The 53,319-nt window shown below is 69.4% G+C and carries 45 protein-coding genes (1 of these 45 cut by a window edge); 28 read left to right on the forward strand and 17 right to left on the reverse strand.

The genetic code is table 11. The features are described 5' to 3' along the window. The 4 genes from WAF18_RS06235 to prpE form a co-directional block, all read left to right on the forward strand. Positions 1–107: the final stretch of a hypothetical protein gene (locus tag WAF18_RS06235; RefSeq protein WP_337244324.1), read on the forward strand. The gene continues 673 nt to the left of window position 1, outside the view; the window shows 107 of its 780 coding nt (coding positions 674–780); the start codon falls outside the window, past its left edge; it ends in the stop codon at positions 105–107. Between the two features lie 153 nt (positions 108–260). After that, positions 261–1,460: an aminotransferase class I/II-fold pyridoxal phosphate-dependent enzyme gene (locus WAF18_RS06240; protein WP_337244325.1), complete on the forward strand. Its 1,200-nt coding sequence runs from the start codon at positions 261–263 to the stop codon at positions 1,458–1,460. 69 nt (positions 1,461–1,529) lie between these two features. Then, positions 1,530–2,516 carry a malate dehydrogenase gene (locus tag WAF18_RS06245; RefSeq protein WP_337244326.1) on the forward strand — a complete coding sequence of 329 codons (987 nt, stop codon included), beginning with the start codon at positions 1,530–1,532 and terminating at the stop codon, positions 2,514–2,516. A gap of 222 nt (positions 2,517–2,738) precedes the next feature. Then, positions 2,739–4,640: a propionate--CoA ligase gene (gene prpE / locus WAF18_RS06250; protein WP_337244327.1), complete on the forward strand. Its 1,902-nt coding sequence runs from the start codon at positions 2,739–2,741 to the stop codon at positions 4,638–4,640. A 75-nt stretch (positions 4,641–4,715) separates the two neighbouring features. Here prpE and WAF18_RS06255 read toward each other — a convergent pair whose 3' ends face one another. Then, positions 4,716–5,930 carry a citrate synthase family protein gene (locus tag WAF18_RS06255; RefSeq protein WP_337244328.1) on the reverse strand — a complete coding sequence of 405 codons (1,215 nt, stop codon included), beginning with the start codon at positions 5,928–5,930 and terminating at the stop codon, positions 4,716–4,718. Positions 5,931–6,034: 104 nt separating this feature from the next. On the opposite strand from WAF18_RS06255, the gene prpB reads away from it, so the two are divergent. The 4 genes from prpB to prpF all read left to right on the forward strand — a co-directional run bounded on the left by prpB (position 6,035) and on the right by prpF (position 12,215). Next, positions 6,035–6,919 (forward strand): methylisocitrate lyase, encoded by an 885-nt coding sequence (prpB, locus tag WAF18_RS06260; protein ID WP_337244329.1) that lies wholly within the window; start codon positions 6,035–6,037, stop codon positions 6,917–6,919. A gap of 100 nt (positions 6,920–7,019) precedes the next feature. Beyond that, positions 7,020–8,183, forward strand: a complete 1,164-nt coding sequence (gene prpC, locus WAF18_RS06265) for a 2-methylcitrate synthase (protein WP_337244330.1) — start codon at positions 7,020–7,022, stop codon at positions 8,181–8,183. Between the two features lie 98 nt (positions 8,184–8,281). Further along, positions 8,282–10,894 (forward strand): Fe/S-dependent 2-methylisocitrate dehydratase AcnD, encoded by a 2,613-nt coding sequence (gene acnD, locus WAF18_RS06270; protein ID WP_337244331.1) that lies wholly within the window; start codon positions 8,282–8,284, stop codon positions 10,892–10,894. 121 nt (positions 10,895–11,015) lie between these two features. Continuing rightward, positions 11,016–12,215: a 2-methylaconitate cis-trans isomerase PrpF gene (gene prpF / locus WAF18_RS06275; protein WP_337244332.1), complete on the forward strand. Its 1,200-nt coding sequence runs from the start codon at positions 11,016–11,018 to the stop codon at positions 12,213–12,215. A gap of 25 nt (positions 12,216–12,240) precedes the next feature. On the opposite strand, the gene WAF18_RS06280 is transcribed toward prpF, so the two are convergent. The 6 genes from WAF18_RS06280 to WAF18_RS06305 all read right to left on the reverse strand — a co-directional run bounded on the left by WAF18_RS06280 (position 12,241) and on the right by WAF18_RS06305 (position 19,249). After that, entirely contained in the window at positions 12,241–12,855 is a 615-nt protein-coding gene (locus WAF18_RS06280; protein ID WP_337244333.1) for a glutathione S-transferase N-terminal domain-containing protein, read from the reverse strand. A gap of 59 nt (positions 12,856–12,914) precedes the next feature. Continuing rightward, complete coding sequence (locus tag WAF18_RS06285; protein ID WP_183426225.1) at positions 12,915–13,400, reverse strand: cell wall hydrolase; 486 nt, start codon at positions 13,398–13,400, stop codon at positions 12,915–12,917. A gap of 487 nt (positions 13,401–13,887) precedes the next feature. Beyond that, positions 13,888–15,936 (reverse strand): NADPH-dependent 2,4-dienoyl-CoA reductase, encoded by a 2,049-nt coding sequence (locus WAF18_RS06290; RefSeq protein WP_337244334.1) that lies wholly within the window; start codon positions 15,934–15,936, stop codon positions 13,888–13,890. Between the two features lie 137 nt (positions 15,937–16,073). After that, a complete protein-coding gene (locus WAF18_RS06295) occupies positions 16,074–17,093 on the reverse strand; it encodes a zinc-binding alcohol dehydrogenase family protein (protein WP_337244335.1) in 1,020 nt (339 codons plus the stop codon). Further along, the gene (locus WAF18_RS06300) at positions 17,090–18,007 is read right to left on the reverse strand and encodes an aldo/keto reductase (protein WP_337244336.1); all 918 of its coding nucleotides are present in this window, start codon (positions 18,005–18,007) and stop codon (positions 17,090–17,092) included. Before WAF18_RS06300 ends, WAF18_RS06295 begins: the two co-directional genes overlap by 4 nt. Positions 18,008–18,052: 45 nt before the next feature. Further along, entirely contained in the window at positions 18,053–19,249 is a 1,197-nt protein-coding gene (locus WAF18_RS06305) for an MFS transporter (RefSeq protein WP_337244337.1), read from the reverse strand. Positions 19,250–19,348: 99 nt separating this feature from the next. Here WAF18_RS06305 and WAF18_RS06310 point away from each other — a divergent pair, with 99 nt between their 5' ends. The 4 genes from WAF18_RS06310 to WAF18_RS06325 all read left to right on the forward strand — a co-directional run bounded on the left by WAF18_RS06310 (position 19,349) and on the right by WAF18_RS06325 (position 23,283). After that, positions 19,349–20,299: a LysR family transcriptional regulator gene (locus tag WAF18_RS06310; protein WP_337244338.1), complete on the forward strand. Its 951-nt coding sequence runs from the start codon at positions 19,349–19,351 to the stop codon at positions 20,297–20,299. Positions 20,300–20,536: 237 nt separating this feature from the next. Further along, positions 20,537–21,610, forward strand: coding sequence for an OmpA family protein (locus WAF18_RS06315; RefSeq protein WP_183426219.1), 1,074 nt, complete (start codon positions 20,537–20,539; stop codon positions 21,608–21,610). 349 nt (positions 21,611–21,959) lie between these two features. After that, on the forward strand, positions 21,960–22,439 hold the full coding sequence (locus WAF18_RS06320; RefSeq protein WP_337244339.1) for a hypothetical protein: 480 nt from the start codon (positions 21,960–21,962) through the stop codon (positions 22,437–22,439). Between the two features lie 73 nt (positions 22,440–22,512). Further along, the gene (locus tag WAF18_RS06325; protein ID WP_337244340.1) at positions 22,513–23,283 is read left to right on the forward strand and encodes a pseudouridine synthase; all 771 of its coding nucleotides are present in this window, start codon (positions 22,513–22,515) and stop codon (positions 23,281–23,283) included. Positions 23,284–23,310: 27 nt separating this feature from the next. Here WAF18_RS06325 and kbl read toward each other — a convergent pair whose 3' ends face one another. Continuing rightward, on the reverse strand, positions 23,311–24,504 hold the full coding sequence (kbl, locus tag WAF18_RS06330) for a glycine C-acetyltransferase (protein WP_337244341.1): 1,194 nt from the start codon (positions 24,502–24,504) through the stop codon (positions 23,311–23,313). A 108-nt stretch (positions 24,505–24,612) separates the two neighbouring features. Next, on the reverse strand, positions 24,613–25,647 hold the full coding sequence (tdh, locus tag WAF18_RS06335) for an L-threonine 3-dehydrogenase (RefSeq protein ID WP_337244342.1): 1,035 nt from the start codon (positions 25,645–25,647) through the stop codon (positions 24,613–24,615). 255 nt (positions 25,648–25,902) lie between these two features. Here tdh and WAF18_RS06340 point away from each other — a divergent pair, with 255 nt between their 5' ends. The 9 genes from WAF18_RS06340 (at position 25,903) to WAF18_RS06380 (ending at position 37,780) form a co-directional block, all read left to right on the forward strand. Then, positions 25,903–27,987, forward strand: a complete 2,085-nt coding sequence (locus WAF18_RS06340) for a S46 family peptidase (RefSeq protein ID WP_337244381.1) — start codon at positions 25,903–25,905, stop codon at positions 27,985–27,987. Between the two features lie 155 nt (positions 27,988–28,142). Next, a complete protein-coding gene (locus WAF18_RS06345) occupies positions 28,143–28,751 on the forward strand; it encodes a hypothetical protein (protein WP_337244343.1) in 609 nt (202 codons plus the stop codon). Positions 28,752–28,890: 139 nt separating this feature from the next. Beyond that, on the forward strand, positions 28,891–29,535 hold the full coding sequence (locus WAF18_RS06350; protein ID WP_183426213.1) for a histidine phosphatase family protein: 645 nt from the start codon (positions 28,891–28,893) through the stop codon (positions 29,533–29,535). Further along, positions 29,532–30,806 (forward strand): bifunctional tetrahydrofolate synthase/dihydrofolate synthase, encoded by a 1,275-nt coding sequence (gene folC, locus WAF18_RS06355; protein ID WP_337244344.1) that lies wholly within the window; start codon positions 29,532–29,534, stop codon positions 30,804–30,806. The genes WAF18_RS06350 and folC overlap by 4 nt, the downstream gene beginning before the upstream one ends. 57 nt (positions 30,807–30,863) lie before the next feature. Further along, complete coding sequence (locus WAF18_RS06360) at positions 30,864–31,844, forward strand: SPOR domain-containing protein (RefSeq protein WP_337244345.1); 981 nt, start codon at positions 30,864–30,866, stop codon at positions 31,842–31,844. A 78-nt stretch (positions 31,845–31,922) separates the two neighbouring features. Further along, the gene (gene purF, locus WAF18_RS06365; protein ID WP_337244346.1) at positions 31,923–33,389 is read left to right on the forward strand and encodes an amidophosphoribosyltransferase; all 1,467 of its coding nucleotides are present in this window, start codon (positions 31,923–31,925) and stop codon (positions 33,387–33,389) included. Beyond that, complete coding sequence (locus WAF18_RS06370; protein WP_337244347.1) at positions 33,386–34,213, forward strand: ferritin-like domain-containing protein; 828 nt, start codon at positions 33,386–33,388, stop codon at positions 34,211–34,213. The genes purF and WAF18_RS06370 overlap by 4 nt, the downstream gene beginning before the upstream one ends. 309 nt (positions 34,214–34,522) lie before the next feature. Then, positions 34,523–34,711 (forward strand): DUF6229 family protein, encoded by a 189-nt coding sequence (locus tag WAF18_RS06375; protein WP_241945590.1) that lies wholly within the window; start codon positions 34,523–34,525, stop codon positions 34,709–34,711. 132 nt (positions 34,712–34,843) lie between these two features. Further along, positions 34,844–37,780: a type 2 lanthipeptide synthetase LanM family protein gene (locus WAF18_RS06380; protein ID WP_337244348.1), complete on the forward strand. Its 2,937-nt coding sequence runs from the start codon at positions 34,844–34,846 to the stop codon at positions 37,778–37,780. A 69-nt stretch (positions 37,781–37,849) separates the two neighbouring features. Here the strand turns inward: WAF18_RS06380 and lpxH are convergent, their stop codons facing one another. Continuing rightward, positions 37,850–38,584: a UDP-2,3-diacylglucosamine diphosphatase gene (lpxH, locus tag WAF18_RS06385; protein WP_337244349.1), complete on the reverse strand. Its 735-nt coding sequence runs from the start codon at positions 38,582–38,584 to the stop codon at positions 37,850–37,852. Between the two features lie 94 nt (positions 38,585–38,678). On the opposite strand from lpxH, the gene gltX reads away from it, so the two are divergent. After that, positions 38,679–40,082 (forward strand): glutamate--tRNA ligase, encoded by a 1,404-nt coding sequence (gltX, locus tag WAF18_RS06390; RefSeq protein WP_337244350.1) that lies wholly within the window; start codon positions 38,679–38,681, stop codon positions 40,080–40,082. A gap of 128 nt (positions 40,083–40,210) precedes the next feature. Beyond that, complete coding sequence (locus tag WAF18_RS06395) at positions 40,211–40,708, forward strand: transcriptional repressor (RefSeq protein ID WP_337244351.1); 498 nt, start codon at positions 40,211–40,213, stop codon at positions 40,706–40,708. Between the two features lie 149 nt (positions 40,709–40,857). On the opposite strand, the gene WAF18_RS06400 is transcribed toward WAF18_RS06395, so the two are convergent. Then, positions 40,858–43,104, reverse strand: coding sequence for a TonB-dependent receptor (locus tag WAF18_RS06400; protein WP_337244352.1), 2,247 nt, complete (start codon positions 43,102–43,104; stop codon positions 40,858–40,860). Between the two features lie 73 nt (positions 43,105–43,177). Between WAF18_RS06400 and WAF18_RS06405 the strand changes: the two genes are divergently transcribed. Together WAF18_RS06405 and WAF18_RS06410 are read left to right on the forward strand one after the other, a co-directional pair. After that, positions 43,178–43,573 (forward strand): MerC family mercury resistance protein, encoded by a 396-nt coding sequence (locus tag WAF18_RS06405; protein ID WP_337244353.1) that lies wholly within the window; start codon positions 43,178–43,180, stop codon positions 43,571–43,573. Between the two features lie 110 nt (positions 43,574–43,683). Continuing rightward, on the forward strand, positions 43,684–43,866 hold the full coding sequence (locus WAF18_RS06410) for a 30S ribosomal protein THX (RefSeq protein WP_047137582.1): 183 nt from the start codon (positions 43,684–43,686) through the stop codon (positions 43,864–43,866). Positions 43,867–43,995: 129 nt separating this feature from the next. Here the strand turns inward: WAF18_RS06410 and WAF18_RS06415 are convergent, their stop codons facing one another. The 3 genes from WAF18_RS06415 to WAF18_RS06425 are packed head-to-tail and all read right to left on the reverse strand — an operon-like array spanning position 43,996 to position 46,676. Next, positions 43,996–45,216: a dipeptidase gene (locus WAF18_RS06415; RefSeq protein ID WP_337244354.1), complete on the reverse strand. Its 1,221-nt coding sequence runs from the start codon at positions 45,214–45,216 to the stop codon at positions 43,996–43,998. Positions 45,217–45,235: 19 nt separating this feature from the next. Further along, the gene (gene hutI, locus WAF18_RS06420; protein WP_337244355.1) at positions 45,236–46,459 is read right to left on the reverse strand and encodes an imidazolonepropionase; all 1,224 of its coding nucleotides are present in this window, start codon (positions 46,457–46,459) and stop codon (positions 45,236–45,238) included. Then, positions 46,446–46,676 (reverse strand): hypothetical protein, encoded by a 231-nt coding sequence (locus WAF18_RS06425; protein WP_337244356.1) that lies wholly within the window; start codon positions 46,674–46,676, stop codon positions 46,446–46,448. The genes hutI and WAF18_RS06425 overlap by 14 nt, the downstream gene beginning before the upstream one ends. 59 nt (positions 46,677–46,735) lie before the next feature. On the opposite strand from WAF18_RS06425, the gene WAF18_RS06430 reads away from it, so the two are divergent. Both WAF18_RS06430 and ubiM read left to right on the forward strand, forming a co-directional pair. Next, positions 46,736–47,983 (forward strand): formimidoylglutamate deiminase, encoded by a 1,248-nt coding sequence (locus tag WAF18_RS06430; RefSeq protein WP_337244357.1) that lies wholly within the window; start codon positions 46,736–46,738, stop codon positions 47,981–47,983. A gap of 96 nt (positions 47,984–48,079) precedes the next feature. Further along, positions 48,080–49,264 carry a 5-demethoxyubiquinol-8 5-hydroxylase UbiM gene (gene ubiM / locus WAF18_RS06435; RefSeq protein WP_337244358.1) on the forward strand — a complete coding sequence of 395 codons (1,185 nt, stop codon included), beginning with the start codon at positions 48,080–48,082 and terminating at the stop codon, positions 49,262–49,264. 62 nt (positions 49,265–49,326) lie between these two features. On the opposite strand, the gene WAF18_RS06440 is transcribed toward ubiM, so the two are convergent. The 3 genes from WAF18_RS06440 to WAF18_RS06450 form a co-directional block, all read right to left on the reverse strand. Further along, the gene (locus WAF18_RS06440; protein WP_337244359.1) at positions 49,327–49,863 is read right to left on the reverse strand and encodes a methylated-DNA--[protein]-cysteine S-methyltransferase; all 537 of its coding nucleotides are present in this window, start codon (positions 49,861–49,863) and stop codon (positions 49,327–49,329) included. After that, complete coding sequence (locus tag WAF18_RS06445) at positions 49,860–51,380, reverse strand: AlkA N-terminal domain-containing protein (protein ID WP_337244360.1); 1,521 nt, start codon at positions 51,378–51,380, stop codon at positions 49,860–49,862. The genes WAF18_RS06440 and WAF18_RS06445 overlap by 4 nt, the downstream gene beginning before the upstream one ends. A gap of 88 nt (positions 51,381–51,468) precedes the next feature. After that, positions 51,469–52,746 carry an ectonucleotide pyrophosphatase/phosphodiesterase gene (locus WAF18_RS06450; RefSeq protein WP_337244361.1) on the reverse strand — a complete coding sequence of 426 codons (1,278 nt, stop codon included), beginning with the start codon at positions 52,744–52,746 and terminating at the stop codon, positions 51,469–51,471. 215 nt (positions 52,747–52,961) lie between these two features. On the opposite strand from WAF18_RS06450, the gene WAF18_RS06455 reads away from it, so the two are divergent. Then, entirely contained in the window at positions 52,962–53,279 is a 318-nt protein-coding gene (locus tag WAF18_RS06455; protein WP_337244362.1) for a hypothetical protein, read from the forward strand. The last annotated feature ends 40 nt before the right edge of the window (positions 53,280–53,319 follow it).

A 53,319-nucleotide genomic window follows, 5' to 3' on the forward strand; every position in this document is an offset into this window, starting at 1 on the left:
AACTCGACGCCTGTACCACGCCGGCCTGCCTGCGCGAGGTCTACGCAAAGTGGCAGGCCTACTTCGACGAGAACTACGACCTGGGCGACGTGCTGGACTATCTGTAGGCGCCAATGCCCCGGCCTGACGCCCGCGCACCGCCGTGCAGCGGGTAGGGCGGCCCCTTGGCGCGGTCGCACCGAAGTGCCGTGATACCATTTCGCGCCGGAAAAACCGCTCTCTCCAGCTGCCGGCCAGCCCTCCCCAAACGAGGTTGTGCGATGCTCCAGCTCGCTGCGCGCACCGGTCGCGCCAAGCCCAGCGCCATCATGCAGGTCGCCGAGAAGGCCAAGCGTCTGAAGGCCGAGGGGCGGGACATCATCAGTTTCTCGATCGGCGTGCCGAACTTTCTGCCCGGCCCGCACGTCTATGCCGCCGCGCGCGATGCGCTCGACCGCGACAGCGGTCAGTACGGCAGCAACCGCGGCGGCGATGCGCTGCTCGACGCCTTCATCGGCCATCTCGACCGCATCGGCCTGCCGGGCTATACGCGCGCCCATTGCGCGAGCGGCATCGGCGCCAAGCACATCCTCTACACGCTGGCCGAAGTGCTGCTGGACGAAGGCGATGGCTTCGCGTTCGCCACGCCGTACTGGACGACCTATCTCGACATCGCGCAGATCGTCGGCGCCGACATCCGGCTGCTGCCGTGCCCGCCGGAACAGGACTACAAGCTGACCCCGGCCCAGCTCGACGCGGCGCTGGCGCAACGGCCCAAGGTCTTCCTGTTCAACAACCCGTCCAACCCGACCGGCATGGTCTACACCCAGGCCGAGATCGCCGCGCTGGCGGATGTGATGGCGCGCCATCCCGACACCTGGATCGTCACCGACGACATCTACAACGCGATGGTGTTCGACGGTATCGGCTACCACCACGTCACGCAGGCCCGCCCCGAACTGCGCGAGCGCACGATCTTCGTCGACTCGTTGTCCAAGACCTACGGCATGCCGGGGTGGCGCGTCGGCCTGCTGGCCGGCCCCGAGCGCGTCGCGACCGCTTTTGTGACGATGAATTCCAACCACATCACCAACGTGCCGGAGGTCGTGACCGCGGCCGCGGTCGCCGCCCTGTCCGGTCCCCAGGACGTGCCCAGGGCCAAGTGCGCCGAGTTCCAGGCGCGTCGCGACGTGGTGATGGCCGCGCTGGCGGAGATTCCGGGCGTCGTATGCCCCAAGCCTGCCGGCGCCTTCTACGTGTTTCCCGACATCAGCGTCGCGTTCGGCAAGTCGCATGGGCAGCTGCGCATCGACAACGACGTCGACCTGTGCAACGCGCTGCTCGAGGCCAAGGGCGTGGCCTGCGTGCCGGGCTCGGCCTTCGGCGAGCCGCGGGCGTTGCGTATCAGCTACACCTGCCCGGAGGCGCAACTGGTGCCCGGGCTGACCCGCATCCGCGAGTTCTTCGCGGAATTGACCTGAGCCGACGGCGCCGCCGCCTGGTTCGCCCCCACCCACGTAACCGTTCGATTTGATACGAGAGGATTGACGATGAAGAAGCCCGTCCGTGTTGCCGTGACCGGCGCCGCCGGCCAGATCGGCTATGCGCTGCTGTTCCGGATCGCCTCCGGCGAGATGCTGGGCAAGGACCAGCCGGTGATCCTGCAGCTGCTCGAACTGCCGATCGACAAGGCGCAGGCCGCGCTCAAGGGCGTGATCATGGAGCTGGAGGACTGCGCGTTCCCGCTGCTGGCCGGTACCGTCGGGACCGACGATCCTGAAATCGCGTTCAAGGACGCCGACATCGCGCTGCTGGTCGGTGCGCGTCCCCGCGGCCCGGGCATGGAGCGCAAGGACCTGCTGCTGGAGAACGCGAAGATCTTCACCGCCCAGGGCGCCGCGCTGAACAAGGTTGCCTCGCGCGACGTCAAGGTGTTGGTCGTCGGCAACCCCGCCAACACCAATGCCTACATCGCGATGAAGTCCGCGCCCGACCTGCCGGCCAAGAACTTCACCGCGATGCTGCGCCTGGACCACAACCGCGCACTGAGCCAACTGTCGACCAAGGCCGGCGTGGCCGTGGGCGAGATCGAGAAGCTGATCGTCTGGGGCAACCACAGCCCGACCATGTACCCCGATTACCGCTTTGCGACCGTCGGCGGCGCGTCGCTGAAGGACAAGATCGGCGACGACGCCTGGAACGCCGAGACCTTCATCCCGCAGGTCGGCAAGCGTGGCGCGGCGATCATCGAGGCCCGTGGCCTGTCGTCGGCCGCCTCGGCCGCCAACGCCGCCATCGATCACGTGCGCGACTGGGTGCTCGGTTCCAACGGCAAGTGGACCACGATGGGCATTCCCTCCGACGGGTCCTACGGCATCCCCGAGGGTGTGATCTTCGGCTTCCCGGTGACCACGCAGAACGGCGAATACACGATCGTCCGCGACCTGCCGATCGACGATTTCAGCCAGAAGGCGATCGACAAGACCCTGGCCGAGCTCGAGGAAGAGCGGTCGGGCGTCGCCCACCTGCTGGGCTGACCGGCACCGTCGTGTGTCTCGCAAGGCCGGCCCTCGGGCCGGCCTTGTCGTATCCGCCGCAGGCGGCGTCTGCCCGGCAGTGCAACGCTGGGCGATGCGCCGCAACAGCGCGATCCGGGCGGTTGCCAGGCGGCGGATGCGCGCGTACTAGACCAACGTCGTAGCGCGGCCGGCGTGCTCCACGGTCTAGCCTTCGGGATCCTCCCATCCGTAGGCAGGGCCATGCGTTACGACGACTTCCATCGCCGCTCCATCGAAGACCCCGAAGGTTTCTGGGGCGAGCAGGCGCAGGCGATCCACTGGCACAAGGCGCCCGAGCGAATCCTTGATGATTCGAAGCCGCCGTTTCGCAAGTGGTTCGTCGGCGGCCTGACCAATCTCTGCTACAACGCGGTCGACCGCCATCTCGAGACCGGCGGCGATCGGCTCGCGCTGGTCGCGATCTCGAGCGAGACGGGGCAAACGCGCGAGCTCAGCTATCGCCAACTGCATCGCGAGGTCGTCGACTTCGCCGCAGTCCTGGTCGCGCTCGGCGTCGGGCGCGGCGATCGCGTGGTCATCTACATGCCCAACATGGCCGAGACGGTGTTCGCGATGCTCGCCTGCGCGCGCATCGGTGCGGTGCATTCGGTGGTCTTCGGTGGCTTCGCCGCGCACAACCTGGCATTGCGCATCGACGACGCCAAGCCTGCGCTGCTGATCGCGGCCGATGCCGGCAGCCGCGGTGGCAAGGTCATTCCCTACAAGCCGCTGGTGGATGCGGCGCTGGCGCAAGCGACCTCGCCGCCACCGCGCGTGCTGATCGTTGACCGCGGGCTTGCGCCCGGCGGGTCGCGGGTCGAGGGGCGCGACGTCGACTACGCCACGCTGCGCGCCGCGCACGCCGGCAGCGATGTGCCGGTCGCATGGCTGGAATCCAACGAACCCAGTTACCTGCTCTACACCTCGGGCACGACCGGCAAGCCCAAGGGCGTGCAGCGCGACGTCGGCGGCTACGCGGTTGCGATGGCGCTGTCGATGTGGGCGATCTACGACGTGCGTCCGGGCCAGGCGATGTTCTCGACGTCCGACGTCGGCTGGGCGGTCGGCCACTCCTACAACGTTTATGGCCCGCTGATCGCCGGCGCCACCGCGATCCTCTACGAAGGCTTGCCGACGGCGCCCGACGCGGGCATCTGGTGGAAGATCTGCGCCGACTATGGCGTGCGCACGATGTTTTCCTCGCCGACTGCGATCCGCGTGCTGAAGAAGCAGGACCCGAAGTTCCTGCGCCAGTACGACCTGTCGGCACTGCGGTATCTGTTTCTGGCCGGCGAGCCGCTCGACGAGCCGACCGCGAGCTGGATCAACGCAGGCCTGGGCGACACGACGATCATCGACAACTACTGGCAGACCGAGACCGGCTGGCCCGTGCTGGCGCTGATGCCCGGCGTCGAAATGAAGCCGGTGAAGTTCGGCTCGCCCGGGCTGCCGACGCCTGGATACGACCTGCGCGTGATCGACGAGGCGACCGGCGAGCGGGTGCCGCCGGGCACCAAGGGCGTGCTGGTGATCCAGCCGCCGTTGCCGCCGGGCTGCATGACCACGGTGTGGAACGACGATGCACGCTTTCTGTCGAGCTACTTCTCGCATTTCAAGGCGCTGGTCTACAGCTCGCTGGACTGGGCGATCCAGGACGAGGACGGCTACACCTTCATCCTCGGGCGCACCGACGACGTCATCAACGTCGCCGGCCACCGCCTGGGGACGCGTGAGATCGAGGAGTCGGTGGCCAGCCATCCGGCCGTCGCCGAGGCCGCGGTGATCGGCGTGGCCGACGAGATCAAGGGGCAGGTGCCGATCGTGTTCGCGACGCTCAAGCAGGCCGCGTCCGATCCCCAGGCCCAGCACGCCACCGCCGGCGAGATGATGCGCACGGTCGCCGATCAGCTCGGCGCCGTCGCGCGGCCCGCGCGGGTGTACGTGGTCAGTGCGCTGCCGAAGACGCGTTCGGGCAAGCTGCTGCGGCGCTCGTTGCAGGCCTTGGCCGAATCGCGCGACCCGGGCGACCTGTCGACCCTGGACGATCCGAACGCGCTGGAGGAGGTGCGCCGGGTGCTCGCACGCGGCGCCGATGCCGGGTGAGCGTGGCCGCGCGCTTCCGTTGACGTCGAAGCGACCCCAGGTGTGCGGCCGGGGCCAGCCCCGGCTGCCACGCGCTCACTCCGGCTCGATCCCGGTGTAGCGCGCGCGGGGCCGGATCAGCCTGCCCAGCGCCTGCTGTTCCAGCGCGTGCGCCAGCCAGCCCGACAATCGCCCGGCCGCGAATATCGCCAGCGCTGGTGTCGCCGGCAGGTCGTGGACGAAGCAGATCGCCGCCAGCATGCCGTCGATGTTGGGTGGTCGGCCGCTGGTCTCGGCGGCCGCGGCAATGACCGTCTCGACCTGGCGCATCCGCGGCGTGTCTCCGCGCGTGGCGCGCAGTCGCGCCAGCACATGCGCCGCGCGCGGGTCGCCGTCTGGATACAGCACATGGTGGAAGCCGGGCAGGTCGTCGCCGCGCTGCCAGCGCTCGGCGATGTAGCTGGCCGGCGAGGGCGTGTCGCAGGCTTCTCGGATCAGCGCATGCGCACGTGCCGTCGCGCCACCATGGCGCGGTCCCGACAGGGCGGCCAGACCCGCGCAGACTGTCGCATGCAGGTGCGCACCGGTGGAGGCGACCACGCGCGCGGCGAAGGCCGAGACGTTGAGCTCATGATCGGCGCACAGCACGAGGGCGGCCCGGACCAAGTCCGCGAAGACCGCATCGCCCGGACACCAGGCCTCGGCGAGCACCACGTGGACGGGCCGTGCATCGGGCTGGCCGGCGACCAGCAGCGCCGCGTTCTGCCGCAGCAGCGTCGCTGCGATGCCGCGCTTGGCGGCCGGCGCGGCGCTCAGGGAGTGGCGCAGATCGGGCGCGAGCAGCGGCAGGACCGCGATCGCGCGCTCGATCGGCGGCAGCGTGGCGTCGCCGGCGATCGTCGCGACCCGCGCCGGCCACGGGTCGACGGCGGCATCGAACGGGTCGCTGTCGCCGCAGTCCCACAGCAGTCGCGCCGCGTCCTCGAGCGTCGCCCCGGCCTCGACCATCGCCACCGCCGAGCGCCCCCGGTAGTAGGGGCTGTCGGGCCGGATCAGCGAGATCCGCGTCTCCATGACCGGCAGTCCGCGGTCGAGGCTCTGCGCCGCGCCGCGGGCCGCGCCGCGCCCGGCGCGCTTGCGTTGGCGCAGGCGCTCCACATCCTGGCGCAGATAGACGCGACTGCGATGGTCCGGCCCCGGGCGCGATTCCAGCAGGCCGCGGCTGACGTAGGCGTACAGGGTCGCGGTGCTGATGCCCAGTGCCGCGCAGGCCTCGGCGGCGGACATCAGATCGCCATCGTTCTGATTCACTGTGAATTCCGATGCATTGATTGATTCGATCAAGATTGATCAACCAGTCGTACAGTGACACATTGAGCGCCATCGCGGTACACCGCAGTTCCGGAGTCGCATCGATGAGCACCCTGTCCGCTGGCGCCCGGTTCCGCGCCGCCCTCGCCGCCGAGTCGCCGTTGCAGGTGATCGGCGCGATCAACGCCAACCATGCGCTGCTCGCCAAGCGCGCCGGATTCCAGGCGATCTACCTGTCGGGCGGCGGCGTCGCTGCAGGCTCGCTCGGCCTGCCGGATCTGGGCATCAACACGCTCGAGGACGTGCTGATCGACGTGCGCCGGATCACGGATGTCTGCGATCTGCCGTTGCTGGTCGACATCGACACCGGGTTCGGGCCGAGCGCTTTCAACATCGAGCGCACGGTCAAATCGCTGATCAAGGCCGGCGCTGCGGCCTGCCATATCGAGGACCAGGTCGGCGCCAAGCGCTGCGGCCATCGGCCGGGCAAGGAGATCGTGTCTCAGGGCGAGATGGTCGACCGGGTCAAGGCGGCCGCCGATGCCAAGACCGATCCCGATTTCTTCCTGATCGCGCGCACCGATGCGATCCAGGTCGACGGCGTCGATGCCGCGATCGAACGCGCGATCGCCTGCGTCGAGGCCGGCGCCGACGGCATCTTCGCCGAGGCGGCCTACGACCTGGAGACCTACCGCCGGTTCGTCGATGCGGTGCAGGTGCCGGTGCTGGCTAATATCACAGAGTTCGGCAAGACGCCGCTGTTCACCCGCGACGAACTGGCGTCGGTCGGCGTTGCGATCCAGTTGTTCCCGCTGTCGGCGTTCCGCGCCGCCAACAAGGCCGCCGAGCTGGTCTACACCGCGGTGCGCCGCGACGGCCACCAGCAGCAGGTCGTCGATGCGATGCAGACCCGTGAGGAGCTCTACGAGCGCATCGGTTACCACGCCTTCGAACAACGACTCGACGCGCTGTTCGCGGCAAACAAATAGGCAGCTGTCCACTGGCCTGTTGCGCTCACCGGTCGGTGTGCGCAACAGACGTTGAGCAGGTTCCACCCGACTCCATCCAGGCATTCACCGGAGATCCCAGATGAGCGAGACCACCGCCACCACCGCCCCCGGCTTCAAGCCGAAGAAGTCCGTCGCGCTGAGCGGCACCGCCGCCGGCAACACCGCGCTGTGTACGGTCGGCCGCAGCGGCAACGACCTGCACTACCGCGGCTACGACATCCTCGACCTTGCGCGTACCAGCGAGTTCGAAGAAATCGCCTATCTGCTGGTCCACGGCAAGCTGCCCAACGAGGCCGAACTGCGCGGCTACAAGGCCAAGCTCAAGTCGCTGCGCGGCCTGCCGGCCGCGGTCAAGGCGGCGCTCGAAGAGCTGCCGCCCTCGGCGCATCCGATGGACGTCATGCGCACCGGCGTGTCGGTGCTCGGCTGCGTGCTGCCGGAGAAGGACGACCACAACCATCCGGGCGCGCGCGACATCGCCGACAAGCTGATGGCCAGCCTCGGCTCGATGCTGCTGTACTGGTACCACTGGAGCCACAACGGCCGGGTCATCGACGTGGAGACCGACGACGACTCGATCGGCGGACATTTCCTGCATCTTCTGCACGGCGTTCCGCCGCGCGAGTCGTGGGTCCGGGCGATGCACACCTCGCTGATCCTCTACGCCGAGCACGAGTTCAACGCCTCGACGTTCGCCAGCCGCGTGATCGCGGGCACCGGCAGCGACCTGTATTCGTGCATTGCCGGCGGCATCGGCGCGCTGCGCGGGCCCAAGCATGGTGGCGCCAATGAAGTCGCGTTCGAAGTGCAGAAGCGCTACGACACCCCCGATGAGGCCGAGGCCGACATCCGGGCGCGCGTGGAGAAGAAGGAAGTGATCATCGGCTTCGGCCACCCGGTCTACACCGTCAGCGATCCGCGCAATGTGGTCATCAAGGAGGTCGCGCGGGAACTGTCCGACGAGGTCGGCAGCCGCAAGATGTACGACATCGCCGAGCGCCTGGAGACGGTGATGTGGGACATCAAGAAGATGTTCCCCAACCTCGACTGGTTCAGCGCGGTGAGCTACCACATGATGGGCGTGCCGACGGCGATGTTCACCCCGCTGTTCGTCATCGCCCGCACCGCCGGCTGGAGCGCGCACGTCATCGAACAGCGGATCGACGGCAAGATCATCCGCCCCAGCGCGAACTACACCGGTCCCGAGGACCAGCCGTTCGTGCCGCTGGCCGAGCGCAAGTAAGCGCCCCATCCGCCTTCGGCACCTTCCCCCCTTGAAGGGCGCAATGCCCCGCAAGCGGGGGAAGGGCATGTCAACGTTCTTCTTCGAAGCAGCCAGCCATGAACAGCCAGCACCGCAAGCCCCTTCCCGGTACCGACCTCGACTGGTTCGACGCGCGCGAGGCGGTCGAGGCGCTGTCGCCCGGCGCCTACGCCCGTATGTCCTACACGGCTCGGGTGCATGCCGAGAACCTTGTGCGGCGCTGCGATCCGGCGCTGCTCGACGATGCGCTGCGGCAGCTGATCGAGCTGCGCCGCGACCTCGACTTCCCGTGGTATCCGGCGCGCGTGGTCTGTCACGACATTCTCGGGCAGACCGCGCTGGTGGACCTGGCAGGTCTGCGCGATGCGATCGCCGAGCAGGGCGGCGATCCGGCCAAGGTCAATCCGGTGGTGCCGGTGCAGTTGATCGTCGATCACTCGCTGGCGGTGGAGTGCGGCGGCTTCGATCCCGATGCGTTCACCAAGAACCGGGCGATCGAGGACCGGCGCAATGCCGACCGTTTCGACTTCATCGACTGGACCAAGCGTGCGTTCTGCAACGTCGAGGTGATTCCGCCGGGCAACGGGATCATGCACCAGATCAACCTGGAGAAGATGTCGCCGGTGATCTACACCCAGCACGCCGCACAAGGGCGTGGCGTCGCATTTCCCGACACATGCGTGGGCACCGACAGCCATACGCCGCATGTCGATGCGCTGGGGGTCATCGCGATCGGGGTCGGCGGGCTGGAAGCGGAGAACGTCATGCTCGGGCGCGCGTCGTGGATGCGCACGCCCGAGATCGTCGGCGTGGAATTGGCGGGCCGGCCGGGCCCCGGCATCACCGCGACCGACGTGGTGCTGGCGCTGACCGAGTTCCTGCGCAAGTCGAAGGTGGTCGGCGCGTATCTGGAGTTCCGTGGCCCGGGCGCCGCTGCACTGACCATCGGCGACCGCGCGACGATCTCCAACATGGCGCCCGAGTACGGCGCGACCGCGGCGATGTTCTTCATCGACGACAACACGCTCGACTATCTGCGCCTGACCGGCCGCGACGATGCCCAGGTGCAGCTGGTGGAGACCTACGCCAAGGCGGCCGGCCTGTGGGCCGATGCGCTCGAGGGCGCGCAATACGAGCGCACGCTGCACTTCGATCTGTCGAGCGTCGTGCGCAACATGGCCGGCCCCTCGAATCCGCACAAGCGGGTCGCGACCCGCGACCTCGCCGCCAGCGGCATCGCCGGCGCGTGGGAAATGCCGCTTGAGGGCACGATGCCCGATGGCGCGGTGATCATCGCCGCGATCACCAGCTGCACCAATACCTCCAATCCGCGCAACGTGATCGCCGCCGGCCTGTTGGCGCGCAACGCCAACGCGCGCGGCCTGCTGCGCAAGCCGTGGGTCAAGACCTCGCTGGCACCCGGCTCGAAGGCGGTCGAGCTGTATCTGCGCGAAAGCGGCCTGCTGCCCGAGCTCGAGCAACTGGGCTTTGGCATCGTCGCGTTCGCCTGCACCACCTGCAACGGCATGAGCGGCGCGCTGGACCCGGCGATCCAGCAGGAGATCATCGACCGCGATCTCTACGCCACCGCCGTGCTCAGCGGCAATCGCAATTTCGACGGCCGCATCCACCCCTACGCCAAGCAGGCGTTCCTGGCCTCGCCGCCGCTGGTGATCGCCTACGCGATCGCCGGCACCGTGCGCTTCGACATCGAGCAGGACGTGCTCGGGATCGATGCCGATGGCCATGCGGTGACGCTCAAGGACATCTGGCCGAGCGACGACGAGATCGACGCCGTGGTCAAGGCCAGCGTCAAGCCGGAGCAGTTCCGCAGCGTCTACGGACCGATGTTCAAGCTGCACGTCGATACCGGCGAGCGCGTCGCGCCGCTGTACGACTGGCGTCCGATGAGCACCTACATCCGGCGCCCGCCGTACTGGGAGGGCGCCTTGGCCGGCGAGCGCACGCTGCGCGGCATGCGCCCGTTGGCGGTGCTGGGCGACAACATCACCACCGACCATCTGTCGCCGTCGAACGCGATCCTCGCCAGCAGCGCGGCCGGCGAGTACCTGGCGAAGATGGGCGTGCCCGAAGAGGACTTCAATTCCTACGCGACCCACCGCGGCGATCACCTGACCGCGCAGCGGGCGACCTTCGCCAATCCGAAGCTGGTCAACGAAATGGCGGTCGTCGACGGCCAGGTCAAGCAGGGCTCGCTGGCGCGGATCGAACCCGAGGGCCAGGTCGTGCGCATGTGGGAGGCGATCGAGACCTACATGGCACGGCGCCAGCCGCTGATCATCGTCGCCGGCGCGGACTACGGCCAGGGCAGCTCGCGCGACTGGGCCGCCAAGGGCGTCCGCCTGGCCGGCGTGGAGGCAATCGTCGCCGAAGGCTTCGAACGTATCCACCGGACCAACCTGATCGGCATGGGTGTGCTGCCGCTGGAGTTCCAGCCCGGGACCACGCGGCTGACGCTGGGGATCGACGGCACCGAGACCTTCGATGTGATCGGTGAACGCACCCCGCGTGCGATGCTGACTCTGGCGATTCACCGCAAGGACGGCACGCAGCTCGCGGTCCCGGTGATCTGCCGTCTCGACACCGCCGAAGAAGTCTCGATCTACGAGGCCGGCGGCGTGCTGCAGCGCTTCGCGCAGGATTTCCTGGAATCCAACAAAGCGGCATGAGGCGCCCTCTCCGCCGACCCCTCTACCCCGGCGGGCACCTAGTCCCACAAGGGGAGAAGGGAGACAAGCAAAGCAGCCTTTCTCCCGTGAGGGAAACAAGCCGACGACAAGTGAGAACGCCATGACCTACGCCCCCCAACTCCGCATCCCCGCCACCTATATGCGCGGCGGCACGTCCAAAGGCGTGTTCTTCCGGCTCGAGGACCTGCCGGCCGCGGCGCAGGTGCCGGGCGCGGCGCGCGATGCGCTGCTGATGCGGGTGATCGGCTCTCCCGACCCGTATGCCAAGCACACCGACGGCATGGGTGGCGCGACGTCGTCGACCAGCAAGTGCGTGATCATTTCGAAGTCCACGCGGCCCGATCACGACGTCGACTACCTCTATGGCCAGGTGGCGATCGACAGCGCATTCGTCGACTGGAGCGGCAACTGCGGCAACCTGAGCACGGCGGTCGGCCCGTTCGCGATCGCCAACGGCTTCGTCGATCCTGCGCGCATCCCCGAAGACGGCACCGTCGCGGTGCGTGTGTGGCAGGCCAACATCGGCAAGACCATCGTGGTCCACGTGCCGGTCGCCGGCGGCCAGGTGCAGGAGACCGGCGATTTCGAACTCGACGGGGTGACCTTCCCGGCGGCCGAGATCGTGCTGGAGTTCGTCGATCCTGCCGACGAGGGCGAAGGGGAGGGCGGCGGTGCGATGTTCCCGACCGGCTACCTCGTCGACGATCTCGAGGTCCCGGGCATCGGCACGCTGCGTGCGACGATGATCAATGCCGGCATTCCGACGATCTTCATCGACGCCGCAGCGATCGGCTGCACCGGCAGCGAGTTGCAGGACGCGATCAACGGCAACGCGCAGGCGCTGGCGATGTTCGAAACGATCCGCGCGCACGGCGCGCTGCGCATGGGGCTCATCGGCGATCTCGCCGAGGCGTCCAAGCGCCAGCACACGCCCAAGGTCGCGTTCGTGGCGCCGCCACGCGATCACGTGGTGTCGAGCGGCAAGGCGATCGCTGCGGGGGGCATCGACCTGCTGGTACGCGCGCTGTCGATGGGCAAGCTGCATCACGCGATGATGGGCACGGCGGCCGTCGCGATCGCCACGGCCGCCGCGATTCCCGGCACGCTGGTCAGCGACGCGGCCGGCGGCGGCGCGCGCACCTCGGTGCGCTTCGGGCACCCGTCGGGCACCCTGCGGGTCGGCGCCGAAGCGGTGCAGGTCGATGGCCGCTGGACAGTGGCCAGGGCGATCATGTCGCGCTCGGCGCGGGTGTTGATGGACGGTGCGGTCCGCGTGCCCGCCGACACGCTGCCCGGCTGACCCCGGGCAGCACCAGGGCCGGAGGCTAGAGAATGCCCTCGGCCGCCAGGGCGGCGCGCACGCCCGGATCGGCTAGCATCCGCGCATCGAAGGCCTGCAGGCGGTCGAGGCCGCCCAGGTCGAGCTTCAGGCGCTTGGCCCATTGCAGGGTCACGAACAGGTAGGGGTCGGCGATCGAGCGGGTGCCGGCGAGGAAGTCGCGACCTTCGAGCTGCGCATCGAGGCGTTCATAGAGGCCGCGGATCTTCTGCATGGCCTGCTTGCGCGTGCGATCGATGGCGTCGGGATCGTCGAGGTACTTGGTGCTGCCAAACAGCGGGTGGAACGCGGGGTGCAGGTCGGCATTGAGCAGTCCGAGCCAGCGATTGACCTCGGCCCGGCCCTCGGGCGTCCCGTCCCCGCCCAGCTTGGCTTGCGGAAAACGGTCGGCCAGGTAGTTCAGGATGGCCGCGTTCTGAGTCAGTACCCAGTCGCCATCGACCAGCACCGGGACTGCGCCGGCGGGATTGAGCGCCAGGAAGGGCGGCGCCTTCATCAAAGTCGCGTCGACGACGCGCACGTCGAACGGCGTGCCGATCCAGCGCAGCGCGATGTGGTCGGCCAGCGAACAGGCGCCGGGCTTGGTGTAGAGCGTGAGCATGCAACCTCCGGACTCGGGACGGGCGGCCATCATGCGCCCGGCGCGAGCGGCGGCAAACCTCAGCCGCGGGCGGTCGTCGCCGTGGGGGCAGCGGGCTGGGGACGCAGCGGTTGGACGCGCAGGAACGTGTGGTCGCCGATCGTCGCGACCGGCGGCGCATGGCGCCAGGCGGGGGCGGCGATGCCGTGGGCCATGAAGTGACTCGCGCCGGGCACGATCTCGCGGCGCTCGGCGCGCGGCAGCGACCAGTTGCGCTCCGAGGCCAGGGCCACGTTGACCGCCCGGGTCCACGCGTTGGTGTTCGCCAGCCGGGTCTGGGGCGACAGGATGGTCGGTGCGAACTGCTTGCGCGCGGTGACCACCTCGCACATCGAGTCGCCCCACAGCCCGCTTTCCTGCCGGCGCAATGCGACTTCAGCGACGGCTTCCTGTCCGCGGACCGATTGGTCGCGGGCTTCGAGATAGACCGTCGTGCTCAGACAGAGCGAATCGGCGGCCGGCGGTGGCAGCACGGAGGCCAGCCACATCACCCATTCCAGTTTCATCGTTGACTCCTTGCTCCGTTGCGCCGTGTCGCGCTGCGCGATGCCGGTCAGGCAGGCACGGCGGCGACGTCGGCATGGCGTCTTGGGGAGGGCGGCGACTCTATGGCGCTTTCGCCCGGGCTCCGAGCCGCGGGGTCGCGGCTGGGCCGGTGTTCCGCCAAAGGCGGGCGGAACGATGTGGCGGCACGGTATCGGTGGTTTTTCGAATCGAACGTGAATGCGCGGCACTGGTGCCGGCGGTCGATCTGTGGCTGGAAACGGCCAAAATGGGCTCGTATTCAGTCCAAGGCGGGATCACCAGCGGGATCGCGTAGCACTGGGCTTTATGAATATCTGTTCAGTTTTATTGCGATGTCGCGATGCAGGGAGGGCCCACATTCAGTCCGGCGCATCGGCGCACCTGTTTTGAGCAACGACCTGCGGCGCAACCGCCAGCGTCCGCCAGGCGGCAGTGCCGAGTGAGATGCGGCGCCATCGCGCAGGTGCGCTACAGGCGCGCCGCCAGCGCGCTGGCCTGGGCGATCGCACGCTTGGCGTCGAGTTCGGCAGCCACGTCCGCGCCGCCGACCAGATGCACGACACGTCCGGCCGCCTGCAATGCGTCCAGCAGGTCCCGTCGCGGCTCCTGGCCCGCGCACACCACCACGTGATCGACCGGCAGCAGCTGTTCGCTGTCGTCCACCCGGATGCGCAGGCCCGCATCATCGACGCCCAGATACGCGACCCCGCCCAGCATCTGGACGCCCTTGGCCTTCAGCGTGCTGCGGTGGATCCAGCCGGTGGTCTTGCCGAGCCGGGCGCCCGGACGGCCGGGACTGCGTTGTAGCAGCCAGACCTCGCGCGCTGGCGGCGACGGTGCGGCCGTGACCAGGCCGCCCGGTCGCTCGAAACTCGGGTCCACGCCCCATTCGCGCATCCACGCCGCCGGATCGAGACTGGGTGACGGGCCGTCGCCCTCGACCAGGAATTCGCCGACATCGAAGCCGATGCCGCCGGCGCCGATGATCGCCACCCGTGCGCCCGGCACGACCCGACCCTCGAGCACATCCGCATAGCCGACGACCTTGGGGTGGTCGTGTCCGGGGATGTCGATCGCGCGCGGTCGTACGCCGGTCGCGAGCACGACGGCATCGAAGCCCGCGAGGTCGTCCGCCGTCACCGGGGTCGAGAGCCGCATCTCGACCCCGGTCTCGGCGATGCGCTGACCGAAGTAGCGCAGCGTCTCGTTGAACTCCTCCTTGCCGGGAATGCGCCGTGCCAGGTTGAACTGGCCGCCGATCGCATCGGCCGCGTCGAACAGCACCACGCGGTGGCCGCGCTGGGCGGCGACGGTCGCACACGCCAGCCCGGCCGGGCCGGCGCCGACCACTGCGATACGCAGCGGCGCGGCCGCCGGGAAGTAATTGAGCTCGGTCTCCGCACACGCGCGCGGATTGACCAGGCAGCTCGCGGTGCGGTTCGCGAACACGTGGTCGAGACATGCTTGGTTGCAGGCGATGCAGGTATTGATGCGTGCGGGCGTGCCGGCGCGCGCCTTGGCGACCCAGTGCGGATCGGCCAGCAGCGGCCGCGCCATCGACACCATGTCCGCGCCGCCTGTCGCGAGCACACGCTCGGCGACGTCGGGCATGTTGATGCGGTTGGTCGCGACCAACGGCAGCTTCACATGCGGGCGCAACTTGGCGGTCACCCCGGCGAAGGCCGCGCGCGGGACCGAAGTGGCGATCGTCGGCACCCGTGCCTCGTGCCAACCGATCCCGGTGTTGAGCAGCGTTGCCCCGGCAGCCTCGATCGCGCGGGCCTGCTGCACGATCTCGTCCCAGCCCGAGCCGCCTGGCACCAGCTCAAGCATCGACAGGCGGTAGATCAGGATGAAGTCGTGCCCGGCGGCCTCGCGCACGCGGCGCACGATCTCGGTCGCAAAGCGCATGCGCTGCAGCACATCGCCGCCCCAGCGGTCCTGGCGACGATTGGTGCGCGCACTGAGGAACTGATTGATCAGGTAACCCTCGCTGCCCATGATCTCGACGCCGTCGTAGCCGGCCTCGCGCGCGAGCTTGGCGGCGTGGGCGTAGGCGTCGATCGTGCGTTCGACCCCGCGTGCGCCGAGCGCCCGGGGTGTGAACGGATTGATCGGGGCTTTCAGACGGCTCGGCGCGACCTGCAGCGGGTGATAGGCATAGCGGCCGGCATGCAGCAACTGCAGGCAGATCTTCGCGTCATGGGCGTGCACCGCGTCGGTGACCGGGCGATGGCGCCGCGTCTCCCATCGCCACGACAGCTTGCCGCCGAACGGCTTGAGCCAGCCGGCGATGTCGGGCGAAAAGCCACCGGTGACGATCAGCGCCACACCGCCTTCCGCACGCTCGGCGAAGTAACGCGCCAACTTCGGGAAGTCGGCGGCGCGATCCTCCAGCCCGGTGTGCATCGAGCCCATCAGCACCCGGTTGCGCAGCGTCGTGAAGCCGAGGTCGAGCGGGGCGAGCAGGTGCGGATAGGGCGTGGGGTCGACGGGCTGGCCCATGACTGGCGACATGACCTGGATACGCTGGCGTATGGATGCCGCAGGGTGCCGCGACCGGCGCCGCGGCGCAAGCGCCGCGGTTTCTCAGGTGCAGGCCGGGCGAGGCCGGCCGGTCCCCAGCGCCCGGGGCTGGGCGTCGACGATCGCGATCAGCGCCAGCCGGCGACGGCGACCTTGCCGATGGTCGCGCCGGACTCGAGCAGCCGGTGCGCTTCGCGCAGGGTGTCGGCACCGATCGGCGAGAGCGTGCGACCGAGCGTGCCGCGCAGTTGCCCGGCGTCGACGAGCGCGGCGACGCGCGCCAGGATGCGCCCGTGCGCATCCATGTCGGCAGTGCGGAAGCGCGGCCGCGCGAACATGAATTCCCAATGGATGCCGATGCACTTGGCCTTGTAGGGATCGCCGATCTTCAGCGCGCCGGCCGGTTCGACGATCAGGCCGACATGCCCCTGCGGCGCGAGTACCTCGCCCAACGCGTCCCAGTAGCGATCGGTGTCGGCAAGATTGAGCGCCGCGTCGACCTGGGTGTAGCCGAGCGTCTGCAACTGCGGCGCCAGCGGCTGGCGGTGATCGATGACATGGTCGGCGCCGAGGTCCCGGCACCAGGCGATGCTGTCCTCGCGCGAGGCGGTGGCGATGACGGTGAAACCGGCCAGCTTGGCCAACTGGATCGCGATCGAACCCACGCCGCCGGCACCGGCGATCACCAGCAGTGTCTTGCCCGCGCCGCCGTCCTCGAAGGCGTAGGGCATGCGTTCGAACAGCAGTTCCCAGGCGGTGATCGCGGTCAGCGGCAGGGCGGCGGCCTGGGCGAAGTCCAGCGTGTCGGGCTTGCGCGCGACCAGCCGCGCATCGACCAGTTGGAACTGCGCATTGCTGCCGGGTCGGGTGACATCGCCGGCGTAGTAGACCGCGTCGCCGATCGAAAACCCGCTCACCTGATCACCGACCGCGTCGACCACGCCGGCCGCGTCGTAGCCGAGCACGCGATGCGGTGCGGCCTCGGGCAACGGCGCGCGACGCAGCTTGGTGTCGACCGGATTGACCCCGACCGCCTCGATGCGCACGCGCAGGTCGTGCGGGCCGGGCGCTGGAATGTCGAGCTCGAGTTCGACCAGCGCGTGCGGATCGTCGATCGGCAGCGGGCGGGTGGTGGCGATGACTTTCATGCGGGACTCTCCTGATCGGGGGTGGGGACTGGCGCCGGACTGCGCTCGGCGAACTGCCCGTTCCAGTAAGGGTAGTAGGGATAGGGCGTCGGCACCGCGCTCGCGGCGTCCAGCTGCGCCATATGCGCCGGGTCCAGCGTCCAGCCGGCCGCCGCGCCCAGGTTCTCGCGCAATTGCGCCTCGTTGCGCGCGCCCAGCAGCACCGTCGAGACCCCGGGACGCTGCAGCAGCCAGTTCAGCGCGATCTGGGGCACGCTGCGCCCGGTGTCGGCAGCGACCGCATCGAGCGCGTCGACGATCTGGTCGAGGCCGAGCGGCATCAGCTCCCATTCGTAGTCGCGACCGGCCAGCGAGTAATACGCCTGGTGCGCGACATAGCGCGTCAGTCCGTCGCGGTCGGCGATCGCCAGCGCCTTCATCAGCTGCCAGCCCGCGTGGTTGGACGCGCCGAGGTAGCGCACCTTGCCGGCGCGGACCAGGCCGTCGAGCGTCGACAGCGTTTCCTCCAGCGGCGTCATCGCATCGAACGCATGCAACTGCAGCAGGTCGATGTAGTCGGTATCGAGTCGGCGCAATGCGGTGTCGACGGCGGCGAGCAGGTGCGCGCGTGAGGCGCCGACCGCGTTGGCATCCGCGCCCACCCGCAGGCCGACCTTGGTTGACAGCAGCACCCGGTCGCGGCGGCCGCGGACCGCCGCGCCGAGGATCGTCTCCGATGCGCCATCGGAATAGGCATCGGCCGTATCGAAGAAACAGGCGCCGGCGTCGAGGCACAGGTCGACAAGGCGACGCGCCTGTACCGCATCGGTGTCGCCCCAGGCGCCGAACAGCGGGCCGCGCCCGCCGAAGGTGCCGACGCCGAAGCCGAGCACGGGAACGCCCAGGCCGGAGCGGCCGAGAAAGCGGGTGTCCATGGGAATGTCCGTGGCGGAGATGAGGAGGGGCGATGCCGCAAAGCATCAGCAGGGCTGGATGGCGGTCGGGCGTGCGCGGCGGAGCGCGAGCGCCGACACGGCGACACCGGCCAGCGTGATCAGCGCCCCAGCCGTGCCCAACCGCTCCAGGCCGCCGCCATGGCCGACGACGAGGCCCCCGAGCCAGGCGCCCGCTGCATTGCCGAGGTTGAACGCGCCGATGTTGAGGCTCGAAGCGAGGTTGCGGCCGTCGTCGCCGGCGCGTTGCAGCACCCAGGCCTGCAGCGGCGCGACGGTCGCGAATGCGGCGACGCCGAGCAGGCCGGTGGCGATCACCATCGCAGGCGCCTGGTGCATCGCGGCGCCGAGCAATGCGAGCACGGCGGCGAGCGCGAGCAGCGTGGCCGGAATTGCGACCATCGGTGCACGATCGGCGAACCGGCCGCCGAGCAGGTTGCCGGCGATCATGCCGACCCCGAACACCAGCAGCACCGGCGAGACCGCACGATCGGGCAAGCCGCTCACCTGGACCAGGACCGGTTGGATGAAGGTGTAGACCGTGAACACGCCGGCATATCCCAGCGTCGTCGTCAGCAGGCCGAGCACGACCGGTGGCCGCGACACCGCCGCGAGCGCACGACGGACGCTGCCGGCCGCGCCGGTCGCGCGGTCGGCCGGGACCAGCGCCGCGATCACGAGGGTCGCCAGCGCCCCGATCGCGGCCACCGCCCAGAACGTGGCGCGCCATCCCGCGTGCAGGCCCAGCCACGCGCCGGCCGGCACACCGAGCAGGGTGGCGACGGTCAGACCGGTGAACATCACCGAGATCGCGCGGGCGCGCCGCTCGGCAGGTACCAGACCTGCGGCGACCACCGCGCCGACGCCGAAGAAGGTGCCATGGGCGAGCGAGGTGATCACGCGCGCGGCCATCAGCCAGCCGTAGTCGGGCGCCAGCGCGCAGGCCAGGTTGCCGAGCGTGAACACCGCCATCAGGCCGACCAGCACCGCCTTGCGCGGCAGCCGGTCAGTCGCGAGCGTGAGCAGCGGTGCGCCGACGAACACCCCCAGCGCATAGCCGGAAATCAGCAGCCCGGCTGCGGGCAGGCTCACCTGCAGATCGGCCGCGACCTGGCGCAGCAGGCCCATGATCACGAACTCGGTGGTGCCGATGCCGAATGCGCCTGCGGTCAGTGCATACAGGGCCGCTGGCGTGCGGGAGGAGGGAGCGGAGGAGCGGGGCATGGTCGCGATCGGTGCGGGAGGGCGGCCATTCTCGAAAGCGGCGATCCGACGGAACAGGTTTAGGATCGACAATCACTTTCAATCGGATATTGAAGATCGATGACGCGGCTCGATGACATCGCCCTGTTCCTGCGCGTGCTCGATTTGGGCTCGATCAGTGCTGCCGCGCGCGCTCTGGACCTGTCGCCGGCCGTGGCCAGCCAACGCCTGAAGCGCCTGGAGAGCGCGCTGGGCGTGCGGCTGCTGCATCGGACCACGCGCCGGCTGCATCCCACTGCCGAGGGCCGCGCGCTGGCCTTGGGTGGGCGCGCGCTGGTCGACGATCTCGACAGCCTCGCCGCAGGTCTGCGCGAGAGCGGCGGGCGCGGGATTGCGGGCACGTTGCGGGTGACGATGTCGGCCTCGTTCGGGCGCCAGCACGTCTCGCCGCTGCTGCCGCGGTTCTTGGCCCGGCATCCCGCGCTGCGGCTGAGCGTGCACATGAGCGACCAATTGGTCGATCTGGTCCGGGAGGGCTTCGACCTGGCGATCCGGATCGGCGAACTGGACGACTCGCGCCTGGTCGCACGTCCGATCGCCGCCAACGAGCGCGTGCTCGTCGCCTCGCCGGACTATCTGCATCGGCGCGGTCACCCGCGCGTGCCGGCCGACCTGGCCGATCACGCGTGCCTGCTGCTGGTCGGCAGCCGCGGGCGCCAGGACCACTGGCCATTGCTCGACCGCAATGGCGTCCGCACCGAGGTCGCGGTGTCGGGGCGCATGGAAAGCACGCTGGGCGAGATCCTGCGCGACGCCGCGCTCGCAGGCGAGGGCATCGCGATGCATTCGGTGTGGCATGTCGCCGACGATCTGCGTGCGGGGCGTCTGGTCCGCGTGCTGCCGGAATACGCCCCGCCGACGACCGGCATCCATGCGGTCATGCCCGAGCGTCGGCTGGTGCCGCCACGCACCCGCGCCTTCGTGGATTTCCTGGTCGAGGCCCTGGGCCGCTCGCCGCCCTGGGCGGCTGCCGCGGAATACGCCGCGGCGCTGGATAGCAGTAAGCGTTAAGCGCGTCTTGACGCCACGACGACGTCGAATCCAGACAATGCGCGCCGTTGGGAGTTCCCGCCATAGCCCAAGGCTGGATGAACGGTAAGGCGTCGTTCTGTTGGAATCTTTCAACCGTTAGCTTAGTGTTAACGACGCCTTCACACAGCTGACTTTAGGCTATGTCCAAGGCGTGTGCGTTTGACGCCTCAAACCGATGCCATGACGCATTCCCCCTAGAACAGGAGCTGATACAACATGAATAAGAAACTCCTCTGCGCCGCGCTGCTCGGCGGCCTCGGCTTGGTGCAGGCCGCCAATGCCCAGGAGTTCGACGACCGCTGGTATCTGACCGGCTCCGTCGGCTACAACTTCCAGGCCGAAGATCGCCGCACCGACGACACCCCGTTCGGCACCATCGGTTTCGGTCGTTTCATCAGCCCGAACTGGTCGATCGACGGTGAGCTGAACTATCAGAACCCCGGTTTCGACAGCAGCGTCGAGGGTGCGAACCCCGACCTGAACTGGAGCCAGTACGGCGCCTCGATCGATTTCCGCTACCACTTCATCTCCGAAGGCCGTGGCTGGAACCCCTACCTGCTCGCAGGTGTCGGCTACCAGCGTTCGGAAGAAGAGTTCAACGCGTTCCCGAGCCCGAACTCGCCTGGCGAGCGTAAGGACGGCAACTTCGCTGCCAAGGTCGGTGCCGGTCTGCAGACCACCTTCGACAAGCGCGTCGCCGTGCGTGCCGAAATCGCCTACCGCGCTGATTTCGACGACAGCAGCATCGCCGCCAACGGTTCGCGTGACTGGGCCGGCTACCCGCACAACGCCAACGAGAGCTACTTCGGCGACGTGCTGGCCTCGGTCGGTGTCGTGGTGCCGCTCGGCCCGCCGCCGGCGCCTCCGGCTCCCCCGGCTCCGCCGCCGCCGCCGCCGGCTCCCGCCCCGGCTCCGCCGCCGCCGGCTCCGATCACCATCGATCTGAACGGCGTGAACTTCGACTTCGATCGTTCGACGCTGCGTCCTGACGCGGTGGCGATCCTGAACGAGGCCGTCGAGATCCTGCGTCGCTACCCCGAGCTGCGCGTTGAAGTTGCAGGCCACACCGACTCGAAGGGTACGGATGCCTACAACCAGCGCCTGTCGGAGCGCCGTGCGAAGGCCGTGTACGACTTCCTGACCAGCAACGGCATCACCGCCGATCGCCTGGTGGGTCCGGTCGGCTACGGCGAGAGCCGTCCGATTGCGCCGAACACCAACCCGGATGGTTCGGACAACCCGGAAGGCCGTGCGCGCAACCGCCGCACCGAGCTGAACGTCCAGAACTGATTCTGGCGCCAGCGAAGCAACACGAAGAAGCCCGGCGCATGCCGGGCTTCTTTTTTTTTGTCTTCTTTACGACCGAGGAATGGCAAGCCGATCGCGCGCCAATGTTGCGCGATCTCGTGTATTGCGGGCCGCCGACCCAGTCCTCGAAGGCGAAATGGACGACCGGTGCGGCACGCATCCATGCGCCGAGCGTTTCGATCGAGTGCACAGACGTCCCGACCTCGCGGCGCGATCGCCGCAGGCGGGAGCCGACACTCACCGAAGTGAATGCGCGAGAGCAGAATTTCCCTTGTCGGCCGGTAACTTGGCGCATACACTTCAGGCCAATTCGACTCCGAGACTCTTTGCCATGCGCGCTATCGTGTTGACGACCCTGCTGGCCCTTCCGCTTGCCGGCCAGGCGGCAGACTGCGCCGATACGCGCGCTGCGCGCCCGCTTCAGGCCACCGCACTGATGCCGCTGTCGCCGGAACTGGCGGCGCCCAGCTATCGGCTCGGGACCACCGCCGTGCTGTCCCGCGCTTATGACGATGCGCAGTCCGTCGATCAGGTGCTGCTGCGCATGGAGATCGAGCGCTGCCAGAACGTCGCGATGGCCGCCGCAGCGGCGGGCGTGGTGCAGCCTGGCGATCCGGCGGCCTACGTCAAGCAGACCGAGTTCGACAACACGCCGTATCGGTTCAACATGACCCAAGGCGGCAAGCGCATGACCGCCGATGACTTCGACGCCTGGCTCAAGGCCAATGGCTACAGCGTCGGGCGTCGCGTGGACCCCAACGCACCGGTCGAAGCGGCGGCCGCCCCGGCAACCCCGACGCCGACCGAGTGAGTGTCGTTCTCCCCGACGCGTCGATGACGACGGCCCGCGTGAGCGGGCCGTTCGTCCATGTGGTCGCAGGGCGATGAGCAGCAGACCATCGCGCGGCCCCGCTCCGCCTCGTTACGGGATTGCGCGCATCCTGTCCAAGCGCGGCCTGTGCTCGCGCAGTGAGGCCGAGCGCTGGGTACGCGACGGGCGGGTCCGCATTGGCGGGCGTGTGGTCCGAGATCCCGAGTATCCGGTCGCACTCGACGAGGCGCGCATCGTCATCGATGGCGTGACCATGTCCGGTGCTGTGCACCGCTATCTGATGCTCAACAAGCCGCGGGGTCTGGTGACGACCGCCCACGACGAGCACGGGCGCGACACCGTCTACCGGTGTTTCGACGGTGCCGGGCTGGGATGGATCGCGCCGGTCGGCCGACTCGACAAGGCCAGCGAGGGCCTGTTGCTGTTCACCAGCGACCCGGCATGGGCGGCGGCGATCGCCGACCCCGAGCGCGGCCCCAGCAAGACCTATCACGTGCAGATCGATACGCGGCCCGACGCCGCGCTGCTCGCCGGCCTGCATGCCGGCATCGAGGACGCCGGCCAGCATCTGCGTGCCGCCTCCGCCCGGGTACTGCGCGAGGGGGGGCGCAATGCGTGGCTGGAGATCGTGCTCGACGAAGGCCGCAACCGGCAGATCCGTCGGCTGCTGGCCGCGTACGAGGTCGGCGTGCTGCGGCTGGTGCGTGTTGCGATCGGGCGCGTGGGCCTGGGCGAACTGGCCAAGGGCGCGTGGCGCGAACTCGCGCCCCACGAAATCGAACGTCTGGCGCCGCGCCCGACGCCGGCCGTCAAGCCGGCCTAGCGCCGAGGGGGCGCCACGCGCGACGGCTCAGGCTGGCAACACGCCCAGTTCGCGGCCGATGCGGGTGAACGCGTCGATCGCCTGGTCCAGATGCTCACGCGTGTGTGCGGCGCTGATCTGGGTGCGGATCCGGGCCTGGTCCTTGGGGACCACCGGGAAGAAGAATCCGATCGCGTAGATCCCTTCCTCGAGCAGGCGCTCGGCGAAGCGCTGCGCCAGCTTGGCGTCGTAAAGCATGACCGGGCTGATCGGGTGGGTGCCGGGGCGCAGGTCGAAGCCGGCCGCGGTCATCCGCTCGCGGAAGTAGCGGGTGTTCTCGACCAGCCGTTCGCGCAATTCACCGGCTGCGTCCAGCATCTCGAAGGCCTTGATGCCGGCGGCAACCACGTGCGGCGGCACCGAGTTGGAGAACAGGTAGGGACGCGAGCGCTGGCGCAGCAGTTCGATGACTTCGGCCTTGGCGGTCGTGAAGCCGCCCAGCGCGCCCCCCATCGCCTTGCCGAGTGTGCCGGTGATGATGTCGATCTTCTCCAGCACGCCCTTGACCTCGGCCGAGCCGCGACCAGTGGCGCCGAGGAAGCCGGTCGCATGGCATTCGTCGATGTGCACCAGCGCGTCGTACTTCTGCGCCAAGGCGGTGATCTCGTCGAGTGGCGCGATGAAGCCGTCCATCGAGAACACGCCGTCGGTGGTGATCAGGATGGTCTTCGCGCCGTCGGCGCGCGCCTGCTTGAGCCGCGCCTCCAGGTCGGCCATGTCGCAGTTGGCGTAGCGGTAGCGCTTGGCCTTGCACAGCCGCACGCCGTCGATGATCGAGGCGTGGTTGAGCGCGTCGCTGATGATCGCGTCGTCTTCGCCGAGCAGGGGCTCGAACAGCCCACCGTTGGCATCGAAGCAGGCGGCATAGAGGATCGTGTCCTGCTTGCCGAAGAACTCGGCGATGGTCCTCTCGAGCTGCTTGTGCAGGTCCTGCGTTCCGCAGATGAAGCGCACCGAGGCCATGCCGAAGCCGTGGGTGTCGAGCGCATCCTTGGCCGCGGCGATGATCTCCGGGTGGTCGGCCAGGCCCAGGTAGTTGTTGGCGCAGAAGTTCAGCACCGTGCGCCCGTCGGCCAGCGTGATCTGCGCCGACTGCGGGCCGGTGATCACGCGTTCGGACTTGAACAGGCCGGCGTCACGGATCTCGTCGAGGGTGTCGGCGTAGCGCTGGGTAGTGGACATGGCGGCGTTCCGGAAGGCGAAGGCCGCATTCTACTTGGCCGCGCGTGCCGGCCCGGACGGCCGGCGAGGTGTGGGGGCCATTGACCGCCCGCGGGCGGGGCGCCGCTCTCAAGTCCAGTTGAGGACGACCTTGCCCGACTTGCCCGATTCCATCAGGTCGAAGCCCTTCTGGAACTCGTCGACCGGCAACTGGTGGCTGAGCACCTTGCCCAGCGGGAAGCCCGACAGCACCAGTTGGGTCATCTTGTACCAGGTCTCGTACATCTTCCGGCCGTAGATGCCCTGGACGGTCAGGCCCTTGAAGATGATCCGGTCCCAATCGATGCCCGCGCCCTTGGGCAGCAGGCCGAGCAGGGCGACCTTGCCGCCGTGGTACATGCAATCGAGCATGTCGTTGAACGCGCGCGGGTTGCCGCTCATCTCCAGGCCGACGTCGAAGCCCTCCATGTGCAGGTCGGCCATGACCTCCTTGAGCGAGGTGTTGCTGACGTTCACCACGCGCGTGGCGCCCATGTCGGCGGCCAGCTTGAGGCGGTAGTCGTTGACGTCGGTGACCACGACGTTGCGCGCGCCGATGTGCTTGCAGATGCCCGCGGCCATCACCCCGATCGGGCCGGCGCCGGTGATCAGCACGTCCTCGCCCACGACGTCGAACTCCAGCGCGCAGTGCGCGGCGTTGCCGTAGGGGTCGAAGAACGCCGCCAGCTCGGACGGGATCTGGTCGGGGATCGGCCACAGGTTGGTCGCCGGCATCGCAATGTACTCGGCGAACGCGCCGTCGCGGGTCACGCCGATGCCGACGGTGTTCGGACACAGGTGCGGCTTGCCGGCGCGGCAGTTGCGGCAGTGGCCGCAGACCAGGTGGCCCTCGGCTGACACGCGCTGGCCCACCGTGTAGCCGGTCACCGCCGACCCCAGTTCGACGATGCGGCCCACGAACTCGTGGCCGATGACCAGGCCGGGCTTGATGGTGCGCTGACTCCACTCGTCCCACAGGTAGATGTGCAGGTCGGTGCCGCAAATCGCAGTCTTCTCGAGTTTGATGAGCACGTCGTTCGGGCCCGGGGTCGGCACCGGCACCTCTTCCATCCAGATGCCTTTGGTGGCTTCGCGCTTGACCAGCGCCTTCATCGTCCGGGTCATCGTCGTCGTGCCTGCTGGCAGAAAAGAGCCGCGATTATACGGGTCGGACGATGACCGCCCCTGCTGCACCGCATCGTCGCCGGGGCGGCATCGGAGCCGGCGGCCGGGGCCTGGGGTTGGCCCCGCGCCTGCACCACGTTCTAGACTTGGCGCCCCGAAACGACCGACAGGACCACCATGCGCCATCCGCTTCTGGCCGCGACGCTGCTGGGCGTCTTTCTCAGCTGCAGTCACTCGTCCGTCGCCGGAGAGGGGATGTGGGTCCCGCAACAACTGCCTGAGATCTCGCCTGCGCTGCGCAAGGCGGGCCTGCGGCTCGATGCCAACCGACTGGCGGACCTGACCGGCGACCCACTGGGCGCTGTGGTGTCGCTGGGCGGCTGCACGGCCAGTTTCGTTTCGCCGCAGGGGCTGGCGATCACCAATCACCACTGCGCCTACGGCGCGATCCAGCTCAATTCCACGCCCGAGAAGAACCTGATGCGCGACGGCTTCAACGCCGCAGCGCTGGGCGACGAGATCTCGGCCGGCCCCAACGCCCGCATCTACGCGCTCGACAGCATTCAGGACGTCACCGCCGAGGTGCGGGCGGCGATCGACGCAGCCGCCGACGGGCTGGGCCGGACCACGGCGTTGGATGCGATCGAGAAGTCGCTGGTTGCGCGCTGCGAGGCCGAGCCCGGCTACCGCTGCCGGCTCTACAGCTTTCTGGGCGGCAACAGCTACCGGTTGTTCCGCAATCTGGAAATCCGCGACGTGCGGCTGGTCTACGCGCCGGCCGGCGGCATCGGCAGCTTCGGCGGTGATGTCGACAACTGGATGTGGCCGCGCCATACCGGCGACTTCGCGTTCTACCGCGCCTACGTCGGTCGCGACGGGCGCCCGGCCGAGTACGCGCCCGACAATGTGCCCTACACCCCGCGACGTTTCCTGCGTCTGGCCGACAAGTCGCTGCGCGAGGGCGATTTTGTGATGGTGGCCGGCTACCCGGGGCGCACCAGCCGATATGCATCGGCCGGCGAGTTCGCCGAGACCGTCGCTTGGCGCTATCCGCAGGTCAGCCGCCATTACCGTGCGCTGATCGATCTAGTCGAAGCGCAGGGCAAGCAGGACCCCGAGATCGAAGTGCGCTATGCCAGCGCGGTGCGCGGTTGGCAGAACACGCTGAAGAACTACGAGGGCCAGTTGCAGGGCTTCGAGCGGATCGGCGCGCTTGCCCGCAAGCAGCAGGAGGCCGCCGCAGTGCAGGCCTGGTTGCAGGGCCAAGGGGAAGCAGGGCAGCCGGCGCTCGAGGCGCAGGCGCGCATCGCCGCGCTCGAGGCCCAGGCGCAGGCCACCCGTGAGCGCGACCTGGTGCTGTCGTTGCTCGACAACAGCGGCGTGCTGTCGACCGCGGTGCGCCTGTACCGGCTGGCGATCGAGAAGGAACGGCCCGACGCAATGCGCGAGCAGGGTTACCAGCAGCGCGATCTGCCGGTGATCGAGGGCAGCCTGCGACAGATGGACCGGCGCTATGTGCCGGCGATGGACCGCGCGCTGACCCGCTACGCCTTGCAGCAATACGTGCAGTTGCCGGCAGGCCAGCGAGTCGCGGCGATCGACCAGTTCCTGGGCGGCCGCGACGCGGCGGCGATCGAGCGCGCGCTCGATCGGCTCGAGCGCAGCCGCCTGGGCGACAGCGAGGAGCGCCTGAAGTGGTTCGCCGCCGACCGCCATGCATTCCTGCGCAGCAACGATCCCGCGCTGCAGTACGCGGCTGGGGTGGTGCCGGAGCTCGTGCGGATCGAACAGGAGGCCAAGGCGCGCGCCGGCGACCTGCTGGTGCTGCAGCCGACCGTCCTGCAGGCGGTTGCCGACTATCGCGCCAGTCGCGGCGAGGCGGTCTATCCGGACGCCAACTCCTCGCTGCGCCTCACCTTCGGCAACGTCGTCGGCTACACCGACCGCGCAGGCCGCACGCAGACGCCGTTCACCCGCCTCGAGGAGATTCCGGCCAAGGCGACGGGGACCGAGCCGTTCGATGCGCCCAAGGCGCAGCTCGACGCGATCGCCGCCGGCCGCCAAGGGGGCCTGGCCGACCGCCGCCTGCGCTCGGTGCCAGTGAATTTCCTGGCCGATCTCGATGTGACCGGCGGCAATTCCGGCTCGCCGGTTCTCGATGCCGACGGCCGCCTGACCGGGCTGCTGTTCGACATGACCTGGGACGCGGTGGTGTCGAACTGGGTGTTCGACCCGACGATGACGCGCACGATCTCGGTCGACCAGCGCTACATCCGCTGGGTGATGCAGGAGGTCGATCCGGCGCCGCGGCTGCTCCGGGAAATGGGCGCGGCGCGCTGAGCGCGGGCCTCACGACGTCGGGTGGTCCGCTGGCCTCCTGCGCGGTGGACCGAACCGGCGACGCTGACCGCCTGCGCTGGCGCCCCTCCTCGGACGCGGGTGCCTGTGTCAGCACGCGACCGGTGACGCAGCCGCGCGCGCCAAGGAACCGAACGATGCGATCGTCTTCGACCATCCCCGTCAAAGCCTTCACCCGCTGGCACCAGTGGTCGACGCCGCTGGGCATCGTGCTGGCATCGACGGCCTTCATCGGCATCGTGTTCGGGTTGAACCAGCCGCTGTTGGCGATCGGGGTGGCGATCGTCGCGCTCGTGGGCCCCCCGTTGATCGCCTTTCAGGGCTTTCCCACCCGCGACGACGTGCGGATCGAGCCGGACGGCCTCGTCTTCGCGCGACGCGAAGCCGTGCGCTTCGCTGAGATTGTCCAGTGGGGCACCGACGATTACTTGAAGCTGGTCCGACGCGGCGCGCCCACGGTCCTGGTGAGCGCGCTCGACGGGCCAGGGCGGGATCGCCTGCTCGGGGAGTTTCAGGCCGCGTTCGGGGCCTGGCAGGCACGTCGACCCGTGGTCGAACGCGCGGCCGTGCGCACCCATTTCTACGGCGGCGCGCGGGGCCGGCTGGTGGGGCTGCTGATCCTGGCGCTCGGGATCACCTGCGTGGTGATGGCGTTGCGGTTGCGCGAACCGAGCGTCGCACTCGCCTTCACCGGCGGCCTGGGCGGTCTGTTCGGCCTGGTCATGATGCTCGGAAGACGGGGCTGAGCGCTGCGCGTCGCCGCGGGTTGCGGCACGATCGCCTGCGCATTCCGAGTGCCGGGCGTGCGTGTGGTGCCCGCCTCGGCGGGTAGACTGTCGCGCCGCGCCCAGCCGTGCAGGCGCGCCGCATTGTCGAGGACCGCGCATGAGAATCCTGCTTGCCCGCCATGGCGAAACGCCGTGGAACGCCGAAGGCCGCTACCAGGGGCAGGAAGATATCCCGCTCTCGCCGGTCGGCGAGCGCCAGGCGACCTTGCTCGGTGCGCGGCTGGCGGACGTGCGCATCGACCGGGCGGTCAGCTCGCCGTTGTCGCGGGCCAACCGCACCGCGCGTCTGGCCCTGGGCGTGGATCGCGCCTCCCTGCTGACCACCGATCCCGGCCTGGCCGAGATCGCGCACGGCACCTGGGAAGGCTTGCTCGCGGCCGAGATCGGTGAGCGCGACCCCGAGCGTCTGGCGGCGTGGCGCGACGCGCCCGACACGGTGCAGATGCCGGGCGGTGAATCGCTGCAGCAGGTGCTCGATCGTGCGTGGCCGGCGTTCGCACGCGCGCTCGCAGGCCTTGGCCCGGACGACACCGCCCTGATCGTCGCGCATGACGCGGTCAACCGGGTGATCCTGTGCCGTGTGCTCGGCCTGCCGCTCGCGCGTCTGTGGACCTTCCGTCAGGCGCCGACCACGCTCAATCTGCTCGAGGGCCCCGATGTCGATCGTCTCGACGTCGTCCGTCTGAACGACTGCGCGCACCACACCGCGTTCTTCGGCGAGGCGGTCCACCGCGCGCTATGACCGCATCCGCATCGCTCGCCGACTGGCTGGCGCGCCTCGAAGCGCGGCATCCGGTCGAGGTGGACCTGGGGCTGGAGCGCGTCGCTGCGGTCCATGCGCGACTCGACTGTGGCCCGCCGGCCGCCCGTGTCATCACCGTGGCCGGAACCAACGGCAAGGGCTCGACGGTCGCCTTGATCGAGGCCTCGGCACGCGCGGCCGGTTGGCGCGTGGGCGCCTACACCTCGCCGCATCTGCTGGCCTACAACGAGCGCGTGCGCATCGACGGCGCCGATGCCGACGATGCCGCGCTGGTGGCGGCGTTCGAGGCGATCGAGGCCGTGCGCGGCGACACGCCGTTGACCTATTTCGAGACCGGCACGCTGGCCGCGCTGTGGCTGTTCGCGCGCGCGGGGCTGGACCTGGCGATTCTCGAAGTCGGGCTCGGCGGTCGCTTGGATGCGGTCAACCTGGTCGATGCCGATGTCGCGGTGGTCACCACGGTGGATCTCGATCACCAGGATTGGCTGGGCAACGACCGCGAGGCGATCGGCCTGGAGAAGGCCGGCATCGCGCGCCCGTGGCGGCCGCTGATACTCGGCGACGACGATCCGCCGGCAAGCGTGCTGCGGCATGCCTACCGGATCGGCGCGGTCGCAATCCGCGCCGGCAGCGATTTCCTGTTCGCACCTGCGGGCGAAGGGCGCTGGATCTGGCGCGAGGTCGGCTATGAAGTCGAACTGCCGCTGCCCGCCCTGGCCGCGCCTGTGCAGCTGCGCAACGCCGCCGTCGCGGTGGCGGCCCTGCGTGCGCTCAACGTTGATGTGCCCGATACCGCGCTCGCGGCGGGGATTGCCGGCGCGCACGTCGCCGCGCGCTTGCAACGGTTCGAGCAGGGTGGGGTCGAGCTCGTCGTCGACGTGGCGCACAACCCACAGGCCGCCCAGGCGCTGGCGCAGTGGTTGGGGGCCGCGCCCGCGCAAGGCCGGACGTGGGCGGTCTATGCCGCATTGGCCGACAAGGATGCGACGGGCGTCGTCGCGGCGCTGGCGGCTGCGGTCGACGGCTGGTGGCTGGCAGGGCTGGCCGACGCCGGTGCGCGTAGCCAATCGGCTGAGGCGCTGCGCGCGCGGCTGGCAGGCACCGCCGCCGAGCAGGCCCCGGTGGCGGCCGACGTGGGCGGCGCGCTGGCGGCGGCGCTGGCGCAAGCGCGCCCGGGCGACCGGGTCCTGGTGTTCGGCTCTTTCCACACCGCCGCCGCTGCGCTCGCGCGGTTGCAGGGCCCGGGTTAAGGCCCCGACGGCGCCGGTGCGTATAATCGCCGCGTTCCCTCCGCCTGCGCCCTCTGCATGACGCCTGGACTCAAACAGCGCCTGATCGGTGCCGCCGTGTTGATCGCGCTGGCGGTGATCTTCCTGCCGATGCTGGTCAAAGACCCGGCGCCCGCGAGCGGCCTGCCCGACATGCCGCTCGAGCTGCCGGACGCGCCGGACGGGCAGTACAAGACCGTCGACTTGCCGCTGGTCGCGCCGTCGCCGGCCCCGGCAGGCGGTGTGCTCGCCGAAGGCGCCCCGCGCACGCCCGCCGCGCCGGCAACGGTCGCGGCGCCGAGCGCAGGCGACGCGCTGCCGACGGTGGAGACCGGCGCGCAGAACGAACCGCTGCCGCCGACCACCGCCGGTGGCGGCTACGCGGTGCATTACGGTGCGTTCGCCAGCGAGGCCGATGCCGAGGCGATCCTGCGTCAGCTCCGCCAGTCGTCGCTGACCGGCTATCGCGAAGCGTTCACGCTCAACGGTCGGCCGGCGCAGCGCGTGCGGCTGGGGCCCTACGCGAGCCGTGCCGAGGCCGAGATCGTGCGGCTGCGCGCGGCCCAGGTGCGCGACGACGTCAACCCGCGCGTGGTCGCGCTCGACGCCACCGCTACGGCGCCTGCGCAGACGCAGCCGCCTGTATCGGCGCCGACACCGCCGCCGGCCCGGCCCCAGCCTGCGACGCCGCCGGCCGAGCCCACGCGCACCGCGCAGACGCCGCCTCCGCCGACCAAGCCGGCGCCTGCCGCAACGCCTGCACCGGCCCCGGCGCGCACGGCCGATGTGGGCTTCGTGGTGCAGCTCGGCGCCTTCAGCCAGGCCGCCGAGGCCGAGCGGCTGCGCGATCGTCTGCGCAGCGCCGGCATCACCGCCTTCACCGACAGCGTCACCACCGACAAGGGGCGCCTGACCCGGGTCAAGGCCGGTCCGGTCGCCAGCCGCGGCGAGGCCGATCAGCTCAAGGCGCAGGTGCGCGCCAAGGTGGGCATCGACGGCCTGGTGCGGTCGCACCCCTGAGGCCAGAGCCGAAACGGGCTCTCCTCTTTTTCTCTTTTCAACGGCGCGCACCGCGCGCCCAGCAGGACTGGAATCGCCATGTGCGGGATCGTCGGGATCGTCGGAACCTCCGAAGTCGCGGGTGCGCTGTATGACGGCCTGACCGTCCTGCAGCACCGCGGGCAGGATGCGGCAGGCATCGCCACCGCCAATGGCACCGCGCTGCGTGTGCAGAAGGGCAACGGCCTGGTGCGCGACGTGTTCGACGCCAAGACGATGGCGCTGTTGCGCGGCCGCGTCGGCATCGCCCATTGCCGCTATCCGACCGCGGGCAGCGAGGGCAGCGACGAGGCGCAGCCGTTCTACGTCAATTCGCCGTTCGGCATCGCACTCGCGCACAACGGCAACCTGGTCAACACCGACCAGTTGCGCCAGCAGGTGTTCGAGACCGACCGCCGCAACGTCAATACCGAGTCCGACTCGGAAGTGCTGCTCAACGTGTTCGCGCACGAGCTCGACCGCGAGAAGGCATTGACCCCCGAGGCCGCGTTCCGCGCGATCGAGGGCGTCAATCGACGTGCGCGTGGCGGCTACGCGGTCGTGGCGACCGTGCTGGGCCTGGGCCTGGTCGCGTTCCGCGATCCGCACGGCATCCGTCCGCTGGTGCTCGGCCGCCGACAGAGCGAGGAGGGCACCGAGTACGCGGTGGCGTCCGAATCGGTCGCGCTCGACATCCTCGGCTTCGAGCGTCTGCGCGACGTGGAGCCCGGCGAGGGCATCGTCGTCACCGCGCGCGGCGAGCTGCACCATCGCCCGTGTGCGCCGCAGCAGGCGCACGCGCCATGCATCTTCGAGTACGTGTATTTCGCACGCCCCGACTCGATGATCGAGAACATCTCGGTGCACAAGGCGCGCATGCGCATGGGCGTGACCCTGGGCGAGAAGATCCTGCGGCTGCGCCCGGATCACGACATCGACACCGTGATCCCAATCCCCGACACCTCGCGCGACTCCGCGCTGGAGATCGCCAACGTGCTGGGCGTGAAGTACCGCGAGGGCTTCATCAAGAATCGTTATGTCGGCCGCACCTTCATCATGCCGGGGCAGGGCGAACGCGCAAAGTCGGTCAAGCGCAAGCTCAATCCGATCCCGCTCGAGTTCCGCAACCGCGTCGTGCTGCTGGTCGACGATTCGATCGTGCGTGGCACCACGTCCAAGCAGATCGTGCAGATGGCGCGAGATGCCGGCGCCAAGAAGGTCTATCTGGCGTCCGCGGCGCCGCCGGTCCGTTACCCCAACATCTACGGCATCGACATGCCGTCGGTGGACGAACTGGTCGCGCACAACCGCACCGAGGCCGAGATCGAGGCGTTCCTGGGCTGCGACTGGTTGATCTACCAGGACCTGGCCGATCTCGAGGCGGCCGTCGCCGGGCCCAAGTTCCCCGACCTGCGCTTCGACAGCTCGTGCTTCAGCGGCGAGTACGTCACCGGCATCGAACCGGGCTACTTCGAGCGACTGCGCCAGCTGCGCTCCGACGAGGCCAAGAACAAGCGCCGCGCGTGAGCGCGGCGGTATCCGACGCGCCCGACCTGCTGGCCGCGGCGCGCCAGTGCCTGGACGCGCGTGATCCCGATACGAAAGTCGCGCTGACCCGCCAATATGCCGCGCAGCAGCGTGCCGGGCGGTTGTCGCTGCCCATCTCGCCAGCGCCGCCCGAGCCGATCCGTATGCCCGGACGCCCGTCGCGTCCGCGATTGGTGCATCCGCGCGACCTGCCGCGGCGTGGGCTGGGCAGCGACGAGGGGCGCGCGGCGTTTCTCCATGCGATCGCGCACATCGAGCTCAACGCGATCGACCTGGCCTGGGATGCGGTCTACCGCTTCCGCGGCCTGCCGGATGCGTTCTACGCAGACTGGGTGGCGATCGCCGACGACGAGGCCCGGCATTTCGTGCTGCTGCGCGACCGCTTGCGGGCGTTCGGCCGCGACTACGGCGATTTCGATGCGCACAACGGGCTATGGGAGATGTGCGAGAAGACCGCGCACGACGGCCTGGCGCGCATGGCGTTGGTGCCGCGCGTGCTCGAAGCCCGCGGCCTCGACGTGACCCCCGGCATGATCGTCAAGTTGCGCGCGCTTGGCGACGAGGCGACCGCCGACATCCTCGAGATCATCCTGCGCGAGGAAATCCCGCATGTTGCAGCCGGTAGCCGGTGGTTCCGCTGGTACTGCGCGCGCGACGGCATCGATCCCGAGCCTAGGTTCCGCGAACTGCTGGCCGATTACGCGCGCACGGTTCTGCACGGTCCGTTCAATCTGGACGCCCGCGCCGCCGCCGGATTCAGCGCCGAGGAACTCGCGGCCTTGCAGGCGGTCGCCCAAGGCTAGGGCAGCAGGTTCTACGCCCAGTTGGGGGCTCACCTTGGCGGCAAGGACGCCGACTGCATTGCAATCACGAGCCACCATGCGCCGCATCTGTCGCCGTAGCACGCGGGGGCGGACTGTGACGTTCATCAAAGACAGTCTGGTCGCACCGGGCCAGTATCCCTCCGGGGCAAGACGTCCGTAGGCCGGAGTGCTACAACGCCAAGGCCCCGTCCAGGTGCCGTGCGTGCGTTCGACGGGCATGTCGAGCATGTGTTCTGGCGGACGTGCAAGCGGCATTCGCAGTTGATGCAATCGACAAGGAGAGACGACATGCAGCACGACGAAATCGTTGGCGGCTGGCTGAGCGGGGCCGACACCGTAGATGGCTACGAAAACCCGGCTGGGGCGTTGTACGTGGAGGGCATTGCCGCGACCGAAGCGGCGATGACCGACAAGAGCTTCTTACTGCTGACGCAATGCAGTTCCTGTACGGCGTCGATCCCGGCGCACTGCTGCTGATAGGAGGTGAAAGCGGGCTTGCCGAGTGCGGGCCCGCTTTCTCGGCAAGGCCGATCGCGGTTGTCCTCTCGACGGATTCATCGTGGGACACGACTCTGAAGTGACGACGCGCGTCATGCAGATCGGGATGCGATGGCCATCGTGCTCGCAGGCGCGGAGACCGGCATGGATGACAGAGTGGCAGGTACAGAGTTCGATCGCGCGATCGGCGTGATCATTTCGGGGGCGCGCAAGGATCTGGACGCCCGGCTCGCATCCGCCTCGCGGGGGCTCGCAGCGGAGGAACGCGCCGTTGTGTCCACTGCGGCGCATCGTACGTTGTTGGCGAATGCACGGCGCAAGCTCAACCGGGTTCTGCTTCTGGAGTTGCACGCGGCACAATTGGCCGGTCAACTGCAACACGATGGCGAGCGCGAGCGCTTCGATGCATTCGTCGACCGCGCCAGCCATCCGGCGTTCGCGGCGCATCTCGCACAGCGATATCCGGCGCTGGGCCCCCGGTTGGAGCGCACATTGCGCCAGCAGGCCTCGGCGCTGGCTTCGATAGTGTGGCGATTGGGTAACGACCGCGTCCAGGTGCGTACGCTCATTGGCGGACCAGAGGGCATGCTGCGCGCCCTTCATCTCGGGCAGGGGGACGTACATAACGGCGGGCAAGCGGTCGCGCACCTGCAGTTCGAGGGCGGCAGCGTGATGTACAAGCCGCGTTCGGTGGCGATCGATCTGGCGCTGGAGGGCTTTCTAGAACGCGTGCTTGGGAGTGATCCCTTGCGCATTCGTGTGCCGGCTTCGCTGATGCAGGCAGGTTACGGATGGTCTGCGTTCGAGGTGCACCGCTACTGCAGTGATGACGAGGAGCTGAGCACCTTTTATCGCAACATCGGCCATTGGCTGGCCGCGATGCGCCTTCTGGGCGGCACCGATCTCCACCACGAGAACATCATTGCCGTGGGGCCGGTCCCGGTCGCGGTGGACGTCGAAAGCCTGTTCGCCCCCGAGGTCGACGCGCCGTCAACGGGATTGGGCGCGGCAATGGATGCGGCGAGTCGGCTGATCACCACCTCAGTACTACGTACAGGCTTGGTGCCATTTCGCGCACCGATGCTGGGTCTGCACGGGGTCGACATTTCGGCAGCGGGCGCCCTTCCCGACGAGCAGCCGAAGATTCGTGTCCCGCTGATCGTTGACGCCGGTACGACCTCGGCCCGCATGCAGGTGGCGGATGTGGATTTGCCCCCCGCACGCAATCATCCTTGTGCTCGGCCGGACATCTCGCTGCACTGGAATCATGTCGTCGACGGCTTCTCCGAATTGACAGCACGTTTCCAGTCTCTCGACCGCGATAAGGAACTGCGCCCTTTGCTCGCACCCTTCGTCGGTTGCGAGGCCAGGCGGATCCGGCGTCCAACGCAGGCGTACTCCGAAATGATGCGCATGCTCTGGCATCCCGCATCGCTGCACAACGAGCGTCCGGCGCTCGAGCGCGCTCGGGATATTCTGCAACGCAATGCCGCCGTGTTGCCGGTCGCGCCACGCGACTCGAACACGATCGCCGGTGAAGTCGAGGACATGCGCTACGGCGACATCCCCGTCTTTTCCGAAGCACTGTCGGCTGTCGACGTCGACGCGGCCTTGGACAGCTGGCGCGGCATGCGTCTTGAAATGGAAGAACTGACGATTCGGGGTGCACTGGTGACGGCCTACCTCAATGGCAAGCTCGCCAATCGCGAAAGTGCGCCGCGTGACGTCGTGGCTCGCCGCCCGCATGCGGATGGACTGGATCGCCGGCGTCGTGTGCTCGCGAGAGAGACGGTGGAGAAGTTGCTGCGGCTGTCGGTGTCCGGCGGGGATGGGACATCGGCGTGGATCAGTCCTGTGCTCGGCGCAGAGGGCTGGACGATGCGTACCCTCCAGTCTGATCTCTACATCGGCTTGGGGGGCATCGCCATTGCGTTGGCGGGTTACCGGCACGAAGTCCGGCTGGGACGCGCCGATCCCGTCAAGGGTCTGGACAGTGCGATTGCGGGTGCAATCCGGGTGGCGGAGACACTCGAGCTGCAAGAGCCGATCGATGCGGTCGGTGGGTTCATCGGGCTGGGATCGCAGGTGCTGACCTGGACAACGCTCTACCGCCTGGACGGCGATCCGGCGATGCTCGAACGCGCGCGCCGCAGTGCAACGACGCTGGCGCGGCGAGGGTTCCGTCCGGACGACAATCTCGATCTGCTCGAGGGTGTCAGCGGCGCGATCGTGCCGTTGCTGCAACTGGCCGAGTTGGACGGAAACGATGCGTGGCTGGAAGTGGCCGCCGAGGCTGGGCGCCACCTGGAGGCGACCGCGATCGTCGATGCCCAGGGGGCACGATGGCTGAGTGCCATTTTCCATCAGCCGCTGGGTGGGTTCGCGCACGGTGCGACAGGCAGCGGATGGGCGCTCGCGAGGCTCGCATTGAGTCGCGCGGGGACACAGCAGGAGCGCGATCGGTGGGCGGCGTTGGCCGAGCAGGCCTTCGTGTTCGAAGACGGACTCTACGATCATGCAGCAGGCGATTGGATCGATGTCCGCAAGCCGGAATCCAAGGATTTTCCCGATACGTGGTGCCACGGCAGCGTCGGCATCGGGCTGGCGGCCTGCGACCTCTATGCGCGCACCGGCGGAGCACGGTATCTCGACACCTTGCGGCAGGCGGTTCGCGCGGCCGAGCGACGCGGCTGGGGGATCAGTCACACGCTATGCCATGGCGATCTGAGCCTGTGGGAGCTGCTCGAGCGCGCAGCAGTGCTGGATCCGGGCTTACGGCGCGATGACGGATTGCCGGCCGGCGCGCGTATCGTCTCGGCGATGGAGGAATGCAGCGGCGCAGTCGGCGGGCTGGCGCGCGACACCTACACACCGGGGCTGATGAGCGGCGTGTCGGGATCGCTCCACTTCCTCAACCGCTTGCATCCCGACTGCCGATTGCCTTCGCCCCTGCTGCTGGAGTGCGGGCTCGACACACCGATGTCGGCGCCGCGTCCGGAGTCTGATCGCGCGGACACGGCAGCGGAGGCGGAGGCCACGCCGGGCTAGGCTGGTGCACCGGGGGTGACGTTATGCCTCCCACGCCACTGTGGTGGGCAACGCGGCAGCGCCGGCTGTCTACAGCGCCGAAAGCTCGAAGCGGCCGTCGGCGCTCGCGCGCAGTACCGAGCCCTGTTCGAACCAGTCGCCGAGCACGATGCGGCGGCAGGCGCGGTCGGCGATCTGCAGTTCGTGGATCGCGGGGCGGTGGGTGTGGCCGTGGATCATCGTGTCGATGCCGTAGCGGACGAACCACTCGCTGACCGTGGCCGGCGCGACATCGGTCACGGTCTCCATCGTGCCAGCCTCGCGCAGCGCGGCGGCGCGGGTCTGGCTGGCGTTGCGCGCCTGCTGTGCGAACGCCAGCCGCGCGGCCAGCGGCTGGGCGAGCATCTGCGCCTGCCAGCGCGGGTCGCGGGTCTGGGCGCGGATCGCCTGGTACTCGACATCGTCGGTGCACAGCAGGTCGCCGTGGGTCAGCAGCACCGGGCGGCCGTACAGCAGGATCACTGCCGGGTCGGGCAGGATCCGCAGGCCCGCGCGCTGCGCCCAGGTGTCGCCGACGAGGAAGTCGCGGTTGCCGTGCATGAAGGCCACCGGCACGCCCGCGTCCGACAGCGCGCGCAGGCGGACGGCGACCAGCGCGCCGGCTTCGGACGGATCGTCGTCGCCGACCCACGACTCGAACAGATCACCAAGCACATACAGCGCCTGCGCCTGTCGCGCCTCGCCGTCGAGGAACGCGGCAAACAGCTCGGTGATCGCCGGACGCGCCGGGTCGAGGTGGAGGTCGGACAGGAAGTAGGTCGTCATCGCGCCATTGTAGAAGCCCGCCCGCCCCACGGCGCGTCCCGGCGGCGGGGGCGGCACGGGTAGAATGCGCGGTTTCCCGTTTCGAGCGTTCCGCATGAGCTGCCGTACCCGCTTCGCGCCCAGTCCTACCGGTTACCTGCACATCGGCGGCGCTCGCACCGCGCTGTACTGCTGGCTGGAAGCGCGCCGCCGCGGCGGGCAGTTCGTGTTGCGCATCGAGGACACCGACCGCGAACGCAGCACGCAGGCCGCGATCGACGCGATCCTGGAAGCAATGGACTGGCTCGGCCTGGACTACGACGAAGGCCCGATCTACCAGACCCATCGCCTCGACCGCTATCGCGAGGTCGCTGAGCAACTCGTCGCCGACGGCAAGGCCTACTACGCCTACGAGTCGAAGGACGAGCTCGACGCCATGCGCGAGGCGGCGATGGCCCGCGGCGACAAGCCGCGCTATGACGGCGCCTATCGCGAGCGCGGTGAACCGCGGCGCGAGGACCCGAACCGGGTGATCCGCCTGAAGAATCCGCTCGAAGGCACGGTTGTCTGGGAGGACAAGGTCAAAGGTCGAATCGAGATCGCCAACAGCGAGCTCGACGATCTGGTGCTGTTCCGCCCGGATGGCTATGCGACCTACAACTTCGCCGTCGTGGTCGATGACCTCGATATGGGCATCACCGATGTCGTACGCGGCGACGACCATGTCAACAACACCCCACGGCAGATCAACATCTATCGCGCGCTCGGTGCCGAGCCGCCAGCGTTCTCGCACCTTCCGATGATCCTCGACGAACAGGGCGCCAAGCTCTCCAAGCGCACCGGCGCGGCGGATGTCATGCAGTACCGCGATGCCGGCTACCTGCCGCATGCGCTGCTCAACTACCTGGTGCGGCTGGGCTGGTCGCATGGCGATCAGGAGATCTTCTCGATCGACGAGATGCGCGCGCTGTTCGACCTCAAGGACGTCAACGCCAAGGCCTCGCGTCTGGATCCGGCCAAGCTCGGCTGGCTCAACCAGCAGTACCTGAAGTCCGACGATCCGGCCGCCGTCGCCGCGCATCTGGAGTGGCACCTGCGCCGCGATGGCTACGACCTGTCGATGGGCCCCGCGCCGGCCGATGTGGTGGTCGCGCTGCGCGACCGGGTGCAGACGCTCAAGGAAATGTCCGAGCGCGCGGCGGTCTGGTACCGCCCGTTGACCGAGTACGACGACAAGGCCGTGGCCAAGCACCTCAAGGCCGAAGCGCGGGCGCCGCTGGCCGACGCGCGTGCGCGCTTGGTGGCGCTGCCGGACTGGACAGCCGAGGCGATCGGCGCGGCGTTGCATGAGACCGCCGAGGCGCTCGGCTTAGGGATGGGCAAGGTCGCCCAGCCGATGCGGGTGGCGATCACTGGCACCCAGGTCAGCCCCGACATCGGACACACGGTGTATCTGGCCGGCCGCGATGAGGCCGTGCGCCGGGTCGAGGCCGCGATTGCGATGATCCCCGACGCCTGAGGGCGTCGAGGCACTCATCACGAAGCTGCACGCAAGGCGAATCGCGTGCCAATGCGCGACGGGGGCCGCGCCGTCGGTCCCCGTGCGTCCGACTTGAGTCCGCGTCGCGGCGCCTCCATCATCTACCGATGGGACAGATCAACGCCTGCACGGATCCGCATCATCACGTTGACGACGCCGCCGGTTTCGTCCGTGCGGTCGAACGTGCCTGCAATGAGCGCGGGCTGCGGCTCACGCCGATCCGGGGCCACGTGCTAGGCCTGATCGCCAAGGCCGGCAAGCCGCTGAAGGCTTACGACCTGCTCGACCAGGTGCGTGATGGTGGCGGGCCAGGCGCCGCGGCGCCGCCGACCGTCTACCGCGCGCTCGACTTCCTGCTGGCCAACGGCTTCATCCACAAGCTGCAGTCGGTCAACGCCTTCGTCGCCTGCCACCATCCGAGCACTGCGCAGCATTCGGTGCCGTTTCTGATCTGCGACCAGTGCCACAGCGCGGTGGAGCTGGAGGACGAAGCGGTGGTCGCCTCGCTCGATGCGCGTGCCCGCACGCTGGGCTTCATGCCGCAGGCGCAGACGCTGGAAGTGCACGGCCTGTGCGCCCGGTGCGTCGACATCGGCGCGCACTGAGCCGCGACAGCCGATAGGGCTACCGGTCTGCCTGCGATGCAGGTGCGGGCCGATGCTGGCTGGCGTGTGTCGCAACGGGGGTGCGATGTCCCGCCCCAATCAACCGGGGCGGGACCTGGGCACAAGGTGCCAGGTGAGTCAGGACCGCGTCAGAAGTACACGCGGATGCCGCCGGCGATCGTGCGGCCGGGGAGCGGCGCGTAGTCGCGCAGCAACGAGGTGTGTGCACGCGCCTCCTGGTCGGTCAGGTTGCGACCATCGAGGAACAGTTCCCACTGCGTGCCGTCGGCCTCGCCGACACGCCAGGCGACGCCGGCGTTGACCAGGGTGTAGCCTGGGCTCGGATCCTCGAGTGCGGCCACGCGGTCCTGCTTCTGGTAGCGCACCGCGCCGATGTTCGCGCGCCAGCCACCGAGACTCCAGTTGAGGTCGGCGCCGATGCGCGCCGGTGCGATGCGTGGCAGGTTGCCGCCGAGCGGAATGTCGGCGTGGTAGTGGTGGGCGTGGTCGCCATGCGGCACGTCGAAGTGCACGTGTCGGGTCCCGCTGCCGTCCAGCTCGGCGCGCACGACATCACCGAACACACGCAGGTCGAAGTCGCCCGCGTCCGATTCGACCAAGTGGAACTTCGCCTCGGCTTCGGCGCCGCGGAACGTCGCATCGCCCTGGGTCCACAGGCGCACCGGGAAGCCCTGCTCGGCGACGCCGGTGTCGGCCAGATAGGTGTAGCGGTCGAACCGCGTCTGGTAGACCGCGGCCTTGAACTCGATCCGATCGGTGTGCGCATGCAGGCCGACCTCCAGACGCTGCCCACGTTCGGTGCCAAGCTCCGCATCGCCAATCTCGATGGAGCGGGTGGCGATATGCGGGCCGGCGGCGAACAGCTCCTCGTTCGTGGGCGCGCGTTCGGACATGTCGGCGCCCAGGCGCAGGTCGAAGACCCCGGACAGGTGCCAGATCGCCGCGCCCGACAGGCTGCTGGCGTCGAACTTGCGCGATGTCCCTGCCACAGGATCGATCTCGACCCGTTCGTGGCGGCCGCCGAACTCGAGCTTCACCGGCCCGAACTCCTTCTCCTGCACGACGAACAGCCCGAGCGTGTCGGTGACGCTCGGCGGCACGAACGCCTCCTCCCCGACCGCACTGAAATCGACGTGGCCGACCTGGAGCCCGAATGCACCGCGCCAGCCGGCGATCTCGTTCTGCACCGCTTCCAGCCGGGCCTCGGTGCCCTTGTTGGTGAAGCGCGTGGCCGCCAGGCCGCCCTCGAGCTCGACGTGTTCGTAATCGTTGTAGGCCGCGCGCAGGTTCACTGCGCTCAGGAACGGCAGCGGATCGTAGATGCCGCCCTTCAGGTCGAGACGGTTCTGCACCATGTCGATGCGCACCGAGCCGTGGTCGTGGCCTTCTTCGCCGTGGTCGTGATCGTGGTCGTCGTGGCCATGGTCGTGATCGTGATCGTGGCCATCGTCGTCGTGCCCATGCCCATGGTCGTCCTCGGCATGCACGTGTGCGCCGTCGGGCAGCCCGTAGTTGCTGCGATAGGTGCTGACTGCGAGCCCCAGATGGCCGCGCGTGCCGAACCAGGTCGCGCCAACGGCGCCAGCGCGCGTGCGGATCGAGCTGTTGGGCAGGCGCCCGTAGGCGTTCTCGGCCTCGTGGTCATGATCCTGGTCGTGGTCGCCGTGATCGTGATCGTGGTCGCCCGGCACCTGGGCGTAGCCCGGGATGTCGAAGTCGCCGGTGTTGCGGACCAGACCATCGACATGCAGCACCAGGTTGTCGCCGTTGACGCCGTCGAGCCGGAACATGCCGCTGCGTTCGCCATTGCCGCTGGCCGCGCGCAGTTCCGCCCGGCCGCTGATCGGACGGTCGGGCACCGCGCGGGCGATGCGGCCGTCGACGACATTGACTGCGCCGCCGACCGCACCGCTGCCGTAGAGCAGGTTGGCCGGCCCCTTGAGCACCTCGATCTGGTCGGCGAGGAAGGGCTCGATGCTGACCGCATGGTCGGCGCTGACGGTCGAGGCATCCATGCTGCCGATGCCGCCGGAAAGGATCTGCACGCGCGGGCCTTCCTGGCCGCGGATGATCGGGCGGCCGACGCCCGTGCCGAAGAAGCCGCTCTGCACGCCGGGCAGCGCGGACACGGTGTCGCCCAGGTTGCCGGCCTTGCGGTCGTCCAGCGCGTCGCCATACAACACTTCAATGGGGTGCGCGAGATCCTCGGCATCACCGCCGAGCGGGGTCGCGGTGACCTGGACACGGTCGAGCGTGGTCGGGTGGGCATGGGTCTGGTTCTGCGCGAACGCCGCGGTGGCGGGCAGCAGCAGGGCGATCGCGACGGTCAGACGGGCGCGGTGGGGCAGGCGGGGGGAGGTGGGGAGGTCGTTCATGCGGATGGGGTACACTGGTGGCCAAGACACGGATGTTATAATGTTACATCGTCCTTCGTATCCCCCAAAAGACATGCCTGCACACGATTCCGCCCTGCGACGGGCCGACCGCGTCGGTTTCGCTGCTTCATTCCTCTGCGCAATCCATTGCGCCTTGTTGCCGCTGGCGCTTGCGTTGCTGCCTGCGCTGGGCTTGAACCTGGGCGGCTGGGTCGACATCGACCAGGCGTTCGTCGTGTTTGCGACGCTGCTGGGCCTGACGACGCTGACACTGGGTTATCGCCGTCATCGCGTGTTCCGCGCCTGGTTCCTGCTGTTGCCGGGTCTGGCGCTGGTGTGGGCGGGTGCGTTCACCCATCTGCATGACCACACACTCACCCATGCGGTGGTGATGACGATCGGTGGGCTGCTGCTGGCCGGCGCGCACCTGCTGAACCTGCGGCTGACCCATCTTCACGGCGCGCGCTGACGCGTCGCCGCAGTGTTTGCTGCATGCTAGAATCCGCGGTCTTGTGCGCCCGTCGGGCGCACATTCGCGTCTACCGCATTCAATACTCGCAGGACATCAGGAGCAGATTCATGGGCAAGGGCGATCGCAGAACCCTCAAGGGCAAGCGTTACAACGCGAGCTACGGCAATTCCCGTTCGAAGGGCGTCGTCAAGGCCGCAGGCACCGCGACCGCACCGGTCGCGAAGAAGACCGGCACCAAGACCGTGGCCAAGGCCCCGGCCAAGAAGGCCGTCGCCAAGAAGGCCTCCTGACGTCGGCCCAAGGTCCGGCGCTTGGCGCCCGGACTGGGCCGACTGCAGGACGCGACCGGCGGCGACGCCGGTCATGCCGAAAGCCCCGCCCAGGCGGGGCTTTCGCGTGTCACGGGCCGGCCTGCCGCTTCAGCGGCCGGCGCCGGCTTCGACCTCGGTCCAGACCCGCAGCAGATTGCCGCCGAGGATCTTGCGGATGTCGGCCTCGGTATAGCCGCGCGCCTGTAGGCCGGCCACGAGGTTGGGGAAGTCGGACACGTCGCGCAGGCCCTGCGCCAGCGCACCGTCGACGCCGTCGAAGTCCGAGCCCAGGCCCACGTGGTCGACGCCGAGCAGGCGGACGCCATGGTCGATCTGCTGCAGCACCGATTCGAGCGGCGTCTGGCGTGCGGGGTGAGCGGCGGCCCAGTCGCGCTGGAACTGGGCGGCATCGAGCGCCGGCTGCCCGGCGGCGACGCGCTTGGCGTTGTCGGCATCGAAGGCCGCGACCGCGTCGAACCAGGCCTGGGTGTCGGCGGCGGTCTGCGCATCGACGAACGCGGTGCCGAACGGGATCTGCACCACGCCGCCCTTGGCGGCGATGGCGCGGGCGAGCGCATCGCTGATGTTGCGCTCGAAGCCCGGGGTGAAGTGCCGGAATGCCGAGTGACTGGCGATCACCGGGACCGTGCTCAGCGCGATCGCCTGCTCGGCCGCCGCGTCGGAGATATGCGAGACATCGACCATGATCCCGAGCCGGTTCATCTCGGCGACGACTTCGCGCCCGAACGGACTCAGCCCGTTCCAGCGGCGCGCTTTGCCGTAGGACGAGTCGGCGACCCGGTTGGCCGCGCTGTGCGCGAGCGTGATGTAGCGCACGCCGCGGTCGAAGAAGGCCGTGAGTTGCGCCAGGTCGTCGCCGATCGGCGCGGCGTTCTCCATGCCCAGCGGCAACAGCACGCGTTGGCTGCCGTCCGCTGCGGTGCGCAGGCGCTCGACATCGCGTGGCGAGCGCAGCACCGCGAAGCGATCGGGATGGCGCGCGGTCAGCGCCTCGACCGCGTCGATCTGCCGGTGTGCGATCTCGCGTGCGGTGCCGGCAGCGTCCTGCCCGGCCGAGGTATAGATCGACATGAAGGCCACATCCAGACCGCCGGCGCGCGCACGCGGATAGTCGAATTCGCGGTCGGGCGCGGCTTCGCCAAGATCGGCCCAGCGCTCGAGCAGCACGCCGGGCGCGTCGATGTGAGTGTCGACGATGATCGCGTCCTGGGCGAGCCGGCGTGCGGCCTCATCGGCCTGGGCATGCGCCTGGGCAGCGGCCACGGTCAGCAGCGGGGCAAGAGCGAGGGCGAGTGGAAGCAGGCGCATACGGGTGGGTCCTTGAGGGTCAGGGCAGGCGGTGGCCGGCGGCGAAGGCCATCTCGAGCATCGGGCCGCCGAGCCAATAGACGAGTTCGGCTGGCTGCGCGAGGCGCCAGCAGGCGAAGTCGGCGCGTTGGCCCGGCACCAGGCGTCCGCGATCGGACAACCCCAGCGCACGCGCCGCGTGCACAGTCGCCCCGCGCAGGGCTTCTTCGGGCGTGAGCCGGAAATGGGTGACCGCCAGTTGCATGGCCTGGCGCAGCGACAGTAGCGGCGAAGTGCCGGGATTGCAGTCGGTCGCCACGGCCATCGGCACGCCGGCGGCGCGGAAGGCGTCGAGCGGCGGCAGCCGGGTCTCGCGCAGCACGTGGAACGCGCCGGGCAACAGCACTGCGACCGTGCCGGCCGCCGCCATCGCGTCGACGCCGGCCGGGGAGGTGTGCTCGACATGGTCGGCCGACAGACCGCCGAACGCGGCCACCAGCGCGGCGCCATCGCCGTCGCTGAGCTGATCGGCGTGCAGTTTGACCGGCACGCCGAGTGCGCGCGCGACCTCGAACACCCGGCGCGTCTGCGCCGCATCGAAGGCGATGCGCTCGGCGAACGCGTCGACCGCATCCACCAGGCCTTCGTGGTACAGGCGCGGCAACCACTCGCAGACTGCGTCGATATAGGCGTCGCTGCGCCCGGCGTACTCGGGCGGCAGGGCATGCGCGCCGAGGAACGTCGTGCGCACGGTGATGCCCAGCGCCTGGCCGATGCGTCGGGCGACGCGCAGCATCTTGCGCTCATGGGCGAAGTCCAGGCCGTAGCCGGACTTGATCTCCAGCGTCGTGGCGCCGTCGGCGAGCAGCGCACGCGCACGCGGCAACGACTGCACGAGCAGCGCATCCTCGTCGGCGGCGCGGGTTGCACGCACGGTGGAGACGATGCCCCCGCCGCTGCGCGCGATGGTTTCGTAACTCACGCCCTGCAGGCGTTGCTCGAACTCCGCAGCGCGGTCGCCGCCGAACACCAAGTGGGTGTGGCAGTCGACGAGACCCGGGGTCATCAGGCCCTCGGCCTCGATCACCCGCTCGGCCAACTGCGCCGCCGGCGCGGGCAGCGCGGCGCGCGGGCCGACGTGCACGATCGTGCCGTCGCGCCAACCCAGCGCGCCGTCCTCGATCAGCCCATAGCCGGTGTCGTCGGCCAGCGTGACCAGCGTCGGCCCGACGATCAGCCCATCCCAGCGTTCAGTCGCCGCCATCGCCGCCTCCGCAGTCGCCGCCGCTTCCCACGCAGACGTCGCTTCCGGCGTGGCCGGGCAGGACCGCGCCCTCGGTTCCCGTTCCGCTGTCAGCCGAGGGGGGGCGCCTACGCGCCAGGTGGCTGTGCAGCCAGACGCGCAGCCCGGCCAGCAACGCGATACCGGCAAGGCCCACGGTGAGGAAAGAAGCCAATTGGCCGATCCAGGAATCGTGCATGCAGTGTCCCACTCCGGCAGACAGGCTAGCCTAGCGCACTCGTTTCCGGAGTCGCCCCGATGTCAGAGCTGCCGACGATCCCGATCCAGCGCACGTCCGCAGGCTGGCGCCTGCCGGGCATCGCCAATCTGCACTCGCATGCGTTCCAGCGCGCGATGGCGGGGCTGGCCGAGGTACAGACCGATCCGGCCGATTCGTTCTGGACCTGGCGCGAGACGATGTACCGGATGGCCGCGCGCTTCGATCCCGACACACTGCGCGCGGTCGCCACCCAGCTCTACGTCGAAATGCTCGAAGTCGGCTATACCGCGGTCTGCGAGTTCCACTATGTGCACCACGCGCCCGACGGCCGCGCGTACGCGCCTGCGTCGGCGATGGCCGATGCACTGATCGAGGCCGCCGAGGCGACCGGCATCCGGCTGACACTGTTGCCGGTGCTGTACATGACGGGCGGTTTCGACGGGCGGCCACTGGGCCCGCGTCAGCAGCGCTTCGGCCACGACGTCGAAGGCTATCTGCGGTTGTTCACCGATCTGCATGCGCGCCAGGGCGCGGGCCTGCGCGTGGGCTGCGCGCTGCACAGCCTGCGCGCGGTTCCGGCCGAGGCGATGGACGCGGTGCTGGGCGCGCTGCCGCAGCAGGCGCGTGTGCACATTCACATCGCCGAACAGACCGCCGAGGTCGAAGACTGCGTCGCGGTACGCGGGGCGCGCCCGGTGGCCTGGCTGCTCGATCACGCGCCGGTCGATGCGCGTTGGACGCTGGTCCACGCGACCCATCTGGATGCGGACGAGATCGCCGGCATCGCGCGCAGCGGCGCGACCGTCGCGCTGTGCCCGACGACCGAGGCCAATCTCGGCGATGGCCTGTTTCCGCTGCGCGCCTATCTCGATGCAGGCGGGGCCTGGGGCATCGGCTCCGACTCGCACATCTCGGTCTCGCCGGTCGAAGAGCTGCGCTGGCTGGAGTACGGCCAGCGTCTGGTCGGGCGCCGGCGCAACATCGCGGTCGGGTCGGCTTCGCCAAGCGTCGGTGCGACCCTGCTCGCTGGCGTGGCGGCCAGCGCCTCGTCCGCGACCGGATTCGCGCAGCGCGACGATGCGGTCGTGCTCGATGCCGATACCCCGCTGCTCGCCGGCGCGACGCCGGCCGACGTCGCCGACCGCTGGCTGTTCGCCGGCAACCGGCCGCTGGTGCGTGAGGTCGAGGTCGCCGGCCAGCGGCTGGTCGTCGACGGACGTCACCGACTGCACGCGCAAGCGGCGCAGGGCTACGCCGAAGCGATGCGCCGGCTGCTGGCGCAGTGACAGCCGGGTGCCGCCTCGCAGCTTGATTCAGGTCAACGCGAGGCGCTGGCCGGCGTCGGTATCCTGCCCGCATCGTTCGTTGCTGGAGTGGTGCGCATGCAGGTCGATATCGCCATCGTCGGAGCCGGGCCGGCCGGGTTGTGCTTCGCCCGCGCGCTGGCCGGTACGGGGCTGAAGATCGCGCTGATCGAGCGCCAGTCGCGCGAGGCGATCGCCAAGCCCGCGTTCGACGGCCGCGAGATCGCGTTGACCCATGGCTCACGCCGAATCATGGAGACCCTGGGGCTGTGGGCTCGGATCGATCCGGCGCAGATCTTCGACCTGCGTGATGCCCGCATCCTCAACGGCGATGCCGACACCGGTCTGACGATCACCGCCGGCGACGGTAACGGCCGCCAGCTCGGCTGGCTGGTGCCCAATCACCAGATCAGGCAAGCGGCTTTCAATGCGGTCGATGGCCTGGCGGATGTCGAATTGGTCTGCGACACCGCGGTGCGTGGCGTCACCCACCGCAGCGACGGCGTCGAGCTCGCGCTCGATGGCGGTAAGACCGTGGCGGCGCGCCTGCTGGTCGCCGCCGACAGCCGGTTCTCCGACGTGCGCCGCATGCTCGGCATCGGCGCGCGCATGCGCGACTTCGGCAAGCGCATGCTGGTGTGCCGCGTCGCCCACGAGCGCCCGCACGACCACGTCGCCTGGGAATGGTTCGGGCATGGCCAGACGATGGCGCTGCTGCCGCTCGACCCGGGCAAGGCGTCAGTGGTGCTGACCTTGCCGCCGGAGGCGATGGCGCAGGTCGAGGCGATGGACGATGCCGCGTTCGCGGCCGACATCCAGCGCCGGTTCCTCGACCGGTTGGGCACGATGACCACGGTCGGCACGCGCCATGTCTATCCGCTGGTCGGCGTCTATGCCGATCGCTTCGTCGCCGAGCGCGCGGCGTTGATCGGCGATGCCGCCGTCGGCATGCATCCGGTCACCGCCCACGGGTTCAACCTCGGTCTGCAGGGCGCCGAGCGCTTGGCCGACGGGATCCGCCGGGCGCAGGACGCCGGGCGCGACATCGCCGGACGCGCGGTGCTCGCACGCTTCCAGCGCCAGCACCGGGTGGCGACCTGGCCACTGTTCGCCGCGACCGGCATCGTCGCCAGCCTCTACACCGATGACCGCGCACCAGCGCGCCTGGTCCGCAGCGCCACGCTGCGCATCGCGCAGCAGCTCACCCCGTTCCGGCGTCTGATTGCCGCGCACCTCACCCAGGAACGGCCGGCGCTGCGCTGAGACGCACGCGGCCGCAGGCCTGCGATCGTCGCGCGCAGCGCTGGTCGATCCAGGCAGGCCGGTTACCCGGCCGGCGCTGCCGCTTGCGCGGCGAACAGGCCCTCGGCGGCCGGCAGCGCGCCTTCGAGCTCGAGCAGGAACTGTTTCGTCGGCACGCCGCCGGCGAAGCCGGTCAGCGCACCGCTGGCGCCGATCACCCGGTGGCAGGGCACGACGATCGGGATCGGATTGCGCCCGTTTGCGGCGCCGACCGCACGACTGGCGGTCGGCCGGCCGAGCTCGCGTGCCAGTCCCACGTAGCTGGTCGTGGTGCCGTAGGGGATGCGCGCGAGCGCCTGCCAGACCTCGCGCTGGAACGCGGTGCCGTCGGCGGCCAGCGGCAGATCGAAGCGCCGCAGCCGCCTGGCGAAGTAGGCGCGCAGCTGTGCCGCCGTCTCGCGCAGCAGCGCGTGGTTGCCGGCCTGCCAGTGCGCGCGCCCGCGCAGCGGCGGCCGCGCTTGCGGGAAGTCGATCGCGTGCAGGCCGGCATCGGAGGCGGCGAGCTGCAACGGACCGATCGGGGTGTCGAGCACGGCAGTGAAGACAGGCGGGATGGTCATCGGGAGCTCCGGGAACGAGAGGCGGCAGATGCGGCCGACAGCGCGGCATCGCGCCACAGGAGGAAGACCGCGTAGCCGCGCCAGGGCCGCCAGGCCTGTGCGCGTGCCTGCAGTGCGCGCGCGTCGAGCCGGCTGCCATCGGTGGGCACGGCCTTCTGCAGCACCAGGTCCTGCGCGGGAAACGCGTCGGGATGGCCCAGCGCGCGCAGCGCGATGTACTGCGCCGTCCAAGGGCCGATGCCGGGTAGCGCAGTCCAGCGGGCGACGGTCTCGTCGAGCGTGCGCGCCGGGTCGAAATCCACGCGGCCATCGAGCAGCGCCGCGGCGATCGCGCGGATCGTCGCGATGCGGCTGCCGATCAGGCCGAGGCCGTCGAAGTCGCCATCGACCAGTGCCTCGGGCGTCGGGAAAAGATGGGCGAATCCCTGGGCGGCCAGCGTCTCGGGTAACGGATGACCGAAGCGCTGCGACAGCCGTGCGGTCAGCGTACGCGCGGCGGCCACGCTGACCTGCTGGCCAATCACCGCGCGGACCGCGATCTCGAACCCGTCCCAGCCGCTGGGCAGGCGCAGGCCCGGCCGCGCGCGCAGCAGCGGCGCCAGCCGGGGATCCTGCGCCAGGTGCGCGGCGATCGCGTTCGGCTCGGCGTCGAGATCGAACATCCGCCGCACGCGCCGCACGGTGTCCTGCAGCCGCGTCGGCGCGATGCCGTGCAGTTCGAGCCGCAACGCATGCGCCGGCCCGGCCGCCGTGGCCGGCCAGTGCGAGACGCGCAGCCAACCCGCCGCAGACGCGTCGCCGACGACCCGGGTGTAGCCGGCTTCCTCGATGCGTTCGATGCCCGGCAGCGCGCGGCTGCGCAGGAAGTCCAGCATCGTGGCGAAGTCGTACGGCGGGCGGTAGCCGAGCCGGAGCACCAGCCCGTCGCCGGCCACGGGGGCCGCGGGCTGCCGACGCAGATCGCGCGGCGCCATGCGATAGGCCTCGCGGAATGCGGTGTTGAACCGGCGCAGGCTGGCGAAGCCGGCCGCCAGCGCGACCTCGGTGATCGGCAGTGCGGTCTCGGTCAGCAGTTGCTTGGCAAACAGCAGACGGCGCGTCCCGCGCACGCCGATCGGCGGCGCGCCCAGGCGCTCGACGAACAACCGCCGCAACTGGCGTTCGCCCAGGTGCAGTTGCGCCGCCAGCGATGCCAGTGGCGCATCGTCGAGCGCCCCGCGATCGATCAGCGCCAGGGCACGCGCCACGACATCGTCACCGCGGTGCCAGTGTCCGTCGCCCGGAGCCAGTTCCGGGCGGCAGCGCAGACAGGGCCGGAAGCCGTCGGCCTGGGCCGCGGCCGCATTGGCGTAGTAGGTCACGTTCTCGGCCCGTGGCGGCGGCGCCGGACACACGGGGCGGCAGTAGATGCCGGTGGTGCGCACCGCGGTGAAGAACACCCCGTCGAAGCGCGCGTCGCGGCTCAGGCGCGCCTGCTCGCAGACGGCGGGATCGGGCAGGGCGGGAGGCGATGACATGCCCGCAGGCTAGCACCGCGCCCGGCGCGGGACTGGCCGTTTTCGGACACGAATGCGGCGCGTCCGGCAGCGGGGGCGACCGTTGCGATTAACGGCGCTCTTCGGATCGCAGCGCAGGCAGCAGTGTCGCTGCCTTGCCGTCGTGCTCGGCTGGCGTCACGCCGATCAGCCGTGCCAACAATGGGTAGACATCGACGTTGTCGAAGCCGTTCAGGACGACGCCGTCGCGGAATGCCGGGCCGTGCGCGATAAACACCGCGCGCATCGACGGCAGCGCCGGATCGAAGCCATGCGAGCCACGCGGCCCAGCATCGCGCGTGGCGACGGTCTCGCGCGGCAGCGCGTCCCAGCCCTCGTGCATCTGGCAGACGATGGGTGGCACGCGCGGATGGCGGCCGTAGGCCCAGCGTTCCGGCAATGCCTCCTTGCGCCAGCAGTCGTAGCGCGGGTGCGCGCCGAGCAGGCGCGCGGCGACTGCGGCCTCGTGACCGGGATTGGGCGCGATGCCCACGACCTGACCGACCGAGACCACGCGCGCTTCTTCGGGCGACACCATGTCTTCGACCGCGATGACGTGCTCGGGCGCGACTTCGGCCATGCCGTGGTCGGAGACGACGACGATGTTCGTGCGATCGAACACGCCGTGCGCGCGCAGGCCGGTGACGAGCCGGCCGATTGCAGCATCGACCTGGCGCAACGCCGCATGCGTCTGCGGGGCGTTGGGGCCATCGTGGTGACCGGCCGAGTCCACATGCTCGAAGTACAGCGTCGCCAGCCGTGGGCGCGTGGCATCGGGTTCGGACAGCCAACCGAGCACGGTGTCCACGCGTGCGTCGAGCGGGCGGGCCTTGTCGAATGGCAGCCAGCGCGTCGGCCGCACGCCGCGCACCGGCGCCTCGCTGCCGGGCCACGACAGCGTGGCCGTCGCCAGCCCGGCGTTCTCGGCGGTCACCCACAACGGCTCGCCCTCGTTCCACCAGGCCGCGTTCTCGACAGCCGCGCGGTCGGACAGTCTGAAGTCGCCCAGTGCAGCGTCATGCATCGAGTTGTGCACGATGCCGTGGCGGTCGGGGCGCAGGCCGGTGACCAGCGTGTAGTGGTTGGGAAAGGTCAGCGACGGATACGACGGCCGCATCCACCCCTGCACCCCTCCGCGCGCGAGCGCGTCGACATGCGGCGTCTCACCGCGCCCCAGATAGTCGGGGCGCACGCCGTCGAGCGAAATCAGCAGCAGCGTGGGCCGCGGAGCTGCGGCAGTGGGCGACGCGGCGCGGGTCGCGCAGCCCACCAGCACGAGCACGCTGCAAAGCACCAAGGAGACAAGAACAGACGGCGCCATCCGGCGCACAACAGCGACATCGATCATCCGCACAGGATACCGAGCCCGGATGACAGCCCAAAGCCAAACCGGGGTCAGAGTGCAATTTCAATGTGCATGCACGGGTGATCCCGTTCGCTGGGAAATTGCACTCTGACCCCGATTTTCGTGTTTCGGGGAAACTGAACGTTCAGCGGACGCAGACCACGCGGTGGTGCGGGGCGCGTATGGTGCGCAGCAGGATCAGCAACCGGGAGTGCGCGATGAACAGCAGATGGTGGATGGCGGCGCTGTGCGCCGGTCTGGCGCTTGGTGCGGTGTCGCATGGCGCCCTGGCGCAGCAGCAGGAGGAAGAGGAAGAAGCGATGCGCGAGCGCGGCCAGCGCGCCAGCCCGTCAGATCTCTTCTGCATTCGCGAGACCGGGTCGCGCGTGACCGCGGCCCGCAACGCACGTTCCAAGCGCGCCGAGCAGGAATGCGTCGATGGAGGCGGCCGGGTCTACACCCGCAGCGACATCGAGCGCACCGGTTCGGTAGACGTCAAGGACGCGCTGCGTCGCCTGGACCCGTCGGTGTTCTGACGAGGCCGGCGGTACCGCAGTGCGCGAAACGCCCGGCATG

Source organism: Luteimonas sp. gir, assembly GCF_037198055.1.
Taxonomy (GTDB): Bacteria; Pseudomonadota; Gammaproteobacteria; order Xanthomonadales; family Xanthomonadaceae; genus Luteimonas; species Luteimonas citri_A.

What these genes read in the sequence shown, in the direction of transcription:
- WAF18_RS06240 (WP_337244325.1), top strand. Translation starts at nt 261, where the DNA reads ATGCTCCAGCTCGCTGCGCGCACCGGTCGCGCCAAGCCCAGCGCCATC.
- WAF18_RS06245 (WP_337244326.1), top strand. Translation starts at nt 1,530, where the DNA reads ATGAAGAAGCCCGTCCGTGTTGCCGTGACCGGCGCCGCCGGCCAGATC.
- prpE (WP_337244327.1), top strand. Translation starts at nt 2,739, where the DNA reads ATGCGTTACGACGACTTCCATCGCCGCTCCATCGAAGACCCCGAAGGT.
- prpB (WP_337244329.1), top strand. Translation starts at nt 6,035, where the DNA reads ATGAGCACCCTGTCCGCTGGCGCCCGGTTCCGCGCCGCCCTCGCCGCC.
- prpC (WP_337244330.1), top strand. Translation starts at nt 7,020, where the DNA reads ATGAGCGAGACCACCGCCACCACCGCCCCCGGCTTCAAGCCGAAGAAG.
- acnD (WP_337244331.1), top strand. Translation starts at nt 8,282, where the DNA reads ATGAACAGCCAGCACCGCAAGCCCCTTCCCGGTACCGACCTCGACTGG.
- prpF (WP_337244332.1), top strand. Translation starts at nt 11,016, where the DNA reads ATGACCTACGCCCCCCAACTCCGCATCCCCGCCACCTATATGCGCGGC.
- WAF18_RS06280 (WP_337244333.1), bottom strand. Translation starts at nt 12,855, where the DNA reads ATGCTCACGCTCTACACCAAGCCCGGCGCCTGTTCGCTGGCCGACCAC.
- WAF18_RS06285 (WP_183426225.1), bottom strand. Translation starts at nt 13,400, where the DNA reads ATGAAACTGGAATGGGTGATGTGGCTGGCCTCCGTGCTGCCACCGCCG.
- WAF18_RS06290 (WP_337244334.1), bottom strand. Translation starts at nt 15,936, where the DNA reads ATGTCGCCAGTCATGGGCCAGCCCGTCGACCCCACGCCCTATCCGCAC.
- WAF18_RS06295 (WP_337244335.1), bottom strand. Translation starts at nt 17,093, where the DNA reads ATGAAAGTCATCGCCACCACCCGCCCGCTGCCGATCGACGATCCGCAC.
- WAF18_RS06300 (WP_337244336.1), bottom strand. Translation starts at nt 18,007, where the DNA reads ATGGACACCCGCTTTCTCGGCCGCTCCGGCCTGGGCGTTCCCGTGCTC.
- WAF18_RS06305 (WP_337244337.1), bottom strand. Translation starts at nt 19,249, where the DNA reads ATGCCCCGCTCCTCCGCTCCCTCCTCCCGCACGCCAGCGGCCCTGTAT.
- WAF18_RS06310 (WP_337244338.1), top strand. Translation starts at nt 19,349, where the DNA reads ATGACGCGGCTCGATGACATCGCCCTGTTCCTGCGCGTGCTCGATTTG.
- WAF18_RS06315 (WP_183426219.1), top strand. Translation starts at nt 20,537, where the DNA reads ATGAATAAGAAACTCCTCTGCGCCGCGCTGCTCGGCGGCCTCGGCTTG.
- WAF18_RS06320 (WP_337244339.1), top strand. Translation starts at nt 21,960, where the DNA reads ATGCGCGCTATCGTGTTGACGACCCTGCTGGCCCTTCCGCTTGCCGGC.
- WAF18_RS06325 (WP_337244340.1), top strand. Translation starts at nt 22,513, where the DNA reads ATGAGCAGCAGACCATCGCGCGGCCCCGCTCCGCCTCGTTACGGGATT.
- kbl (WP_337244341.1), bottom strand. Translation starts at nt 24,504, where the DNA reads ATGTCCACTACCCAGCGCTACGCCGACACCCTCGACGAGATCCGTGAC.
- tdh (WP_337244342.1), bottom strand. Translation starts at nt 25,647, where the DNA reads ATGACCCGGACGATGAAGGCGCTGGTCAAGCGCGAAGCCACCAAAGGC.
- WAF18_RS06340 (WP_337244381.1), top strand. Translation starts at nt 25,903, where the DNA reads ATGTGGGTCCCGCAACAACTGCCTGAGATCTCGCCTGCGCTGCGCAAG.
- WAF18_RS06345 (WP_337244343.1), top strand. Translation starts at nt 28,143, where the DNA reads ATGCGATCGTCTTCGACCATCCCCGTCAAAGCCTTCACCCGCTGGCAC.
- WAF18_RS06350 (WP_183426213.1), top strand. Translation starts at nt 28,891, where the DNA reads ATGAGAATCCTGCTTGCCCGCCATGGCGAAACGCCGTGGAACGCCGAA.
- folC (WP_337244344.1), top strand. Translation starts at nt 29,532, where the DNA reads ATGACCGCATCCGCATCGCTCGCCGACTGGCTGGCGCGCCTCGAAGCG.
- WAF18_RS06360 (WP_337244345.1), top strand. Translation starts at nt 30,864, where the DNA reads ATGACGCCTGGACTCAAACAGCGCCTGATCGGTGCCGCCGTGTTGATC.
- purF (WP_337244346.1), top strand. Translation starts at nt 31,923, where the DNA reads ATGTGCGGGATCGTCGGGATCGTCGGAACCTCCGAAGTCGCGGGTGCG.
- WAF18_RS06375 (WP_241945590.1), top strand. Translation starts at nt 34,523, where the DNA reads ATGCAGCACGACGAAATCGTTGGCGGCTGGCTGAGCGGGGCCGACACC.
- WAF18_RS06380 (WP_337244348.1), top strand. Translation starts at nt 34,844, where the DNA reads ATGGCCATCGTGCTCGCAGGCGCGGAGACCGGCATGGATGACAGAGTG.
- lpxH (WP_337244349.1), bottom strand. Translation starts at nt 38,584, where the DNA reads ATGACGACCTACTTCCTGTCCGACCTCCACCTCGACCCGGCGCGTCCG.
- gltX (WP_337244350.1), top strand. Translation starts at nt 38,679, where the DNA reads ATGAGCTGCCGTACCCGCTTCGCGCCCAGTCCTACCGGTTACCTGCAC.
- WAF18_RS06395 (WP_337244351.1), top strand. Translation starts at nt 40,211, where the DNA reads ATGGGACAGATCAACGCCTGCACGGATCCGCATCATCACGTTGACGAC.
- WAF18_RS06400 (WP_337244352.1), bottom strand. Translation starts at nt 43,104, where the DNA reads ATGAACGACCTCCCCACCTCCCCCCGCCTGCCCCACCGCGCCCGTCTG.
- WAF18_RS06405 (WP_337244353.1), top strand. Translation starts at nt 43,178, where the DNA reads ATGCCTGCACACGATTCCGCCCTGCGACGGGCCGACCGCGTCGGTTTC.
- WAF18_RS06410 (WP_047137582.1), top strand. Translation starts at nt 43,684, where the DNA reads ATGGGCAAGGGCGATCGCAGAACCCTCAAGGGCAAGCGTTACAACGCG.
- WAF18_RS06415 (WP_337244354.1), bottom strand. Translation starts at nt 45,216, where the DNA reads ATGCGCCTGCTTCCACTCGCCCTCGCTCTTGCCCCGCTGCTGACCGTG.
- hutI (WP_337244355.1), bottom strand. Translation starts at nt 46,459, where the DNA reads ATGGCGGCGACTGAACGCTGGGATGGGCTGATCGTCGGGCCGACGCTG.
- WAF18_RS06425 (WP_337244356.1), bottom strand. Translation starts at nt 46,676, where the DNA reads ATGCACGATTCCTGGATCGGCCAATTGGCTTCTTTCCTCACCGTGGGC.
- WAF18_RS06430 (WP_337244357.1), top strand. Translation starts at nt 46,736, where the DNA reads ATGTCAGAGCTGCCGACGATCCCGATCCAGCGCACGTCCGCAGGCTGG.
- ubiM (WP_337244358.1), top strand. Translation starts at nt 48,080, where the DNA reads ATGCAGGTCGATATCGCCATCGTCGGAGCCGGGCCGGCCGGGTTGTGC.
- WAF18_RS06440 (WP_337244359.1), bottom strand. Translation starts at nt 49,863, where the DNA reads ATGACCATCCCGCCTGTCTTCACTGCCGTGCTCGACACCCCGATCGGT.
- WAF18_RS06445 (WP_337244360.1), bottom strand. Translation starts at nt 51,380, where the DNA reads ATGTCATCGCCTCCCGCCCTGCCCGATCCCGCCGTCTGCGAGCAGGCG.
- WAF18_RS06450 (WP_337244361.1), bottom strand. Translation starts at nt 52,746, where the DNA reads ATGATCGATGTCGCTGTTGTGCGCCGGATGGCGCCGTCTGTTCTTGTC.
- WAF18_RS06455 (WP_337244362.1), top strand. Translation starts at nt 52,962, where the DNA reads ATGAACAGCAGATGGTGGATGGCGGCGCTGTGCGCCGGTCTGGCGCTT.